Here is a 57,671-nt window from a genome sequence, read left to right as displayed (position 1 = left end):
CAAGTCAGCATCGAAGAACCGTAATACGGATTCTTAACTGCTTTTTCTTTGCTTAACCAGTCAGCATCTGCCATTGGGCAATATTGTTTGTAAACAGCGACATCAGATTTAGAAACTTTAATTAAATCGTAGGTGTTTTTTGAAAGTGATTTAAAAGTTTCACGTTGTTTTTTTAGATCTGAAGTACCTGAAATGCTTTTGGCATCAGCGGTTAATTTTTTTACCACTTTCATCCAAACAGTATGCTCATTACTTTTTAGTTTGTCCATTTTTACTGCAGTAATTGCAGCTAATAAATCATTGGCTTTCGCCGAAGTTAATTTCGCATCGCTTTTTATTAAAGCATCTTTTACTGTAAAATAAGCATCATAAACAGTTTGTAACTGACTAGAATCAACATCTTCATTTGTAGTTATTGCTGTTTTTATGGTAGTTGCCTGAATAGTATTTGCAGAAAATAATAATGTGATTACTACTGCTATAGTTGAAATTGTATTTTTCATTGTATGTGATTTTTGATAGAGAATGTGAATTTATCCTCTAAGTTAAATAATTTTATTTTTTAATTGAATGTTTAATCCCGCAAAGTCCCAGTGACGCAAAGTTTGATTTTTTCTTAGAACTTTAGAGCCTTAACAGCTAAATATAATTATGGCTGTCAGAAATAGAATTATTTTATTTTTGGTGGTAACCAGATCGAAGTAAAACCATCAGAAATACTAGCATTATTGTAGTATGAGATTTGTTTTTTTGTAGAAAAATTAAAAAGATTATTGCTTAAATCAATTTCGTTTGTGATCAGGCTCAATTGCAGAAATGAAGTTGTACAACCTGAATGGTCGCATTTTCCGTTGCAGCCATGTTGGCCTTTTTTATCTTCTTTGGTTTTCTTACAACAATCCTTCTGGCAAGAATCTGTACTTTCTTTTTTTGAAGTTTCCTTTTTTTCGCATGACATTTTCTCTTCAGTTCTTCCACAAGCATAACCCGAATTGGACATCAAAAAGAAGCCAAGAGTTAAAAAGAGAAATAATATGTGGAATTTCTTAGTCAATGAAATTGTTTTTTGAAAGTACAAATTTAGATATTTTTTTTAAGAGCAACTATATATTTAAGATTTCCAATTTTAAGTTTTTTTGAAATCTGTCGGTTTCATGTTTTTTCTTTTTTTAAAATAGTTCGAAAGATGACTTTCATCTGTAAAACCAAACTCATACGCTATTTGTTTAATAGGAAGCTGATTGTTGTGAATTCGTTTTTCGATCAGAGTAGTTCTCAAATTATGAATATATTCGCGATAACTGATAGAGAATGTTCTTTTGAAATAAGCACTAAAATAGGTTTCTGCAATATTAAAATGATTCGCAATAACCTTTATCTGAACCAGTTTTGGCTGATAAATATTCTGATGAATATAAGATGTGATTTGTTCGTTATCAATTGAATTTCCTTTTACGACAAGATTCTGCCCGCGCATAGTCTCTTTAATTAACCCGAAAATCGAAAGAATCTGGTAAAATACAATAGGCGAGGTAGAAACATCGGTTTTGCAATTATAGGCAGCAATGTTTTCGATTGTGTTTTTTAATATTGTTTTACAAGGATCATCTAGTTTAAGGACGGTTTCTTTTAATGTTTTATCGCGCATGAAACTTTCCGGGGTATGAATTAAAAATTCATCGCAAGTAAGATTTTGTTTCGAGTTGAAATAATTATCGGTAAACTTAATATAGAAAAATCGAGTACTTTTTTTAATATCAAAATAATGCTCGTCTTCTGGCGAAATCACAAAAAGATCACCTGTTTTATAAGGTAATAAGTTGTTGTTTAGATGATGAACGCCGTTTCCTTTTTTGATGTAAATAATTTCATAATAAGTATGCGTGTGTGGCGGAAGGTGAAATTTCTCATCTTCAAATTCATCAATCACCAGAGTTTTGAATTGATTTAATATTGGCATAACTTAAATTTACAAGTTTATATCGCAAATGTACAACTAATTTTCTGTTTAACAGCGTTAACTTTGCACCATAGAAAATCTATTCCTTTCTTGTAAAAACAAATGAAAAAAAGTCTTATCGCACTCTCATTAGGAGGATTAACTATCGGTATTACCGAGTTTGTTATGATGGGTTTGTTGCCAGATATTGCCTCAGATATGAAAGTCTCGATTCCGGTTGCAGGATATTTAATTTCTGCTTACGCACTTGGCGTTGTTATTGGAGCTCCTTTATTAGTCATCCTTGGAAGAAACTTTCCGCCAAAAAAAATGCTTTTAATTTTAGCATTGATGTTAACTGTTTTTAATGCGCTTTCTATTATCGCACCTACCTATAATTTTTTATTCGCCTCAAGATTTCTGTCCGGATTGCCACACGGAGCCTTTTTTGGAGTTGGAGCAGTTGTAGCAAGCCGTCTGGCTGATAAAGGTAAAGAAGCGCAGGCAATTGCAATTATGTTCTCAGGTCTAACGTTGGCCAATTTAATAGGTGTGCCTATTGGTACTTATATAGGACATCATTTTATATGGCGTTATACTTTTATATTAATTGCTATTGTTGGTATGCTTACGTTTTTATTTATTTCTTTATGGATGCCAAATCTGGAAAAAAGCGGAAATGTAAATATGAAAACGCAATTGCAATTTTTTAAGAAAACCGAAGCCTGGTTAATCATCGGTATTACTGCAATTGGTTTTGGAGGATTATTTGCCTGGATCAGTTACATCGCACCTTTATTAATAAATGTCTCTAAGTTTTCAGCAGAAGATGTTTCGTATATTTTAATTTTAGCTGGTTTAGGTATGGTGGTTGGAAATTTCCTTGGAGGTAAATTAGCCGATAAATATTCGCCAGCACCAACAGTATTAGCTTTGTTGTTTGTAATGTCGATCGATTTGATTCTGGTGTACTTATTTTCATCCAATCAATATGTTTCTTTATTTCTGACTTTTCTAACAGGAGCTATTTCTTTTTCGGTTATTGCGCCTATCCAAATGTTAATGATCAAAACGGCTAAAGATGCTGAAATGATTGCTTCAGCTGCACTTCAGGGAAGCTTTAATATCGGGAATGCTTTAGGAGCCTTTTTAGGAGGTTTGCCTTTGACAGCTGGATATAGTTATGCTTCTCCAAATTTAATTGGATTGGGAATGGCAGTGATCGGAATGATAATTACTTTCGTTCTAATGCAAAAGCATAAAAGTAATTTGCAATTGCAACGTGCTTAAGTAACATGTAAAAATTTTATTTTTTTATTATACAGCCTTTAAACCGAATCGTTTAAAGGCTTTTTTTGTGCTAAGATTTATTAGTTCTTCTGTTTAAACCATTTCTTATTTCTATTTATGAATCTAGAAGAGGATATGAAGAGTTTCTTTTTTTGTTTCACACTTCCTTTTTTAAGAATTTTTATCGTCTTGTTTGATCATTAATAATTTTGCAATTTTTCTCGATGTAATCGATTGTTTTTTCTTTAAAATCGCAATGAATTCACAAAAAACAATAATATAATTCATATTTTTATTTAGCTAAAATTACATAAGTCGTATAAAAAGGGCGTTTTATTTTTAATGCTTTATTTTATTTATGAAATTATTATGAATTTTAACTTTTTATATAAAAAAAATATTTATGTTTGTGTAATCGATTACAACTTTTTATTGTCGCACTAAAAAAGAGCTGTTTATAAAATTAAAAGCAGTATTATTCTCAGTAAGGATAACCTTTAGTAAATAAAAAGCTTAATAAATTACAACCTAAAAAAACCACTTAAAAACAATAAACTATTAATAACTTAAACAATCAACCATGAATTTTAAAGATTTATTTAACAAAGGAACAAATTGTTGCTTTGCAGTTGTTTTCTTATTGTGTTTACTCACGGGCAACAGAATGAATGCTCAAACAGTAATACTTGAAGGAACAGTTGTAGATGCTGCAGGATTGACTTTACCCGGTGTTAATGTATTAGAAAAAGGAACAAAAAATGGTGTCTCTACAGATTTTGACGGGCATTATAAAATAAAACTTTCAAATCCGAGAGCAATAGTTACGTTCTCGTATATAGGCTTCAAAGTGCAGGAATTAGCTGTGTCTGGCAAAACAAAATTAGATGTTGTCTTAGCAGAAGATTCACATGCATTAAATGAAGTAGTTGTTGTTGGATACGGAACAGTAAAAAAATCAGATCTAACAGGATCTGTTTCTTCAATTTCAGGAAATGAATTAAAAAAAGTTCCAGTTTCTAATATTGCAGAAGCTTTGACAGGAAGAATAGCTGGAGTTCAGGTTACCTCAAGTGAAGGTTCTCCGGATGCAAATATTAAAATCAGAATACGTGGTGGTGGTTCATTAACACAGGATGCTTCACCTTTAATTATAGTAGACGGTTTTCCTGTAAATAGTATGAGCGATATTGCAGCTTCTAATGTTGAATCGATGACTGTTCTTAAAGATGCATCTTCTACCGCAATTTACGGATCGAGAGGAGCAAATGGTGTTATCATTATTACCACTAAGACAGGTAAAGATGGTAAAATGGCTGTTAGTTTTAATATGTTTTATGGTATGAAAACAATGGCTAATGATATTGATGTTCTTCCTGTAGATGATTTTGTAAAATGGCAATACGAATATGCTTTGCTTGATCAATCGGATAAAACTATTGCGAAAAACCCAAGTTCATATACCAAATATTTTGGTAATTGGGAGGATCATGATTTGTATAACGGAGTAAAAGGTACTGACTGGCAAAAACAAATTTACGGTCGTCGTGGTGAAGTAAGCAGTCGTGATTTAGGAATTCGCGGAGGGAATGAAAAACTTAGTTATAATTTTAATTATGCTTATTATGATGAGAAAGCAATTATGGTTGGTTCTGATTATAAAAGAAATAACTTATCCCTGGCTTTGAAAAATAAAGCAAGTGACAAAATAGATCTTGGTTTTACAGTACGTTATTCTGATACTCAAATAAATGGTGGTGGCGCCAATGATCAAAATGAATCTTCGTCTCTTGATAGTCGTTTGCGACATAGTGTAGGTTATTCTCCGGTACCAATGCCAGGATTAACTACTGATAATGATGATCAAAGTGTGAATAGTTATTTGGTGAATCCATTTTTAGCTGTAAGTGATAATAATCGTCAGCAAACGAGAAAAAATTATAATTTATTAGGGAGCTTTGGATGGAAATTGGCTAAAAATCTAAAGTTTCAAAGTGATTTAGGATTGGATAATTATAATTCTTCAGATTACCGTTTCTATGGTTCATCTACCTATTTTTCAAGTACTGCTAAAGTTGGAGCAGGAATGCCGGCTATGGTGATGAGTGATCGTAAGGATGTACGTTTTAGAAATGCCAATACATTAAATTATGATTTTAAAAATATCTTAGGAGAAAATCATCACTTGACAGCACTTTTGGGTGAGGAAATGATTACAACCACTTCAAATAATGTAACGACAACTATTTTAAAATATCCTAAGTTCTTCGATCTGGATCAGGCAAAAAAATTAACAACGCAGGGAACTCCATTTTCTGTAGATAATTTTTACAGTCCTGATGATAAATTATTGTCATTTTTTGGACGTTTAAATTATGATTGGAAAGATCGCTATTTGTTAACTGCTTCTTTTCGTGCAGATGGTTCAAGCAGGTTTTTAGGCAATAATCGTTGGGGATATTTCCCTGCAGCGGCAGCAGCGTGGAAGATTTCTGAAGAAAGTTTCCTGAAAGATACTTCATGGATGAGTCTTCTTAAATTAAGATTAAGCTATGGTGAGGCAGGAAATAATAATATTCCTGTAGGGCAAACGGTTCAGAGTTATATGTCTAGTACGAATGCTTACATGAATGGTTTCGATAGTTATTGGTCTCCGGCTAGTGTTTTGGCAAATCCAGATCTAAAATGGGAAACTACCGTTACGCAGGATATTGGTCTTGATTTTGGATTTTTCAAAAATCGTTTAAACGGAACTTTCGATGTGTATAAAAATGTCACTAAAGATTTGTTGATAGAATTTCCGGTAGGAGGTACAGGATATAAGACCCAATACAGAAATATGGGTGAAACACAAAATACAGGTTTTGAGGCTACTGTAAATTTTATAGCGATCGAAAAGAAAAACTTCGGTTTAAATTTTTCGGTAAATATTGGTGTTAATAAAAATAGAATTAACTCTCTTGGAGTAATGGATAATTTTGGAATGAACACGAACTGGGCGTCAACAGATATTGGTAATGATTATGCTGTAAATGTTGGTTCTCCAATGGGGTTAATGTACGGTTATCAAAGTGCCGGAAGATATGAAGTTTCAGATTTTGATTATGTTGGAGGTAAGTATGTCTTAAAATCAGGTATTGCTGATGCTGGTAGCGTTATTGGTAGTGTTGTACAGCCGGGTATGATGAAGTTGAAAAATACAGATGGTTCTGCTGATAATAAAGTTACTGCATCAGACCAGACAATTATTGGTAATTCTAATCCTAAAAGTACGGGAGGTTTAGTTATTAATGCAAATGCTTATGGTTTTGATCTTTCTGCTGCTTTCAACTGGAGTATAGGAAACGACATATATAATGCCAATAAAGCTGAGTTTTCAACATCAAACAGAAATGGACAGTATAAAAATTTGAGCACTGAAATGGCAGATGGCAAAAGATGGACCAATTTAGATCCTGAGTCAGGGCAATTAGTGACAAATCCAACTGACCTTGAGGCATTAAATGCTAATACCACAATGTGGTCTCCTTATATGCAAAAATTCATGTTTACAGACTGGGCTGTTGAAGATGGTTCTTTTTTTAGACTGAATACTTTAACGTTAGGATATAGTACACCTGAAGCACTTACATCTGCATTGGGAGTAAGTAAATTAAGATTCTATTTTACAGCAACAAATGTTTTTACAATTACAAATTATTCTGGTCCTGATCCTGAAGTGTCTACAAGAAGAAAAACACCACTAACACCTGGAGTTGATTATTCAGCGTACCCACGCAGCAGACAACTGGTTTTTGGTTTAAACCTTAATTTCTAATTTAAAATTTATCAAAATGAAATATAAAATAATAATAGCAGGATTGTTGATCTCAGGTTTACTGACTTCTTGCCAGGATTTAGGCGATGAATACTTTGATACTCCGGCCCAATCAACATTAGGTGACGAAATTATCTTTTCTAATGCTGAATTAGCACAAGGTGCAGTCGATGGAATAAAAGTATCGTTTGGAGAAACAGATTCATACAGAGGAAGGCTTTTAGCTTATCAGGGATTAAACACAGATACAGAGTGGCTTTTAGCTTCATCTAGTGATAACGTAAAATCTGATTTGGTGGTTTATAACGCTAAGGCTGATAATACAGAAATGAATGCCGCAAGAAATGTTTGGGCAATGATGTATGAGGGAATAGAACGTGCAAATTTATGTATTAGAGGTTTACGTACCTATGGTAATGTGACATCTAATAAGCAATTAGCCCAACTGTTAGGAGAAGCATTAACATTACGTGCCATTTATTATGCTGATTTAGTACGAAACTGGGGGGATGTTCCTGCTCGTTTTGAGCCTGTTTCCAGCGCAACTATTTATATCCCTAAAACTAATCGTGATGAAATTTATAAACAATTAATCGCTGATTTAGGAGAAGCTTCAACTTTAGTAGCATGGCCTAATGAAACTTCGGCAACGGCGAGTACAGAAAAAGTAAACAAAGCTTTTGTAAAAGGTTTGAGAGCTCGTTTGGCAATGATGGCAAGTGGTTTTCAACAATATCCTGATGGAGTTAGAAGAAGTTCAGATCCTGCACTTTCAGTTGATAATATGTATAAGTTAGCATTAGATGAATGCCGTTCTGTTATAGCAAGTGGTTCAGCACATTTAGAACCAACTTTTGAAGGGTTGTGGAGAAAATACAATCAGGAAAGTGTAGTGGCTGGGGGAGAGTCTCTTTGGGAAATACCTTTTGGAGATACTCGAGGAAGAATGTTATATACACTTGCGGTTAGACATGATAGTCCAGATCAGTTTCAGCAAATGGGAACTAATAAAGGAGGAGTTAACGGCCCGTTACCATTCGTTTTTTATGATTACGATCAGGCAGATACCCGTAGAGATGTAACCTGCGTTCCTTATAAATGGGGTACAGCGGTAAATGATAAGGCGAAACAGGAACTGACAGATTTACAGACCTGGTATTTTGGTAAATATCGTTTTGAATGGATGAACCGTATCGTATTTGCGCCAAGTGACGATGGTGTAAATAAAATTTACATGCGTTATGCAGAAGTGCTTTTGATAGCGGCAGAAGCAGCTAACGAATTGGAAGGCGCAGGATCTGCTGCCGTTTATCTAAAAGAAATCCGTCGCAGGGCTTTTGCTCCCGGAGATCAGGCTGTAAAGGTAGATGCTTATGTAAATTTATTGACTAGCAAACAAGCAATGATGGATGCTATTATTGAAGAAAATAAATATGAATTTACAGGAGAAATGGAACGTAAATATTCTCTTATACGCTGGAATTTATTAAAAACAAAATTAGATGAAGCTAAAGTTAAAATGGCAGATCTAAAAGCCCGTAAAGGTGATTATGCTGATGTGCCTTCGACATTGTATTACAAATATAAGGCTGATGAAGTTACATTAGAAATTTACGGATTAAATCGAGGTGAAACACAAGTTCCTGGTTTAGGATATACTTCAAAAAGTTGGGATAAACTGGAAGATAATAAAATAACGACACTTTATAAAGCCGGAGTAAATCCTGATAAAAGACAATACTGGCCAATTTGGCAAATCTTTATTGACGGAAGTAACGGACAGTTAGTTAATGACTGGGTTTTTGGAAACTAATAACAATTAATAAATTATAGTTATATAATTATGAAAGCAAAATATATATTTAAAGGATTGCTGGCTATGTTTTTATTGATAGTTGCCGGTTGCGAAAGCTACAATGAAGCAGTATTGCAAGACATAGGAGCTGATAGAGCATTTTCTCCAATAGAACTAAAAGCCTTTGTTAGAAATCAAACCTCAGTAGAATTAAACTGGACAGTAAAAGATGATGTAGATCATTATGTTGTAGAATTTAGTGCAGATGATACTGAGTTTAAAACGATCTACAAAACAGTAAATGTATTAGCGACAGAACTTCCTGTAACAATTCCGTTAGAAGGAGAAACAGTTTATTCAATCAGAGTAAAAGGAGTAAGCGCAACAGGAGCAGCAGATTCTAAATGGTCTATTGTTACAGCAAAAACATTAACAGAGCAAATTTTATTTCCTGTAGAAGATATTGATGTTGAGGCTAAACAAGTTACTTTAAGATGGACGCCAAATAGTACTGTGACTCAAATTTCTATCAATCCAGGCAATATTGTACATACTATAACTCCTGCAGAAAAAACAGAAGGGGTTGCAGTTATAACCGGATTAACAGGTGAAACTGATTATACAGCAACTTTACTTAATGGAACTAAAACAAGAGGAGTTAGGCCGTTTAAAACCGGAATAGATATTGGAACCGGAATTTTAGTAAAGCCTACGGATGATTTAAATGCGGCTATTGTCGCGGCTCCTGCAGGTTCTACATTAGTGCTTATGCCTGGAGATTATCAGGTGTTTAAGGGTGAAATTATATTAGATAAAGGAATTACAATAAGAGGATTACGTGCGGGTGATAAACCAAAGTTATCTGTTAGATTTACGTTAAATAGTAGCGCTTCTAGTCTAAGTTTAATTGATCTGGATTTAGATGGAGAAAAAACCCAGGGAGATCTTGTAAAAATTAATCAAGCTGGTACATATGGTAAAATCATAGTTAGTGGTTGTATCGTTGATAATTATCTAGGATCATTTGTTATTGCACCAACAGGTATCGCTGCAAGAGTTGAATCAATTACAGTAGATAATTGTATTGTTACTGATTTTGGTTCAGGCGCTACTGGAGAGTTTATTGATTCGAGAGCAGCTTATTTTGCAAGTATTGTTATAACAAAAAGCACATTTAATAATTGTGTTCCCGGAAGAGCCTTCATAAGAGAAGATCAAACAACAGCATTTGGTACAGGTCTTACAGCAAATATATTGATTGATGGTTGTACATTCTATAAAGTTACAAATACAATTTCAGCAGGTGGATATCAAATACTGTATGTTCGATTTTTGAATAATTCAGCCATTGTTCGTAATTCAATATTTGCTGAAACAATCGCAAGATATATTAATCAGGCAGCTACAAACGCTCCGGCCTTTTCGAATAATAATTACTTTAATGCTCTTACTCTAAATTTGGCAAATCCTACAGGAGCATTAAAATCTGATTCTTCAGGAAGTGCATTAAACCCACAGTTTGCAAATGCTGCGGGAGGCGATTTTACAATAAGTAATCAAACTTTAAAAGACAACGTAGTGGGTGACCCTCGTTGGATAAAATAGTTCATTTTTAAGTGTTAGTTAGAAAAAAAGGGATGTAGCTTTAGGCTATATCCCTTTTTTGTTTTAAGATTAAGTAGTTCAAAGGTTTTTAAATCCAGAACGGAAATCTGAGATTAGAAACTGCGACCTTAAACTTTTTAATTATTCAATATCCAGATCAAATTTTTCTAATAATCCGGCAAGTGCGGCATGAGATACTTTAGTTCTTTTTATTTTATTTTCAGAGGGATCAAAGGCATAATTGCGCGAACTTCTAAAATCTGTTCTTTCTAAAGTACAATCCTGAAAAGTAGCATTGGCAAGATCACAATTTTTAAATACAGCTAAAGACAAATCAGTATTCGAGAAATCGACATCCTTTAGCGAGCAATCGATGAAGTTTGTCTTCTTTAATTTTTTATAAATAAAAGTCGAATAGTCCAAAAGACAATCTTGAAAGGACATCGAAAATAAAAAACTATTACTGGCACTGAAATCGAGTCCCATTAATTTGCAGCCGATAAATTTAATGTTTTTTAATCCTGTATTTTTAAGAACAGAAAGCGAGAGATTGCAGTTTTTGAAAGTACAATCCAGAAAATCGATAGAACTAAAATCACTTTTAGAAAAGTTACAATTGATAAACTCGCAGTTTACGAATTCGTTATCAGATAGTTTTTGATCAGAGTAATCAATAGTGTCAAAAGTTTTGTTCTGGTGCAATGCAGTATCCATAATAGTGAGTTGAGGTTTGAAAGAGTTTTAAAAGGCAGTTATTCTAATTCGATACAATCGAAAACTTCATTTTTTAGAACCATTTCGTTTATTTCGTCTTCGGTGTCAATTCTTAAAATGTTATCACAATCTTCAAGGTCAAAATTCCATAAAGCGTGTGGCAGCAATTCCTGAAGTAATGCATTTGCGAATTCTAATTTCGAATTTGTATCAACGGAAGTTTTAAAAACATAAATCATAATTTGCTTTTTTTTACTTGGCAAATTTCAATAAATGCTTTTCGTTTTGATAGGATTCTGCAAGCAATAATTAGGATTTATCAATCAATTTTCGATACTGGATAGGAGTGATTCCTTCATATTTTTTAAAAAACCTACTAAAGTAAGAATGATCCTCATGTCCTACCTGCATTGCAATTTCGCTTATAGAAAGAGAGGTTTGAAAGAGTAAATATTTGGCTTCTAACAAAATGGTTTCGTCAATCCATGTGGCTGCGGTTTTGTTTGTGATGGCCTTGACAGATTTATTCAAATGATTTGGGGTAACATTGAGTAAAGAAGCATAATAATTGACTTGATGATGTGTTTTGATATTGGTATAAATAAGCTCTTTAAACTTATTGGTAATCACTTCAGCAGCCGAAATACTTTTAGCACTTTTAACCGAATTTTTATTCATTTCGTAAAACAGTGTAATCAAATACGATTGCACGATATTTAGATTTGCGGTCGAGGTTTCAGAGTATTCTTTGTGAAGTCGCTTCAGTATGGCTGTAATATCAGTAACATCGTTAACATCCAGCGTGATTTTCGGGTTGCCGGAAATTTTCATAAAATCAAATTCATTAATCATTTCGCGGCTGCCGTATTTTCCAATTAAAATATCGGGATGAAATTGGCATATATAGCCTTTGTGTATATTATTAATATTTTCAAGTGAGAAAATTTGTCCAGCCGGTATCACAATAATTTCGTTATCGGTACTGGTATATTCCTGATAGCCCAATTTCATAACATGTTGACCTGAGGAAATAAAAATTAAGGTATGACAAGAATGTTTAGAAGGTGGAACAGGATGCTGCATTTGCATCATGTCCTCAATTTCAAGACAGAAAAAATGATCCGAATTTGATTTGAAAAGCAAATGAATAGGATTGTCTTCTCCCAGAAACTTCTCGCGAAATCCTGTTGGACTATAGGTTTTTATTTTCTCAATTGTCTTTGCTCTCATATTCAATAATACAATCTAAAATCGAGCAATTTGCACAAAGCATAATGTTTTTGATACAATTCTTCTACCACTTCGGTGATATCATCATTATCCTGATACAAACTAAAAAAGGCTTTATCGATTGTGCTGGAACTGGCAATTTTATTATAAGTAGATCCGTAACCTGAAATGGCGCGCGCACCTGTTATGTCTAGAAAATATTGAGCTTCTTCGTCATTTAAATCCAATACTTTCAAGTTGGCAAAATGAATGATTTTACCTTTCATCTTCCCTTCAAAAAGTTCGGCTATTTCTTCCAGACTGTAATAGTAATCATGAAGGCAAATAGTATTGGCTTCACCTGGCATTACCAGATAAATGATCTCATAATCCTTAAAATTATGATCTTCATAAAGCAATACATTCAAACTTTCTTCAAGACCTTCAATCGTATCGCAGGTTTTGTAAATACTGGCAATACCCTGATCAATAGCAATTTCTTCCAAGTTCTTTACCACTAAAGTTTCTCTGTCATCGTCTACGTCTGGAACACCTTCGAGGCAGAAGATGAATTTTTCGTAATTCATACTATTGTGTTTCGGGTTGCTGATAAGTCTTTGTTTTTCCTATCTCACAAAAGTATTTTTTATTGTCGAAAAACTACTATCTGGAAAGTTTTTTAACGCATTTTTGACATTGAAGAAATAATTTAGGTTTGACTGTAAAATAATAAATAGTGAAAATGAATATTAGATTGGAATATTATAAAGAATTTCGTAGAAACAAATCATCTCATTGAGCTTTCCTGAATATTGTAGATTAATCTATTCTCGCATTTTTGTCATTTCGACGAAGGAGAAATTTTCGCGAGAAGCTCGGCAAAGATTTGATTCTCGTTGCGGAGTTACTTATGGAGATTTCTCCTTCGTCGAAATGACAAACTTTGTGATAAAACTTTGTTATGGAAATGATTGCCCTAGCCCCGATAGAAGTGAAAATCCTTTTGTGGCGGTGTTCGCCACAAAAGATTGGAACAGATAGCGGGATTAGCTCCTGAAAAAAAGATTTATTTTTATTATTTTATAAATCATTAATCTGATGATGACAAAAGATTATTCCGCCCTGTTCAAAATTAAAATTTTCTGCCACCATTTTGGTGCTGCTTCCTTTAGCGTTTCGGTATAATTGATAATGGTAGATGCTCTTTTATTGCCACAAGCAGCACAAAAAGAAGCTTTGGGAGTTCTGTACGGTTTAGAACAATTCTCACATGCAGCACCATACAAGTCGATTCGGTGGTGCATGATTGCGTTAGGATTGGTTTCTTCAAATCCTGTTAAATCTTTATAATATTCGAGCAAGTCTTTAAAACGCGTCTTTCTCGTCATATTACATTTTCCTGTTTGAAAACCTTCACGATAGAGTTTAGAGGCCATTTTATACTCCTCTTCATCAAGCATAGGAACTTCCATTTTGCAACGCCAACACCAAAGATTTTTCATGGTTTTCTTTTTCAGGTTTGAAATATATAATGAGTATCTTTTTGTAATTTTTAGCTTAATATCTTGCTAATTTATATTGGTTTATTGAGAATAATTTACGGTTTTTCACATTCTGCAAACAAAATTCGCTTTTTTAACATTTATAACACTACGTAGAAATACCTGATTTTGAAGAAAACATGTAAATTACAGACAAAAAAAGCGGATTAGTTTATACTAACCCGCTTGTCTTATATGCCAAAAAATATATTTTAGTGTGATACCGCTTTTAAACCTATAATAGAGCCAATAAGCGTTGTAATAAAAAAGAGTCGCCAGAAATTAGCAGGATCTTTAAATATTAAAATACCAATTAACACAGTTCCAACCGCTCCAATACCTGTCCAAACGGCATAAGCGGTTCCAATAGGTAAAGTTTGTGTCGCTTTCATCAAAAGTCCCATACTCACAATAAGCGATATTAAAAATCCGGTATACCACATGTACATTTCGTTTCCGGTTGTTTCTTTTGCTTTTCCTAAACACAATGTAAAGCCCACTTCAAATAAGCCGGCAATAATTAAAATAATCCAGTTCATATCTTTTTTTTGCAAAGGTTAGAAAAGGAATTGGTGGGGAATTTTACATTTGTTAAAAAATTAAACTATTTTATTTCGGCTCGAATTCTGCTCAGACTCACTTGAGAGATTCCTAAATAAGAGGCAATATATCCTAATTGAACCCGCTGAATCAAATGCGGATAATCAGTAAGTAATTCTTTATAGCGTTCTGTAGCAGTACGAAACTGTCGTGAGATCAGTCTTTCTTCAGTTTTTACGAGTTCTTTTTCAGCAAATTTTCGTCCCCAGTTGGCAATGTGGATGTCTTCTTCAAAGAGCTTTTGTATTTTTTCAGATTTTAATTCATATAAATCACAATCTTCCAAAAGTTCAATATCTTCATATCCTTTCTGATTGGCTACATAACTTTTCATCGATAAAACCGTATCTCCTTCTTTACCAAACCAAAAAGTAACCTCGTTATCATCCCGATTAGCATAAGCTCTTGCAATTCCTTTTCGAATAAAATAAATAGTGGTTTCAATTTTATCAGCACGTAATAAAATATGACCTTTAGGATAATTGACTTCTTTTACGCAATTTTGAAGTTTTAGTTTTGAAAGTTCCGGAAGAGGATATATCAGGTCAAGAATTTGCTCTATTTCCATGTTATGTTTTTATTTTTTATTTAATCAAGTCACAGATTTACTTCGTTTGTTCGATTTTCAGTCTCGAGTCAAGAAAGTATTTTTGCGACTTTGACAAAGAGTTACTAACTTAAAAAAGAGTTAGATAAAATTAAAGGCTTATAAAAAAAACTACTAGATCTGCGTGAAAAATATCTAACACTTAGATTTATAAAATAGCATCAAGAGACTGTCGTAAAATAGTTACGGCATTTTCCATTTCAGATGGATCAAAATGTCCGAAACCTAAACGGGTAGCCGTAAGATTTTTGGTTTGATATAAAACTGTTTTGGGCAAAAATAATCCATTTGCGGCACATTGTTTCTGCAATTGTATCAAATTAAAGTTGTCCAGCCATTCTACCCAAATCGCCAAACCTCTTAACGGAACCTGAAATTTGATTTTTCCTTCCAGCTTTTCTTTCAATAATAAAACAAAATTATCCCTGCGTTCTTTGTAGATTTTTTTGTTTTTTTTCGAAAGTCGATGCACTTCACCTTCCTTGATCCAATCGGTTAAAACCTGTTCTTTTATAACATCGATTCCGGGCTCGAGAATATTTTGATGTTTTTCGAGCTCTTTTATAAAAGCAGATGGTGCAGCAATAAATCCGTAACCAAATCCTGCCGGCAGAGACCTTCCAAACGATCCAATATAAACCACTCTTTCGTTTGAATCTAAAGCGGCGAGAGGCAATACGGGATTATTGTCGTAATGAAAATCAAAATCGTAATCATCTTCTATGATAACAAATCCGTAGCGATTGGCCAGTTCCAGAACTTCCATTCGTCTTTTTGCACTTAGTGAAGTTGTTGTTGGATAATGATAATTCGAGGTCAAATACAAAATTCTGATTTGATGTTCCTCGCAAATTTGTTTTAACTGTTGCGTATTGATGCCGTCTTTATCAACAGGTATCGTGATAATTTGTGCGCCACTGTCAGACAATGTCATATTAGAAATATAATATCCCGGAGAAGCCACCACCACTTTATCGCCCGGAGAAATGAGTAGTTTGGTCACAAGATACAAACTAATTTCATGACTGCTTGTAGTCAATAAATTCGAGGTTGAAATGCGAATTCCTCTCGTTAAATTTAAAAAATTAGAAAACTGGGTTTTAAAATTCAAATGCGATTGCGCCTGAATTTGTTCCCAGGTTTTAGTGGTTTTTTGGTTTTTTAGTTTAGAAACATACAATCTTGCCAAAACATCACTTTGTACCAATCGCAAATCAGGTAAACCATCATTAAACTGATACGGTAGATCGCTGGTTTCTTTTGGATTTTCAAGAATTGTAGAATGCTTAAAAGTAAAACCCTCGTTTGCTTTTGAAACATTTTTACTTTCGTCAGTAAAATCGGCTTTGTTTTTTTGTTGTTTTTCAGATAATATAAACGTCCCCTTGTTGGGCAAAATTTCGATCCAGCCTTGCAATTCGAGATCCTGAAAAGCTTTGATCAAAGTGTTTCTGTTTACTTCTAAAACTTTGCATAATATGCGGGTTCCCGGAAGTTTTGTACCCTCTGGAAGTAAGCCAATTTGTATCGCTTTTATAAACTCAAAAACGATTTGCAAATACAAAGCGGTAGTTTCTTCCGGCTTAAGCTGAATGAAACTTTTAAAAGGAATTTGAACCGGACTATCCATTTTTGTAAAACTGGTATACATTAGTAGTACGGCAAGATACTACTTTTGCAAAAAATTAAAACAAATGACAAAACTTTATTTTGCTGCACTGACTCTATTAAGTGTTAGTTTACAAGCTCAGGTGCAAAAAGATACCATTAATATTGATGAAGTAATTATTCATGAAAACAGGTTTAGTACACCAATATCCAAGAAAAACAGAAACGTATATGTAATTGATCAGGCTACAATTGCAAAATTACCGGGACGATCCGTTCAGGAAATTCTGCAATATGCAAACGGAGTTGACCTGAGACAAAGAGGCCCTTTTGGAAGTCAGGCCGATGTAAGTGTAGACGGAGGAAGCTTCGAACAAACCGTTGTACTTATAAACGGAACCAAAATAATAGATTCTCAAACCGCGCACAATATGCTGAATCTGCCTATTCCGGTTGAGGTAATCGAAAGAATTGAAATCATTCGCGGGCCGGCTGCGCTTACCTATGGCGTAAATAGTTTAACCGGAGCGATTAATATTATTACCAAAAAACCAACGCAATCCGGGTTTTTAGTCAATACTTATGCAGGTTCGAACTTCGAAAAAGATACACAAGATACGGGCGATACCTTTTACGGAACCGGAATTCAGGTTGGTGGTGTTTTAAGCAAAGAGAAACAGCAACATTCGCTTTTTGCTTCGCACGATAAAAGCAACGGATACCGCTATAATACGGCTTTCGAAAATAATAAAATATTCTATCAGGGTAATTATCAGTTAAATAATGCCAACGAAATTTTAACTTCATTTGGTTATATCAAGAATGGTTTTGGTGCCAACGGATTTTATGCAGCGCCGGGAGATAAAAACTCAAGCGAAGTGGTACAAACAACTTTTGCATCGGTACAATCGAAACATCAGCTGTCTGAAAAATGGACTTTGATGCCTAGAGTAAGTTACAGATACAATTATGATGATTACCGTTATTACGGAATTTCGAACTTAAATGCAGGTAGGAGTCAGCATTATACCAACTCAGTTGCAGCAGAATTGAATACTACGTATAAAATGGAAAAGGGAGAATTAGGCTTTGGGGCCGAAGTGAGAACGGAAGATATTAGTTCGTCTAATATTGGAGATCATAATCGCGACAATTATGGAATTTATCTGCAATATAGAACGACTTTTATCGATAAGCTTGATGTAAATTTTGGAACCTATGTCAATTATAATTCTGATTATAAATGGCAGGCTTACCCAGGATTAGATGCAAGTTATGCCATAACAGATGTTTTTAAGATCATCGGAAATATTGGCACAAGCCAGCGTATTCCTTCGTTTACGGATTTATATCTTAACCAACGTCCGGGAAATATTGGTAACGCTAATCTGGATACCGAAAATGCTTTTCAGAGTGAAATAGGATTTAAATATATTAAGAGAGATTTTAGTTTTAATGCTAATTATTTCTTCAGAAAGATCAGCAATTTTATCGACTGGACAAGAAACGTAACAACTGAGCCTTGGCAAAGTAACAATTACGGAAACCTGAATACCAATGGTTTTAATCTACGTACCAATTACAGAGTGAGTTTTTCTAATGATTCTAAGTTGAATATCAATCTGGCATATTCTTATCTTGATTTTAAATTTCAGGATGTAATTTCGACTGTTTATGCGAAGTATTTGGTTTCATCTCTGGAACATCAGGTAACCAATACAATAGATTTTCAACATAAAAATTTTACCGCTTTATTCGCAACCCGTTTCAGTCAAAGAGTAACCGGACCATCTTATTGGGTAAATGATTTTAGAGTAAGTCAATCGATCAAAAAAGTAACGGTATATGTAGATGCTCAAAACATTTTTAATGCGACTTATTATGAAGTAGGTGCGGTGCCGCTTCCTTCAAGATGGTTTAGTCTTGGAGTGAAATTTGTAACTTTCTAAGCTTTTTTACTTTTTTAAAATAAAATATAAAATCCCTTTAATCAGTTGATGGTTAAAGGGATTTTGCTTTTAAAAACAGATTGTTTGATATCGATAATTAGTTTAGGATTAATTTTCTAAGTTTGTACAAACCTCATCGTTTAGAATTTACGCGTTATTCATAACTCCAAAAAATACAATTTGAAAATTCCTGTTTACAATCAGAGTTCAGAAGCAGTTGGTGGTATTTATATCGCCGAATTATCTTTATTGGGAGTAGATTCAGAATCCATAAATAAATTAGGAACGCATCGCGATGATTTTTATATTTTGTTTGTATTGACCAAAGGAAAAATGATCATGGAGTGTGACATGATAGAGGTAAAAGCAAGTGCGCTAAGTATTGCAATAGTCAAACCTTTTCAGATTCATGCGCCAAAAATGGTTTCGCCGGATGCAGCTGGATACTATATTAGTGTCGCCCCATTTTTAATTCCGAATGATTGTGCAGCTGTTTTTGAGAACCTGAAAATTACAGATCAGTTCAACAAAATTGATAAACTCGAGAAGAAGGATCTTCTGCAAAACGTTACGTTACTACATAGTTCTTTCGAAAAAGCGATTTCGAATAAAACCGCTATTGTCAATGGTGTTTTTAGTGCTCTGGTTTACCGTTTTGTCAATATTTATTCAGCATCTAGTACTTCGGTATCAGAACTTAAAAATCAATCGATGCTGATTTATTCTAATTTTAAACAATTAATTTCTGATGCTACCTTTTTAGAAAGCCCGTCCTTTTTTGCTGAAAAACTGAACATTACTACTTCGCATTTGAATTATTGTGTGAATGCTTCGACCGGTAAATCCGTTACGTATTGGTTACAAAATGCGATGATTTTAGAGGCACAGCGATTTTTGTATTATACAGAATATGATGTCAAAGAGATCGCTTTCATGTTAGGATATGAAGACCATACTTATTTTTCGAGATTATTCAAAAAAATAACCGGCGAAACCCCGTTAGCCTTTCGATTGAAATTCCGCGAATAGTCCAATCATCCCTATTTCTTCTGCAACCTGTTTTTTAGGTTTTAGTTTCAATTTTGCATTGAAATTAAAACATACCATTATGAATTCGATGCCTAAAATTATTGGAGATTTTATGGAACTTGCCTTTAGCAGTAAAATTTGCAAAGTAAAAGTTACCGATACTAAAATGTTGAGCCAAAATATAAAGAGAATCAGGTTCAAAGGTCATTTTCCGCACATCAATTTTAAAATTGGCCAGGCCATAATTATCAGGATTGATGATACCAATTACCGAAATTATACGCCCAGTAAATGGAATAGCGAAAAAGGAACATTTGAAGTTATTTTTCATATACATAAAAATGGCCCCGGAAGTTATTTTGTCGAAAACCTAAAACCTGATGATCAAATAACGGTGGGAATGCCACGAGGTTTTGAATTTTTTAAAAAAGAAGAAAAGTATCAGTTTTTTTATGGAGATGAAACCTGCATTAGTGTTTTTAAAAGTTTTAAGGATGAAATAAATGCCAATGAAAATAATTATCTCGGTATTTTAGAACTGGATCCTGATGATATGGAAGTTGCTGATAAGTTAGGTTTTTCGGTTGATATTGTTCCAAAGTCTGCCAACAAAGCCGAATTTGCAATAGAAACACTAAATAAATTAGATGCTAAAATTTGGGATTTATGGCAACACGGACAATTTTATTTAATGGGAAATGCCAGGTCTATTCAGGCGTTTAGAAAAGTCTTAAAAGAAAAAGGTGTTCTCAATAAAAAAATCTACACTCAGGCTTATTGGGCTGAAGGGAAAATTGGATTATAATCACATAATCAAAGAGTTGAAGTTGTATAACTTAATTTTGATACAATTTAGAACAATCAATTTCAGATCTTTTGCATCATAAAAGAGTAGTTTTGAGGTGAAACAAATTTAGTTTTTTAACCACAAAAAAAGGCTCAAAATGGTACATGAAAGAGTGATGGAGAAGTTGTCGATTTTGGCTGATGCGGCGAAATATGATGTTTCATGTTCGTCAAGTCAAAGCAATCGAAAAAATAAGGATAACGGATTAGGAAATGCAAAAGGATATGGTATTTGTCATTCGTATACCGAAGATGGCCGTTGTGTTTCGTTGCTGAAAATTTTACTGACCAACCATTGCATTTTTGACTGCGCGTATTGCGTAAGCCGAAAAAGTAACGATGTAAAACGCGCTGCTTTTACAGTGCAGGAAGTGGTCGATCTTACGATTGGTTTTTACAGAAGAAATTACATAGAAGGTTTGTTTTTGAGTTCCGGCATCTTTGATAATCCGGACTATACGATGGAACGTTTGGTGAGGATTGCCAAGAAATTACGATTAGAAGAAAATTTTAATGGCTATATACATCTTAAAGCCATTCCGGGAGCCAGCGATGAATTACTGCAACAAGCCGGAATGTACGCGGATCGTTTGAGCGTAAATGTCGAAATGCCAACAGAAAAAAGCCTGAAATTATTGGCGCCCGATAAAAATCATATCGATGTGATCAAACCAATGGAATATCTGAAAAATGAAATTGTTGGTCACAAAGAAGAGAAAAAACTCAATTACAAAGCGCCAATTTTTGCTCCGGCAGGACAAAGCACGCAAATGGTGATTGGTGCAACCCAGGAAAATGATATGGAAATTCTGGGAATGGCCAATTATTTTTATGATCAAATGAACATGCGACGCGTGTATTATTCCGGATATGTACCCATAAGTTATGATACCAGACTTCCTGCAATAGGAACTCCGGTTCCTGTGATTCGCGAAAACCGTTTGTATCAGGCCGATTGGTTAATTCGTTTGTACGGATTTAATGTAAATGAAATCGTGGGTTTTGATCAGCCTAATCTGGATCTTGATATCGACCCAAAATTAGGTTGGGCGTTGCGTAATATGAATCAGTTTCCGGTTGATGTAAATACTGCCGATCTCGAACTGATTAAACGTATTCCGGGTATTGGTTTTTTGAGTGCAAAAAAAATTGTTGCAGCAAGAAAATTTAAAAAACTAGTTCCTCAGGATTTACAGAAATTAGGAATCGCCTACACGCGCGCCAAATATTTTCTGGCATTTGCAACGCCTTTTCAATTACAAAAAGATTTAACTTCTATTCAAATCAAGGATCATATTCTAAATACTCAAAAGAGTAAATACAAGAATGACTTTTCGAATCAACTTGCTTTATTTTAGTTAATTAAATGCAATGGGCTTAATTTTTAACCCATAGAAACATAGCTTTTTTTATTTAAACAGGTGTTTCACTTGATTAGAATGCATCCCGAAGCTTCGGGACTATGTGAAAGAAATGTATTTCTTTTTTGTATCCTTTTTTGCATATAAAATCTATGTTTCTATTTGTTTAATATCGAGCAACCGAATAGACGAAGTAATCACAATTACGGAATAAAATTAGAATGACACAGGTAATTTACGATGGAACTTATGAAGGCTGGGTTACAGCCGTATTCGAAATTTATGAATATAAATTGCAGGATATTGTTTTTGCCAAAAACGAAGCTTCTGCCGATTTGCTTTTTTCTACCAATCATACAGTGATTACAGATGAGGTAAAAGTAAAGCGCGTTTTAAGCGGATTACAAAAACGCCTTTCGAAAAATGGATTTCAGGGTTTGTATAATGCCTTTTTATCAGAAACCAATAAGATTGAAGAAATCATGTTTCGATATGTAGCGTATGTACTCTCAAGTACTGTAAATGTTGAAGACGATTTTAGTAATAATGATGTTTTAGAACTGCGAAAAGCCATTAGACTAACCGGAAAAGAATCACATCGAATGGAGGCATTCGTCAGGTTTCAATTAACAAAAGACCAATTGTATTATGCAATCGTCGAACCGGATTGCAATGTTTTGCCCCTTATAGAAAATCATTTTAAAAGCCGTTACGCTGATCAGCGCTGGTTAATTTATGATTCCAAACGTAAATATGGTATTTATTATGATCTTAAAAATGTTTCGACTGTAGCATTACAATTTAATACTGAATCTAATTCCTCTAAGTTTTTAGCTGAAATAGGCGATGAAGGCGAAGAACTTTTTCAGGATTTATGGCGCAATTATTTCAAGAGTGTTAATATTGAATCCCGAAAAAATACAAAACTTCATTTGCAGCACATGCCAAAACGATACTGGAAAAACCTGACGGAGAAAATTCCGGATATCAAGGGTCGCATTTAGTAGTGTAAAACTTTAATAAATGTCTTTTAGAGGTAACGCAATTTTTCTTCTTCAATATCTAAATAATGCATTTGGCGTCTAATAATGGTTTCATCCAGCGTTTGATCTTCTTTATTTTTAGCGATCAGCCATTGTCTTTGCTTGTTTAATAAATCAAGATAAATTACTTTAAGTTCCTGGCCTATTGCTTCATCATCAATGCCGTTACTGTATTGTTCCCATTTGTGAATAAGATGTTGTAACGAAGTATTGTTTTCGATCTGATCGCTATAATTGGTTTTAAGATAATTTAAAGCAAATTCAGCCAATTCGTGACGCAGGTTATTATGAACTTCTTCTTTTGGTAACGGATCATAAACATCTGTAAGATTAATTTTTTTAATGAAATAAGGTAATGTTAATCCCTGAATGACCAGCGTTAAAAGAATAACGATAAAAGTGATAAACAAAATAAGATTTCGCTGCGGAAAACCGTTTCCATTATCCAAATAGACAGGTATAGACAAGGCAGCGGCTAATGATACCACACCTCTCATTCCCGTCCAACCCAATATAAATGGAGTTTTGTAACCCGGATTTCTGCTATCGGCAACGGTAATAAAATTACGCGCAATGAGTGTCACGACAACAGCGCCATAAGAGGATATAATTCTACTGATGATTAAAACAAATGTTATCAGAACGCCATAACCAATTGCCGACGAAATGCTAACAGCTTCGACTTTAAGTCCGTTTGTAATTTGCGGCAGATCTAAGCCAATAAGCATAAACACAAAACCATTAAGGATAAAAGTAAGACTCTGCCAAACATTTATGCCCTGCAAACGAGATCTGCTGCTCAAAAATCGGTGTCGGTTATTAGACAATAGCAATCCGCCACACACTACGGCCAATACACCTGAACTGTGCACCTCTTCGGCAGCGAGGTAAATAATATAGGGTGTAGCTAATGATAAAACGATATCTACATTGGCATCTGTGGGCAAATATTTGTGCGCCTTCATAAAAATCCATCCAATTAATAGACCAATTCCAACTCCGCCAAAAATCATCCAGCTAAAACTTACTGCGGCTTTATAAAATATAAATTGCTCTGTCGCGACGGCAATCATTGCAAATCTGAAAATAATTAAGGAAGAAGCATCATTTAGTAAACTTTCGCCTTCTAAAATCGATGAAATAGTTTTGGGCACTTTTACAAATTTCAAAATAGCACCGGCACTTACCGCATCAGGAGGAGATACAATTCCGCCCAGGACAAAACCCAATGCTAATGAAAATCCCGGTATAATATAATTAGCAACTAATGCTACAGATAGGGCCGAGAGAAAAACAACGACAAAGGCAAAACTGGTAATAATGCGTCGCCAACGCCACATTTCTTTCCATGAAACTGTCCATGCCGCTTCGTACAACAATGGCGGCAGAAATATAAAGAAGATAAGATCAGGTTCGATTTGTATTAAAGGTACTTTTGGAATAAAACTGATAGCCAATCCAGCCAATACTAATAATATTGGATAAGCTACTTTTATTTTATTAGCTAACATTATCAGTAATATAATGATAATTAACAGACCTAAATAAAAAGGGAAATTCTCGAGCATTCTTTTGGTTTATGGATTTTAGTTTAAACTTCTGTATTCAATTGGGGTATAACCCGTGTTCTTTTTAAACATTCGATTAAAATGCTGCGGATATTTAAAACCCAGTTCAAATGCGATTTGACTAACCGATTTATCAGTATCAAAAATTCGTTCTTTCGCTAAGGTAATTAATTTTAACTGAATGTGTTCCTGAGCAGATTTGCCTGTTTCTTTTTTAATTAAATCTCCAAAATAATTAGCAGAAAGATGCAAACGATCTGCAAAATAGCCAACAGAAGGCAATCCTGAATCTTTTGCAATTTCAGATAAAAAATATTCGTTTAACAAATTTTCAAATTTCGATAAAACATCAGTATTGATATTTTCTCTGGTGATAAATTGCCTGTCATAAAAACGCACACAATAATTGAGCAACAACTCAATATTATTAGTGATGATGCTTTTGCTGTGTTTATCGATCGACTGGCTTAATTCGTATTCTAATTTACTAAATAAATCTTTTATTATTTGCTGTTCTTTCAAAGATAAATGCAGTGCTTCGTGTGAGTCGTAAGAAAAGAAAGAATATTGACTTATGTTTTTTGCCAGTGAAGTTCCTTTTATCAGATCAGGATGAAAAAGTAATGTTAAGCCCGTAGATTTATAATTATCAGTATTATTAACCTCGAGTACTTGTCCCGGTGCTACAAAAACCATTGTACCATCATCATAATCGTAATTGTTACGCCCGTATTTTAATTCACCGCAATTTCCGGCTTTTAAAAATATAGCATAAAAATTAAAATGTATTCGGGTATGATTAGGGAGTGCTTTACTATTAGAATTATCAAAAACACTTATTAAAGGATGCTGTGTTTCAACATCTTTCAATTGATTGTATTGTGTAACTTTTTCGAGTTTAATAATAGGATCCATGATGCGTCTGTGAAATTATACACACAAATATACTACTCAGATTTTTAATAACTTAGCGTGATTATGCAAATCAGTAAAAATGGTTATAATAGCAGTAATCTGTATTATAGGTAACTGAGATTATTGGAGGAAATTTGTAGTATTAAAAATGTTACTAAACATATCAGATCACTATTTTAAAATAAAATTATGGAAAAGAGAATATTAGGAACTCAGGGTTTAGAAGTTTCTGCACTGGGATTGGGTTGTATGGGATTAAGTTTTGCTTATGGTGCCCAAATAGAGAAACAACATGCTATAAAAATAATTAGAGAAGCCTACGAACAGGGAATTACCTTTTTTGATACTGCCGAAGCGTATGGTATTGCCAACGAAGAATTGGTAGGGGAAGCTTTAAGCCCATTTAGAAAAGAAGTGGTTATTGCTACTAAATTTGGTTTTAAAGACGGGCAGGCGTTTAACGGACAAGATAGCCGACCTGAAAATATCAGGGCTGTGGCCGAAGAATCTTTAAGACGCATGAAAACGGATGTTATTGATTTATTTTATCAACATAGGGTAGATCAAAATGTACCAATTGAAGATGTTGCCGGAACGGTGAAAGATCTTATTCAGGAAGGAAAAGTAAAATATTTTGGAATGTCTGAAGCAGGTGTAACCTCTATTCGAAAAGCGCATGCGGTTCAGCCCATATCTGCTTTACAAAGTGAATATTCGATTTGGTGGAGAGAACCTGAAGTAGAAATTTTGCCAACCCTCGAAGAATTAGGAATTGGTTTTGTGCCCTTTAGTCCTTTAGGAAGAGGGTTTCTAACGGGAGCAATTACAGAAAGCACCAGTTTTGAAGCGACGGATTTTAGAAATACCTTACCTCGTTTTAGTGAAGAAAACAGAAAAGCCAATCAAAAATTAGTTGATTTATTATCTGCCATTGCTTCTCAAAAACAAGCAACTCCTGCACAAATTGCATTAGGCTGGTTATTGGCGCAAAAAACGTGGATTGCACCAATTCCGGGAACGACAAAATCACACCGATTAACAGAAAATATTGGTGGGGCTTCGATTAAATTATCTGTAGAAGATATTAAAAACATTGATGATGCTTTTGCTCAAACCACGATACAAGGAGATCGATATCCTGCACAATTGCAAAAATCGGTAGACAAATAAAAAAGTAAAAAACTTGGTATAATTTTTTTAACACATAGAAACATAGATTTTGTAAAGTTATAAAGGCGTTTTACTAGCATTAATTAATCCCGATAGCTATCGGGACTATGTGTGAAGAAACTAGTTTCTTTTTGTATCTTCTTTTACATTTCTGTAACCTATGTTTCTATGTGTTAAATTGATTTTATTCTTAAAAAGACAAACCCCTTAAATAAATACTATTTAAGGGGTTTGTTTTTTAGTAACGTTTAAAATCTGTTAGTTCCAAATTCCGTTCATTTCGGTCAAAATAATAGGTTTACCGTTCGTAACCACAATCGTATGTTCGTGTTGTGCCATATGTCCGCCTTTATTGCCTACCATTGTCCAACCGTCATTAAGTTCTACAGCAAGAGAAGATGAGGTTGAGATAAAAGTTTCAATCGCTACAACCGAATCCTTTTTGAAACGTCTTTGATCAAATCGGTTTTTATAGTTTAATAATTCATCCGGTTGCTCGTGTAAGCTTCTTCCAATACCGTGTCCGCCCAGATTTTTGATTACTTTGTAACCTCTTTTTTTAGCTTCAGTTTCGATAAGATATCCTATTTCAGAAATCTTTACTCCGCCTTTTATATTATCTATTGCTTTTTGTAAAATATCTTTTGATGCATCAACCAGTTTCTGGTGTCCGTTTACATCTTCGCCAATCACAAACGAACCTCCGTTATCTGACCAAAAACCATCCAGTTCTGCCGAAACATCAATGTTGATTAAATCACCTTCGTTAAGAATTCTTTTATCTGACGGAATACCGTGACAAAATTCATTATTTACACTAATGCAAGTCCATCCCGGAAAACCATACGTTAAATACGGTGCCGATTTTGCCCCTAATTCGTTCAGGATTTTTCCGCCATAATCGTCTAATTCCTTTGTTGTCATTCCTGCTTTGGCAAAGTTTCTCATTTCTTTCAAAGTATAAGCTACAGCTTCACTTGCCTTTTGCATTCCTATTAATTCTGACTCTTGTTTTATTGACATGATTTTGTTTTTTCTGATTTTTTAATTTTCGTTTAATCCTAACAGATGTTCTTAAAGATTTCTTTTATTGTTTTAAGATTTTCCGTTGAGGTGCCACGAATAATAATTTTATTTTTCTTGTCTTTAATTAATTTTGTAAACAAATTATCCTCGGTGTTAATATCAACAATTGTTCCTCCATATTTTAAAGTTGTTTCAGCAATTGCCATTGGTAAATTTGTTGCGCCGGAAGTACCAACAATAAAAAGAATACCTGAATTTTTAGCAATCTTCAAAGAACTAAATCTTTTGTTTGTTTTCTCATCATAACGCTCATCAAACCATAAAATATTTGGTCTCATCCAGCTGCCGCATTCTTTGCATTTTAGTAGTTCAATATCGGTTGCGGTTAAATCTTCATCGATATCTTTTCCTTTTATTTCATCAGGAAGATGTACTATTTCTTTACAGCTATTAGAACATTTAATCTCTCTGTTGTTGCCATGAATTTCGTAAATTCTCTTTGTTCCCGAGCGTCTGTGTAAATTGTCTATATTTTGAGTTATTAAATGAAATTTGTCTTCCAACAGATTTTCAATTTCCACTATTTCGCGATGACTTTCGTTGGGTTTAGCGCTTTCAAACATTTTTTTTCTAAAAAGAGAATACTGCCAAACCTCTTCCGGGTGTTCTTTAAAATATTTATAAGTTCCAAATTCCTCCGGTTTATGAAATTGTGTTCCTTTTATCCATATTCCGTCTATTCCTCTGTAAGTAGGTATTCCGCTATCAGCAGAAATTCCGGCACCAGTTAGAAAGGTGAACAAATTTCTGTTGTTTTTATCATAAACCTTCTTTATTATTTCATAAAGTTGTTCTTCCATACTTTGATTTTTATTCTATAAAAGAACTAAGTTTTGTCTTTAAGAATTTGAAATGAATTTATTAATACAAAATTAATTATTTTCTACCAGTTCTATGTCCATCGTTTTGATCAATCCGTCCTGAAAAGTGTAAACATGTTTTACCAATCCGTCAAAGATTAAACCGCCTTGTAAATCTTGTACGTTTTGATGCACCTTAACTTCCAGGCTTCCGTTTTCTCTTTCATCAAAACCAATAGGTTCCACTTTTGGATTTATTTCTGTCCATTGTCTGGTCCAGTATTCCTTGATTTCATTGTGCCCGCTTATGTAGCCGCCTTCCCAGGCTTTAGACCATTGCACATCTTTTTGCATTGTCGATAAGGCGTTGTCAATGTTTCTTTCGTTAAAAGCAGAATATGCCTTTTTGATTGTATCTTCAAATTGATTTGCCATTGCTGTGTTTTTTGAAAGAGTTAAAAAGAACTTTTTGTTTTTGCTAATATAAAAATAATTCAATAATAATTTGAACGAATGTGTAAGAGGCAGCATATAAAGTAAAAATCCAGTTGTAGCAGATATAGTATTTTTAGGATTATTCTTTATCACAAAAAAAAGCCTGAAAAATATAAATCTTTCAGGCTTTCTATTGGTAAAAAACAGTTGAATGTATTATATCAACGGTTGATCATTAACTTTTTTCCGTTTTACAGAAATTAGTTTACTGCTATTGCATCATTAGCATATACAATACCTTCGTAACAAGCATTATAAATGTCTTTTAAATCTTCTAAAGTTGTTACTCGAGGATTAAAACCTGTACATGGATCAATTAATGCATTGTTTGCTATGTAATCCAGGTTTTTGTCCCAGTCTTCTTTTGAAATTCCAAACTCTTTAAGCGAAGAAATGTTGTTTACTTTTTTTCTTAATCCTTCAATTGCCTGTGCCAATTCTTCGGCAGTTTGTAAACCAATCACTTTTGCCAATGAAGGAAATTTATCCGTAGCTACACCATTATAACGAATAACATTAGGAAGGAAAATTGCATTTGCGCATCCGTGAGGAATACCGTATAGCGCTCCAACCTGATGAGATAATGAGTGAACAATTCCTAACCATGCGTTGTTAAAAGCCAGACCTCCCATAAAAGAAGCATCGTGCATGTTTTGACGTGCTGTAATATTCGAAGGATTTTTTACCGCTTCTTCCAGATTATCAAAAACAATTTCTAATCCGCCTTTTGCCAGTACATCAGCAAAATTGTCGTCAATATTAGAAACATACGCTTCAACACAATGTGTCAATGCATCCAGTCCTGTATTTGATGTAACATGCGCAGGCATCGAAGCACAAATTTCTCCATCAATTATGGCAACATCCGGAGTTAATTCATAAGATACAATTGGATATTTAACTCCTTTTTCGCGATCAGTAATTACAGCTAAACCAGTTGTTTCAGTTCCGGTTCCGCTAGTAGAAGGAATTGCAATAAATTTAGCTTTGTTTCTAAGTACAGGTACACTAAAAGGTTTTATAAGAGAATCAAATTCAACTTCAGGATGTTCGTAAAAAATCCACATCGTTTTGGCAGCATCAATAGCAGAACATCCGCCAATACCTACGATCCAGTCTGGTTGAAATTCAAGCATCGCTTTTGCACCTTTAAAACTTGTTGCAGATGACGGATCTTCTTCAACACCATCAAAAATCATAGTTTCAATTCCTGCTTCGTTCAAAAAAGCTATCGCTTTATCCAGCGTTCCGCTTTTTTTCATAGAACTTCCGCCAGTTACCACAAAAGCTTTTTTACCTTTTATATTTTTCAATTCCTCAAGGCTTCCCGGACCATGGAAAACTTCTCCTGCAATAAATAATTTGCTCATTTTTATAGTATTTAATTATTGAGGCAAAGTTAAATACACAGGCAGGGGCGGGTGTTATACAAACAAGACTATGCGGTATAAATTTGCGCCAATTCCTGTTGAAGTTCAGTAGGAGTTTCTTTGAGCTTGGCGCGCACAAATTTATTAAGTGCCGAAGGAGAGCTAAATCCCAAATCGAATGCAATCTCTTTATGAGAAAGATCAGAAAAGAGTAATTGTCTCTTAATTTCTGTCAGGATACGGTTATGAATCGCATTTATAGCCGTTTCACCACAATGTTTTTTTGTTATTGCATTGAGTTTTTTGGGAGTAATCAGAAGTTTTGATGCATAGTATTGCACGGTTCTTTCTGTTTTATATTGCTCATTCAAAAGCTTTTTAAAATCGATATAAGTATGTTGATTTGTTTTTTGATGCAACACAGGATGCTGACCGTGAATTGATTCTATAATTCCCAACAAAAATATTTTGATATAAAAACGAGCCTGTTCTTTTTTTACAAGACTGGGATTGTTATAAATATTTTGAATTTTTTTTACCAGTGTCATGGCGAGTTCAAACTCATGACCGGAAAGCGCTGTGCAATTTAGATTTACAGAAAGGTTGACATTGTAAGAGCTTAATTCATTTTTTAATATATCAGAACAAAACAATACTTCTTCAAATAAAATAATTTTGCCTGTAATGTCAGCAGTTGCATTTGATACGAAATAAATTTGATCAGGAAAAATGGTCGAAATTTTGCCGGCTTTTAAGAAATGTATTTTCTCCTCTATTTGTAAATTTATTTTACCAGTTTCTAAAATGATAATACAAAAGTGATCGTTTTTGTGTGGTTCAAGATAATATTTAATAGTAGACTCATCTAATTCAAACACACGGAATGACAAATTTTTGTCTTCAGGCTTTTGAATATTTTTCTTGATCTCTAACCTTTTTAAATTCATTAATACTATAATGTTTAACAGCTGTTAGCTAAATTGCTATTATTTTTCCTCTTCTAAACCATCAACGGCAGAAATCTGATCCAGGATATTGGTTTGGTTGGGCGAAATATAGTTTTTTACTTCAGAAGGAGTTTCTTTCTTAAAAAGAATGTCTAATGCATTGTAAAGTTTCAATAAAACATCCCTGTCTTCTTTTTCAATTTCTAAAGCAGTATTAAAATTAAAAACATAATTATTCGAATTGCGTACTTCTACTTTTATCGTTTTTGATGTGATTTTAAATTTAACTATATCCATATTGTTAGCGCATTAATTATTTTACAAAAATGGGACTTTAACCCCAATTAGCATTATTATTTTTTATGTTTTTTTATGTGTAAAGAAAAGTTTTTGATAATAAGGATTTGAAAGAGTTTATTTTTGATCTTAACGTGATAGATTACACTTTTGATATAAAACCTTATCTTTTATATGAAGAACAATTTAGGACTAAAATTGACTTTAGTATTTTATTCATTCTGAGTTTTATTTCTTAATCTAGGTTAACAGAGAAACAGTGAGAGCTGAGGTAAATTTGTAAAAGAAAATCAAAACAACTTAATACATAAAATATCATGGAAAATAAAATTTTAGGCTTACACCATATTACTGCCATTGCAGGCGACGCTAAACGTAATTTCGATTTTTATTCAAAAATACTCGGATTAAGATTTATCAAAAAAACAGTGAATTTTGATGACCCGGGAACATATCATTTTTACTTTGGCGATGAATTGGGAAGCGCAGGAACTATCTTAACCTTTTTTCCTTGGGGAGAAGGAATTCAACAAGGACGAAAAGGATCCGGAATGGCGACAGAAATTGGTTATTCTGTTCCTAAAGGAAGTCTTGATTTCTGGCAGAAACGTTTTGAACAATATAATGTAATCTACAATAAACCGGCAGAAAAATTCGGCGAAAAATATCTTACTTTCCTTGATCCGGACGGGTTAAAATTAGAGTTAATCGAATCTAAAACAGGAGACAACAGAAAAGGTTGGGAAACAGATGAAGTAAAAGCTGACGTAGCAACAAAAGGTTTTCATAATATTACGCTGACTTTAAATGACATTCAACCAACTGCAGCAATCTTAACAGAAATATTTGGTTACAAATTGATTGATCAGGATGTAAACCGTTATCGTTATGCAACAGATGCAGTAGAAAATGCCGCAATTGTTGACTTGGTAGAATTAGCTGATGAAAAACGTGGTTTAAATGCAAATGGAACTGTTCACCATGTGGCTTTCCGTGTAAAAAATGACGAAATTTTAATGCACTTCCGTGGAAAAATCGAAGCTTACGGATTGTCAATTACACCACAAATAGACAGACAATATTTCCATTCGCTATATTTTAGAGAGCCAGGTGGAGTTTTGTTTGAAATTGCCACTGATAATCCAGGATTTACAGTTGATGAAAGCTTAGAAGAATTAGGTCAGAACTTAAAACTTCCCGCACAATACGAATCTCAAAGAGCAAGTATTGAAAATCATTTGGTTAAAATTAATTAAGCTAAAAATTTGTAAATTAGATTCTTAAGAAAAAATATATGGAAACAATAAAACTGGAATTAGACGAGAAAAAGCATGGAGCCTTTAATCTTTATGTTGATGATAAAAAGCTGGGCGAAATGACAGTAAGCATTAAGCCTGATTTGCTGACGGTTTACCACACTGGTGTTGAACCTGAAGGAGAAGGAAAGGGATATGCAAAGAAACTTTTAGACGAAATGACGTCGTACGTAAGTGCCAATAATTTGATGGTCTTGCCGCTTTGTCCGTATGTGCATGCACAATTCAAAAAACATCCGGATGAATATCAGGATATCTGGAAAAAATAAACTTAGAACTTATGAATATAGAGACTATAACAGACGGTGTGCCTTTAAATGATGCTAAAAAGGCGCTTATCATGATTCACGGACGTGGTGCAAGCGCTCATGATATTCTTTCGATTTCAAAACATCTCAAGGTCGATGATTTTGCCTTGGTTGCCCCTCAGGCAGAAAATAGAACCTGGTATCCTTATTCTTTTTTAGCACCTATTAATGAAAATGAGCCTTCATTTTCAAAATCATTAGAAGCTATTCATAACGTTGTTGTTGCAATTCAGCAAAACGGAATTGAAAAAGAGAATATCTATTTTCTTGGATTTTCTCAGGGAGCTTGTCTGGCTTTAGAATTTACTGCCAGAAATGCGGCTAAATACGGAGGTGTTGTAGCATTTACCGGCGGACTTATTGGCGATAAGGTTTATGAAAATCATTACGAAGGAAACTTCGAAAACACACCAATTTTCATCGGTACCAGCGATCCCGATTTTCACGTACCTGTTGAAAGAGTAAATGAATCAGAAGCGCTTTTAAAAAAAATGGGAGCAAATGTTACTAAAAAAATCTATGAAAATATGGGACATACCATAAGTCAGGACGAAATAGATTTGGTAAATGAACTTATTTTTGGAAAGTAATATGATTTTAAGATGGAATTGATGTAAGAAACAAACCCTTAATCAGTTGATGAGTAAGAGTTTGTTTTTTGTAGCTAAGGCTGGACATGAATCTATCACCTCAGGTTTATGAAAATTGAAATTTCATTCTTTTTTTTGTAATCAATTTTTTTTATAGGTAGTTGTGTTTTTGCTGTAGATTGGTTTTCTGCTGTTTTTAGCTGTTTTCGTCACTCCTTGTTTTACAAGTTTAAATTATTCTTTTATTAATTCAATTTGAGTATCAAATATTAGTTTCATTAATGTACTTTCTATTTATTAAAATTGTTAATAAGCATCAAGAATTGCATCGTCGATTTCTTTCAAAATTTCAGATTTCTGTGTGAATTTATAACTTCTTTCAATTAGTTTACCAATTAAAGTATGAACGGTGGTTTGAATATTCCGCAAATCGTCTATTTCAAAATCTGTCTCTACGGCGTGATGAACATATGCGCTTCTAACTTCATACATTTTTTTTATAAGCTTAATTAGATTTAGTCTTTCTTCTCTCTCAATGTAGACAATTTTTGAGCAATATTTTGTAAGACTTTCTAGGATATTTGCATGAGAGTTTGGGACTAATAGTGATTCCATGATAGTGAATAGTTCTACAATTCTTTGATTTAGGTTTGTAGTTGTTAAGGCTTTTGCCAGTCTTCTTATTGCATTGATTAAGAGGTTTTGTAACTCTGTTTTTTCGTCACCCAAATGCGTAAGAAAGTTATTGAAAAACCCAAGATTTCTAAGAGATAATCTTCTTAGATAATCTTCAGTTAATTGATGGTAGTTTGGAATTCTATGATTAATAATGTTTAGGTCATTTTGTTTATTTATATTACTAACAATAGTTTCCGCCGTAAATGATTCTGATAATCTAGAATCTATATCAAAACTAATTTTAGTTTTTGGGTCGTGAATAGTATCGCTACAGATTTTAATTATATCAATTGATAAACTACACTCTTTAAGAGCTAACTCAATTGCTTTATCTTTTTCGGCTTTAATTATACAAGATGCAAAAATTTTCCTTCTAAATTTTTCGTTGAATGATTTTACGGTTTCTAAATTTTGACGAGATTTGTCTTCAACGAAGAGATTTGGTTCAAGTTTTGAAATCTCAACTTTTCCAATTTTTATAGGTTTAAAAATTTCTAGATGTTCGACAGAAAAATAAATTTTATATTCTTTTATTTCCGCTTCAATTTTATCAATAATATAGTCAGAGAAATTCCCTTCGCTTCTTTTCTCGGTATGTGATTTAATAAGGTAATCGAATGAAATGTCAAATATGAATTTCCTACTTACAAAAGGATTGATTTCTGAAGATTTATGAATAGTATCTACAAGTTTTTCGTAACGTTTAAAGATGTCATTTTTTAGTTCACGACAATGTTTGTCATTGGAATGTTTGATTGAGATAATTTCAGTGCCGAGCATTTCATAAGATATTGATGCACCAACAAATTTATCAGATAAATCCAATATGTTCTCATCTTTATCAAATGGTACAAATTCTACTTTATTTATTGTTGGAACTTCGGAGATTTCTACTAGAGATATAATCTCAAAGATTTCTTTATCTAAATAGTCTTTTTTTCTGTCTGGAATATTCATGATTATATTTTGTTAACTAGAATAATGATTCTATTCATTTAATTTTACAAAGAATGATACCGTTTCATGTTTGTCATTAATTCCTATTCTCATATTATTGCTTTCATAGAATTTAGTATCCTTATTAGTATATGCATAAGTAAAATCTACCTTCTTTAGCATTATTTCTTTCATAGACAAGTAAAAATCTGGCACAGGGTGGTAAACAATACTAAAAAGCTCATCATTATTGAAAATACTTATTTTTTGTAAACCATAATTATCTGCTTTGTAATATGAATATTGCGTCATATTTGATTCGCTCCTTTTCTTATTGAACTTAAAGCCAACTTTTATTAAATCTTTTTCAATTTCAATTTGATTTTGAATTTCAAGATAATGTAAAACTTTAGTAACAGTTACTGATTGAGCTTTTATTCCAGTTGATAAACTGAAAAATAATATTGTGATTGCAATTAAATAGTTTTTTCCCATCTTATAGTTTTTAGATAATGGTTTTTATGACATGATATTCATATTATTATAAAGCTATTTTGAAATTATAGTGATTCAGTATTTGAAGAATCCACCAAAAGCTAAAACTTATGAGTAGAACAGTTTTAATTTGATTCTCACTAAGTCTTTTCTTTAACAATCTGGTAATTAAATATGCAAGGATAAAGAATACTAGACCTCCAACAATTGAACCAAAACTATTAGTAATGACGTTGTAAGTTGATGATTTATTTTTATATAGTGTAACAGGAAAAATTAAGCTAATAACAAAAGAGGATAATAAAACTTTGAACCACCAATTTTTATTGTTTTTGATATGATTACTAATGTCCATAAATTGTATTTTAATCGCAATTTATTAATTTATTCGTTGTTAAATCTTTATTATTCGACTTTGTCTAATATTTTCTTAATCTTAACGATTGTATTGTTTGATAAATTGGTAATAGATGCGAGTTTTCTAATTGAATAATTTTTGTCTTTGATTAATTCTAAATGTGATTGATTGTATTGTGACAAGAATTGTTGAGGTCTTTCAATAGTGTTCAATTGTCTGCCTTTGTAAGTTCCTTTAGCTTTCGCAATTAAAATACCTTCTTTCTGTCTTTCTAATAAAGAAGTTCTTTCCATTTCTGCAACGTTGCTTAAAACATCACTAATCATTTTGAATATGGAATTAGGTTTGTTTCAATGATTTAATATATGCAAATGTTTTCTACATGTACATTTAAGAGTGTATAATAGGCGTTTTCGAAACAAAACTCCAATAAAAAACCCCTAAACATTTGATGTTTAGGGGTTTGTTTTTTGTAGCGAGGACGGGAGTTGAACCCGTGACCTCAGGGTTATGAATCCTGCGCTCTAACCAACTGAGCTACCTCGCCAAGATTGCAAGTGAACCGTGTTCCTCATTGCGGGTGCAAAGATAGAAATATTATTAAAGCTTCCAAGAATAAAATGAAGAAAAAATAAATTTTTTAAAAATGTCTTGTTTTTGAACATATATTCTTATATTTCGAAAAAATTAAAAGTAGCACATGGATCCAAAAATACGTTACGAAATCGAGTTTCCTATAAATTCTTCGCCGCAATTATTATATCAATATATATCAACACCGTCAGGTTTGTCAGAATGGTTTGCAGACAATGTAAACTCACGAGGCGAATTTTTCACTTTTATCTGGAATGACTCGCAGGAAAAAGCGCGTTTGGCTTCTAAAAAAACGGGAGAAAAAGTAAAATTCAAATGGGTTGACGAAAGCAGTAAGGATACGGAATACTTTTTTGAATTGCATATCTTAGTCGATGAACTGACTAAAGATGTATCATTAATGGTAGTCGATTTTGCAGAAAAAGAAGAGGTAGGAGAAGCTAAACAATTGTGGGAGAATCAGATCTCAGACCTGAAACATCTTATAGGATCTGTTTAGTAAAATTCTATTTTATACCTTATATTTGCCCTGAACAAAATTCAGGGTTTTTTTATGATCAATTTTAACGGAAACATAGTAGCACAAGACGACAATATATTAACTCAAAATCGTGCTTTTTTGTATGGAGATGGTGTTTTTGAAACACTAAAAATAGTCAATAATAAAATCTTGTTTCTTGAAGATCATTATTTTAGATTAATGGCTTCGATGCGTGTGGTTCGAATGGAGATTCCCATGAATTTTACAATGGAATATTTTGAAGAACAGGTTTTAAGTCTTGTCAATCAAAAAAAAATATCTTCTTCGGCAAGAGCCAGAATTACTGTCTTTAGAAATGATGGAGGTTTGTATTTGCCAAAAACCAATGAAGTTTCGTTTTTAATTCACGCAACTGCGCTTGAAAGCACTTCTTATGTGCTAAATGTTGGAGAATATGAAGTCGATTTGTATAAAGACTTCTATGTAACTAAACAGTTATTATCGTCGATTAAAACGACTAATAAGATGATAAATGTTACCGGAAGCATTTTTGCTCATGAAAATGGTCTGGCTAACTGTCTTTTAGTTAATGATACTAAAAATGTTGTCGAAGCATTACAAGGTAATCTGTTTATGGTTGTGGGTAAAAAAATGATCACGCCGCCAATTTCTGAAGGTTGTTTAAACGGTATTATGCGTAAACAAATATTAGTTTTGGCTAAAAAAGTAGAAGGCATAGAAGTAGTAGAAGAAATAATTTCACCATTTGATCTTCAAAAAGCTGATGAATTATTTCTGACAAATGTAATCACGGGGATACAACCGATAACTAAGTATCGAAAAAAGGAGTTTACAAGTAATCTGGCTCATTTATTAGTGCAAAAACTGAATGAATCTATATCTGAAAATTAATTCAGATACGGATTTTCAGGTGCATTCGACCAAATAAGATAATCGCCTCCGAGCTCAATAATTTGCTCTTTCCAAAAATGAGTGGTCGACTTTCCGATAATTTTATTTTTATAACTATTATCAGTGATGATCCAGGAGTTGCCTTGCATTTCATTCTCAAGCTGATTTTCGTCCCAACCAGTATAACCTAAGAAAAAGCGAATATTGTTTTTGCCAATAGATCCGTCGTTTATTAAGTCTTTTGTCGATTCGAAATCACCTCCCCAATAAATCCCATTTGAAATCTCAACACTATTTGGAATCAATTCTGGGATATTGTGAATAAAATACAGGTTGTCCTGTTCAACAGGGCCGCCGTTATATATTTTGAAACTGGCGTCAATTTCAGGAATTAAATCATTAATAGTATACTTTAACGGTTTATTAATGATAAAACCTATTGATCCTTCTTTGTTATGGTCTGCTAATAAAATTACCGATCTATTAAAAGATAAATCTCCAATTATAGAAGGTTCAGCAATAAGCAGGTGTCCTTTTTTTAATTTTTCTGAAATCATACGGCTACAATTTTTATTAAATTTAATCATAAAATTTTTAAAATCCCAAATAAAATCGTTAAACCGCACAAAAAAACCCTCCATGAGGAGGGTTTTGATTATATTATAAGTTTAGAGAACTTTCTTACTTAGTTCACTGCACCTTCTAATTCAGCTCCGGCTTTGAATTTTACAACATTTTTAGCAGCGATTTGAATAGTTTTTCCTGTTTGAGGATTTCTTCCGTCTCTAGCAGCTCTGGCAGATACTGACCAAGATCCAAAACCTACTAAAGAAACTCTACCACCTTTTTTCAAAGTAGCTCCTACGTTTCCTAAAAATGACTCTAAAGCTAATTTTGCCGCAGCTTTTGTGATTCCTGCATCAGCAGCGATAGCATCGATTAATTCTGATTTGTTCATAATAATTAGTTATTAATTGTTGGTTAAAAAAAATTGTTAATACACAAATTTAGTAGGAAATCCGTTCCTTGCAAGTGTTTTCTTTAATTTTAGCAAAAATTGTTGATAACTTGCTTTTTTTGTTCATAACGCTAGTTGCTTTTCGCTCAAAATCAGGTAAAAACCCCTGTTTTACTGACCTTAATAGACCTTTGCACTATCGGTAAAAGTGATACCATTTAATAATTCTGCTACTTGCATTCTTTTTTTGCCGGGTAATTGCAGGCTCAAAAGCTGAATAAAGCCTTCTTTGATCGCAATTTTGATTTCTTTTTTACTGCTAATCAAGCTTCCAACTTCATAAGAATGACTTTCTGAAACCAGTTTTGCTTCGTATATTTTGATGCTTAACTCTTCATCTTTATCTTTCAAAAAGCACCAGGAAGCAGGATACGGACTTAAACCTCGAATTAAATTATTGATTTCGTCTCCGGATTTCGTCCAGTCGATCTTACAATTTTCCTTGTTTAGTTTATAGGCTGTTTTAATTTCGGCATCGTCTTCCTGAATTGTAGTGGTTACATTTCCGTTTTCAATAATTTTCAAAGTATCAATAACAGTTTCGCTTCCTAGTAACATCAATCGATCGTGCAATTGTCCGGCATTTTCTTCCGGTTCAATGGCGATTTCTGAATTCAGGATCATTGCTCCGGTATCTATTTTGTCATCAATAAAGAATGTGGTAACTCCGGTTTTGGTTTCTCCATTAATAATTGCCCAATTAATTGGTGCTGCACCGCGATAATTTGGTAATAAAGAAGCGTGAAGGTTAAAAGTTCCTAAGCTAGGCATTTCCCAAACTACTTTTGGCAACATTCTGAAAGCAACAACTATTTGCAAATTAGCATTGAGTGCTTTTAATTCGGTTAGAAAACTTTCGTCTTTTAAATTTGTTGGCTGTAATAAAGTAAGGTTGTTTGCTAAAGCATACTCTTTTACTGCCGAATATTTTATTTTTTGTCCGCGTCCTGCCGGTTTATCCGCAGCTGTAATAACGCCAACAACATCATAATTCTTTTTGATAATGGTATTCAGAATGCCTACGGCAAATTCCGGGGTTCCCATAAATATAATTCTCAATTTTTCCATTATAATTTTAAAGTGTATTTATTATTTGCCTGAATAGTAATGTAATTGTTTTCAAGTAATTCCTGAAGTGCCAAAATTACATCATTTGTATCCAATTTTATTTTGGTTTCAATCTCTCTCGAAGTCAAAGCTGCCGTTTTTAATAAGTGTAAAATTTTATCTGCGATAGAATCGGCTTCGGTAATTTTTCCTTTTTGAGTAATACAATAGGAGCAGACTCCACAATTTTCTGTGGTTTCTTCTCCAAAATAATCCAAAATCAGTCGGTTTTTACAGGTTTTATAGTTCTTTATATAATGTAGAACAGATAAAAGCTGGTCTTTTTTAAGCTGATTTTGTTTTTCGAGATACTTTGCAACTCTGTTTATGGTAAGATTATCTTCGCGAACTTCATTAAATAATATAGTAGCGTCGTTATTTTTAGATTTATATTCAATGATTTCTTTCTCTTTTAGTTTTTCTAAAGCAGCAGAAACCTGTGCTTCAGTATGATTTGATTTTTTTGCAATTAGCGAAATATTAAAAGGAGTTTTCATTTCGTAAATTCCCGGATACGTTCTCAGGATTGCCAGAATAATTTCTTCGTCATTAGAATTAAGACTCATATATCGAATCACTTCTTTCGATTCAATCAAAAACTGCATCGTAATTTTTTCAGAGAATTCCTGAGACATAGTAATAATTCCCTGCTGATTTAAAAACTGCAAAGCATTATAGGTTTTAAGGGTAGGGAAGTCGTACTTCTGGCAAAAATGATTGAGTTTAAATGAAAACGAATCGTCTAAACCTTCGCCATAGGCAATCTGAAAATAATTGCAAAGCTTTACATACATCGTATTCAAAAACTTTTTATCCGGCAAAATGCTTAAAAATTGCTGTTCTGACTGAATGCTGTCTGAAGAATTTGTCAATACCACAGAGAAAGCTTTCTCGCCATTTCGGCCCGCTCTTCCGGATTCCTGATAATAGTTTTCTATATTTTCAGGAAGCTGTGTATGAATAACCGTTTTTACATTGTCTTTGTCGATTCCCATTCCAAACGCATTAGTGGCTACAATGACCTGCGCTTGTTCAGACATCCACAATTGCATGTTTTTATCTTTTTCTTTTGATGAAAGTCCACCGTGATAATAGGTCGCTTTGAATCCTAAAGATTGTAATTGCGTCGACATATTCAGACACGATTTTCTATTTCGTACATATATAATAGAAGGCTGTGGATTTTTCTTTAAAATTTGTTCCGTGCGATACAATTTGTCTTCAACTTCAAAAACCATGTAGGCAATATTTTTTCTTTCAAAAGATTGCTGAAAAAGTAGTGGGGCTTTCAATCCCAATTCGGTTTTAATATCTTCAATAACTCTTGGAGTTGCTGTAGCTGTCAAAGCTAAAAACGGAATCTTAGGAAAATGTTTTTTTAGTTCTGAAATCTTCAAATAAGCCGGACGAAAATCATGTCCCCATTGCGAAACACAATGCGCTTCGTCAATAGCGATTAAATTTATAGGAAGATTTTTTATGCGTTCCAAAATCCAGTCAGATTGAAGTCGTTCCGGAGAAAGGTATAAGAATTTGTAATTTCCGTATTGGCAATTGTCCAGAAGATCAATAATTTCTTCTGTGTGAATTCCGCCTGTAAGCGCAATTGCTTTAATCTCTCGCTTTTGCAAATTGGCCACCTGATCTTTCATCAAAGCGATCAAAGGCGAAACGACCAGGCAAATACCCGGCTTCATCATGGCTGGAACCTGAAAACAAATCGATTTTCCGCCGCCGGTTGGGAGTAGTGCAAAAGTATCCTGACCATCCAAAACCGAGTCAATAATCTCCTTTTGCAACGGTCTAAAACTGTCGTGTTTCCAGTATTTTAAAAGAATTTCTTGCGCTTCAGGCATTGGTCTTGTTTTAAAGTTAAAAAATTTAGAAATTAGTTTCTAGTTTTGCAACTTTAAACACCTGCCTAAATTTTATCTAAGATATAAAGAATTCTGTTGTCAACCGTATCTTTTGGTACTTCAATTAACTCGTACCCATATTTCTTATACGTTTCAACAAGGTGTTTTTGTATCGTTAAAGCTTGTTCGAAATTTTCGTAGCGCTCAGTGTCGCATTCGTAAATTTCTTCCCAAGGCGGTAAAATAAAAGTTTTGGTGTATTTAAAATCTTCACAAGCTTTTACAAAGTGCTCCGGATAATCATCGCCTATATAATCCATATAAGCTACAACATCAGGAATTCCTCGATCTATAAAAACGACATTGTCGGGTTCTTCAAGAGCGTCTTCGTATTGTTTAATGCGACCTTCCAGTAACATTTCGCTAAACAATAAAGGTTGTTCAAGAAACAATTGGTCGATACCCCGTTGCTGTGCTTCGAGTGTAACTTGTCTTGAAATTTCAGGATAACAGCAGTAGCCACGAGCTACCAATTCGTTAATAAGAGTAGATTTTCCCGTTCCCGGGCCACCAATTAAAACTATGATTTGTTTTTGCACTTTCTTAAAATAAAGCGCAAATTTACCTAAACTTATTGTATTTAAAAAGATTATTTTGCCTTGAGCGAATGATTTCGCAATTTTATGCGATATCACTGCTGCTTTTGGCTAAAACTGGACTAAAGTCCAGCCCTAAAAAATGAATCGTTCCTACGGAACTAAAACGAAAAAGAGCCGTAGACTCGGCTAATATTGTAGGGCTGGACTTTGGTCCAGTTTATCGAGGATAATTATGTTATTGCTAAGTTGGTTATGAAATAGCTACAAGTTTCGGAAAAAACTTGTAGGAGATAAAAATAGAATTCTATTTTGACTAGCCGTTGGTTTTAACCAACGGGTTTATGAATTTGAAGATTTCGGCTTTAGCCGAATATTTTGATGATTTTTATTTTTATGCGCTACCCGAAATATTCAGATCTGAGTAATTGTGCTTCGTTAAATTTATTTTTAAACTTATATTACAATTTCCTCCATCATTCATTTGAATTAAAGAATATTTAAAACCTTTTTCATCACGTGGATCCTTGCAGTAACTATTTATCAAAATTTCTTTTTCTTGGTTTTCGTTTATTATGACAATACATTGGTATACATATTTATCAAATTTCCTGAGCTTTGAAGCGTTATCAGAAAAAGATTTTTTTAAAATTTGATCCATTTCAACTAATTCCTTTTGGTTTAAATCGGATGCTTTTATAGTATTTGGTTTGTAATTAAAGTAATTTTTATGGAATTCTTCTTCAAAAGAGAAAAACGCATAATTATTATATTTTTGAAGATTCAATTTGTTTTTTGTTTGAAGCAGGTTTTTTTGAATTTCAATTTTTAACGGAAACTCTCCTCCAATAAATTCAATAAAATTATTTTTAATTACTGCTTTTTCACTTCTATTATAAGGAAATCTTGTTGGACTGAAATAAATGGTATCATTTTTTGAATAACAGAAATCATTAAATGTTTCTCTTTTGTTGTGATTTTTACCTTTTTCTATAATTGTAAAAATATAAGAACTATCAGAGAAGAATTGAAACTTTATGCTTGATTTTTCAATAAAATTATAGCTGTTAAGAGCCGATAGTTTTTCTACTTTTTGCACAGATTTTTTAGTTTTATCTTCTTTACATTGAATAAATAATCCTAAAACAACTAATGATAATGTTATTTTTACTTTCATAATCCTATTTTATTGTATCATTCACAAAACAAATATTTTCCAGAACTCGCACCCTTCTTCCCAGAAGGAATAATAATATGCGATTCGAATCTTTTTCCTTTCAAAACATCATTCACAAAATCCAGAACATATTGTTGCCCCTGATGAAAAAGGTAGCCCGAGAACTCATGTCCGCCGCCACAAAAAGTGATCAGTTCGATGTCTTTATGTAACTCATTCATATGATTATAAACTGCATAAGAACCAAAAAGAATCAGCCAGCCCGAAGCATTTGTTGGGCAGGAGCGATGTGAACCAGCTGCGTACGGAACTGTATCATCATTATTTCCGTGTGCCAATAACATCGGAATTGCTTTTTCCTTCGTAATTAAATTAATATCCTGAATCGCTCCGGAGCCTCCAATGAAACCTTTGTATTTAAAGTTTTCAGGAAGATTGTTTTTGTATAAATTCATAAGTTTATAATCCCAAAAAGAAGCATGAAAACCAATTTCGGCTCCCGCACTGATTCCTGAAATAAATATTTTAGAAGAATCGAGATTGTATTTATTGGCATTTTCGATCAAAAAAGAAGTAGCCTGCCACATATCGCTTACACCAATTTGTATTGCTTTTATTTTTTCGGTTAAAGTTCCTTTGCAGCCAAAATCTTTTCCTTTCATATATAAAGAATATGAAATGCTGGCAACCGCATAACCATTTTTGGCCATAAAAAGTCCGAATTCTTTTTCGCTTGTGCGTTCTCCGCCTGAAAATCCTCCTCCAAAAGCAAAAATGATTAACGGAATTTTTTCGTTAGTTTTCTTTTGAGGCAAATACAAATCAAGATCGAGTTTGATGGTGTCATTCTGGAAATAAGTCATCGTTTTGATTTCCTGAGCCTTCATCGAGTTGAATGTAAATACGATAACAAAAAGAAGAATTTGGTTTTTCATAATAATATGTTTTTTAATCTCGCAAAGATGCAAAGTCAAATTTAAAAAGTTTAAAAATAAAACTAGGCGACTTTGCATCTTTGCAAGATTATTTCTGTGCAATGTTTCTCAAATATAAAAGTTAGTGAGGAGTTTCACTAATTTACACGAATTTTTAATTTAAGCTATATGAAATTCACGATTTTTCTAAGTCATTTTAATTTATGAAAATTTGTGAAATTTGTCGCAAAAAAACATCCTGAAAAATCTAAAATCTAAAATCTGAAATCTGAAATCAAAAACGTATATTTGCCTTCTATTTTAATGTGCAAATGGAGAACGATAAAGAAAAAAACACAGCCGAATTTTACGAAAGATTAAAGGTAGAGTTAGATAACTCAAATACTTGGCCTGCAGAATATTTGTATAAATTTATAGTGCCTTCGGTCGATGATAATGTCGAACGGGTTGAAAAAGCTTTTGACAGTATGGGCGCCGTTATTAAAACAACAAAATCTAAAACAGGTAAATTTACCAGTGTTTCTATAGATGTTACAATGCATAGTGCTGACCAGGTGATTAGCAAATACAAAGAAGTTTCTACTATAGAAGGTATAGTTTCATTATAAATTATGGTCGAAAAATATAAAAAAGAAGTCGCAAATGACGTTGTTTTTAATTTAGAATACAATTCTGAAAGACAGCGCTTACTTATTCCGGAATATGGTCGTCATTTACAAAAACTGATCGATCAGGCTACTATTATCGAAGATGCTGAAACGCGTAATAAAGCAGCGAAATACATCATTCAGGTAATGGGAAGTCTGAATCCGCATTTGCGTGATGTGCCGGATTTTCAACATAAATTATGGGATCAGCTTTTTATCATGTCTGATTTTAAATTGAATGTAGAATCACCATATCCAATTCCGTCAAGAGATGTATTACAGTTAAAACCGGATGTTTTACAGTATCCGCAAAATTTTCCTAAATACAGATTTTATGGTAACAATATCAAGTATATGATTGATGTTGCCAACAAATGGGAAGATGGAGAAATGAAAAATGCATTGGTATTGGTAATTGCCAACCACATGAAAAAATCATACTTAAGCTGGAACAAAGACACAGTAAAAGATGATGTGATTTTTGAGCATTTATTTGAATTGTCTGGAGGAAAAATCAATTTATTACAAAGTACAGAAGAGCTTTTGAATACTACTGATTTATTGCGCACCAACAAACGCATGTCGAACAAAATAACACCACCGGGACAACCAAAAATCCAAAGCAACAAAAACAATAAAGGTCTGGGAAAACCGAAACCTTTTCAGAAAAATAATCAAAAGTAAAAAAAAAGGTACTAAGGTTCTAAGATGCTAAGAGGCTAAGGTTTTTAGCTCAGGATCTTATAATTTTAGTAACTCAAAGCCCTAAAAACAAAAACAAAAATAAAAGTTGCTAAGCATCTAAGTTACTAAGCTTTTTTGCAAAGAAAAAAAACTCAGAATCTTAGAACCTTAGTAACTCAGAATCTTAAAAAAAATCTATGGGAATTTTTAAAATCGAAGGAGGAACTCCTTTAAAAGGAGAAATCACTCCGCAAGGAGCAAAAAATGAGGCATTACAAATTTTATGTGCCGTGCTTCTAACGGGGGATAAAGTAAAAATTAATAATATTCCCGATATTATTGACATCAATAAATTAATCACTTTGTTGGGTAATTTAGGAGTTAAAATTCAACGCAATGAACCGGGTTCGATTACGTTTCAGGCTGATGAAGTTAACGTTGGATATTTAGAAACAGAAGCTTTCAAAAAAGAAGGTGGAGCGCTTCGTGGTTCTATTATGATTGTTGGACCACTTTTGGCCCGTTTCGGAAAAGGATATATTCCTAAACCGGGAGGAGATAAAATTGGTCGTCGTAGATTAGATACTCACTTTGAAGGTTTTATTAACCTTGGAGCAAAATTCAGATACAACAGAGAAGATCACTTTTACGGAGTAGAAACTCCTGCAGAAGGACTTCAGGGAACAGATATGTTGCTTGACGAAGCATCTGTAACCGGAACAGCAAACATTGTTATGGCAGCTGTTTTGGCAAAAGGAAGAACTACCGTTTACAATGCAGCTTGTGAGCCTTACTTACAGCAATTGTGTAAAATGTTAAACTCTATGGGAGCTAACATTACAGGTGTAGGATCTAACTTATTGACTATCGAAGGTGTTGAAAGCCTTGGAGGATGTGAGCACAGGATCTTGCCTGATATGATCGAAATTGGTTCGTGGATTGGTCTTGCGGCTATGACAAAAAGTGAAATTACGATCAAAAATGTAAGCTGGGAAAACTTAGGTTTGATCCCAAATACTTTCAGAAAATTAGGTATCACTATCGAAAAACGTAATGACGATATTTATATTCCTGCTCATAAAAATGGGTACGAAGTAAAAACCGATATCGATGGTTCTATTTTGACAATTGCCGATGCGCCTTGGCCAGGATTTACACCTGATTTATTGAGCATTGTTTTGGTTGTGGCAACACAAGCAAAAGGAGATGTTTTAATTCACCAGAAAATGTTCGAAAGCCGTTTGTTTTTCGTAGATAAATTAATCGATATGGGAGCAAAAATTATGTTATGCGATCCGCACAGAGCCGTGGTTATGGGACATAATTTTGAATCTCAACTAAAAGCAACAACAATGTCATCTCCTGATATTCGTGCGGGGATTTCATTATTAATTGCTGCGTTATCAGCAAAAGGAACAAGCACAATTCAGAATATAGAACAAATCGATCGTGGATACGAGCGTATCGACGAACGTTTAAGAGCAATTGGCGCAAAAATCGTAAGAGCGTAAAAAAAATAAAAGTTAGCCACGAATTACACGAATCTACACGAATTTTTATTTAATTTTTAAAAATTTTTAAATTGATTTTCCTCAATTCAAAACAAAATAATTGGTGATAATTGGTGTAATTCGTGGCGAAAAAATATAGCTCAGCTAAAAGAAACGGAAATGACAGATGAACAAAAAGCTGTAAAAGCTACTATATTTAGTATAGTTGGAAACACCTGCTTAGCCTTGGTAAAAGGTTTGGCAGGTTTTTTTGGCAATTCATACGCCTTAATTGCAGATGCGATCGAGTCTACTGCAGATATATTTTCGTCTTGTTTGGTTTTATTCGGAATCAAATATTCTAATAAACCGGCAGATGAAAATCATCCTTACGGTCATGGTCGTGCAGAGCCATTAATTACTTTTTTGGTAGTAGGTTTTTTAATTACCTCGGCAACTATTATTGGATACGAAAGTATTGCTAATATTCAAACTCCGCACGGATTGCCAAAATCATGGACATTGTATGTGCTGGGCGTAATTATTGTCTGGAAAGAGTATTCATATAGACTGGTAATGAAACGTAGTAAAGAAACCAATAGTTCGTCTCTGGCAGCTGATGCCTGGCACCATCGTAGTGATGCTATAACATCGGTGGCGGCGTTTATCGGGATTTCGATTGCGCTAATTATGGGAAAAGGTTTTGAATCTGCAGATGACTGGGCGGCGCTTTTTGCTGCTTTTTTTATCCTGTATAACAGCTATAAAATTTTCAGACCTGCGCTTGGCGAAATTATGGATGAAAATCTGAACGATGATTTAGTCGAAGAAATCAGAATTGAATCCCTAAAAGTAGTTGGTATCCTTGGAACTGAAAAATGCTTTATCCGTAAAGCCGGAATGAAATATCATGTCGATCTTCATGCCATTGTATCGGCAAAAATTTCGGTAAAAGAAGGCCACGATTTGTCACACAAACTACAAGATACCTTAAAAGAAAGAATTCCGGAATTGGGCAATGTTCTGATTCATATCGAGCCGGATGATTATCACTGAGGAAAGAGGCTAAGGTTCTAAGATGCTAAGTTTCTAAGGTTTTTGACAGTTTTGTCAGGCTGAGCGAAGTCGAAGCCCACGCAAAGAATATCAAATTGCATACTAAAATCCGCTTATTCTTTATAGAGTAAGCGGATTTTTTATTTGGGGGTTTTTCGTTGCGGCGAGCGGGCTATCCGCTATATTTCCGATGTAGAAAAACAAGGATTTTTAGCCGTAGTTTTTATTAATTGGGAGATGTAGCTTCTATCCCTAACGCAATCTTCGGGATTGACAAGATTGTGGTTAAATCTTTTCGAAATGAAATACTAAACTAGAACATTCTTATGAAAACGATTGTCCTAGCCCCGATAGAAGTGGAAATCCTTTTGTGTAATGAAATGGAGCAAAAGATTGCAACGGATAGCGGGATTAGCTCCTGAAAATTATCATAGAAATAGGGATTGTGAAGATTAAAAAAACTCAGCAACTTAGAACCTCAGAACCTTAGCACCTTTAGTCTAATACATTCAAAATCTTCAATCCAAACACAACGCCGTTTTGCTGAATTCCGCCTTGATAAGAATGAACATAATCTACTCTGAACAATTTAAATTTCCCGAATCCTAAATTGTCTAAGCCAGCCGTAAATTCTGTGTAGGGCTTTCTATCTGGAATTGCCAGAGAATGAAACCCAAGATTCATGGTAGATTTTAAAAGGTTTAATAACGGGATTTTATTCATAATAAATCCGGTATCGTTATACTCGAAATGGTTTTCAAAATAACTGTCGTTTGTGCTGTTTGAATAATATGGCATTAAATTAAAAACATTTAAATAACGATCGCTTGTTCCTATATGAGTTTGATTTCCGTTAAAATGTCTGTAATCGATAAACGAAATGTTTTCGGCATTAAAGAACTTTCCTGCTTTGAAATTCATTCCCAGAGTTCCTTTATTGCCTAATGATAAATCGTAAACAACAGAAGCTCCAATGCGTTCAAATTCGTATTTTTTCTCGCTGGCGGCAAATGCTTTTTCGAAAGCTAAAAATAGGGTTGGATATTTATCATTTTTAATATTGTATCTGCCGTCAGGTCGTGAAATGTATTTGTTGCCAAAGTTAATTCGGGCATTTATTGAGGCTTTAAATAAATGATGAGGATCAAAAGCCGGCGTTGTAAAATCATTTGGCGCCAATGGATTATTAGAAGAATAAATATCATCCTTTTTAAAGAAAGAATAATCAGTGGTGTTAAAGAGAGGTTTTCGTTGCTCATAACCCACTTTTCCAAATAAATTCACGCCATTTAAAATGTTTTGCGAATAGCCAATCTGGGCATATTCCAGATTATACAATTTCATATAATTATCCTTAAAAAACAAAGAACTTACAGAATTGATGAGCTTAGTTATGGGTTGAGCACCATTAAATTGAGTCACTTTTGTTCCTCCCGAAACATTAATAGTTGCAAAATTTATGTTGTTGAATTTATGTGTAAAATCTCCTGTAATACGAAAGCGCTCATCCGAGAAACCATAATTAAAAGTCGTACTTATCGAAGTGCTTTTTCCTTCGTCTTCATTCCATTTTTTGAAGGAAAACCCAGAATCTAAGTTAAAACCCTGAACGGTATTAAAACTTAAAGAAGCGATGTTTAATAATCCTTTATAATCAAATGAATATTTTTTGAAAGTGTTTTTATAATCGTACCCCATCAAAATATCGGTGACTTTAAACTTATTGTTTTTTGCGTCTACCGAATCCATATATTTTTGAGATTTTCTAATCGTTTGCAAGCTGTCTTTTTTGGTATAATCCGTGCTTTCTTCAATCGTCAACGGAATTGGTCTGATCTGATTCCAGAAAGCATCGTCTTTTTTGTTGGCATTGGCTTCAAATGCAACAATTTCATTGCCAAAGGTTTTCTTCTCAAACGAAGCGGGAAACTCATAATTAGAGTATACATAATTAAATTTTCCGGAGAATTTTACACCAAATATACCAGCGTTAAAATCGAGTGTTTGCGCATTTTTTGTCCAGATTTTATTTTTTGTATTGTAACTAAAGCTTTGTTTTAGGGTCATCACTTCGGTAAACTCATTCTTCATTCGATACCCTTTTATATCTAAATCAAGGGCATAAATGGCAAAACTATCGTCGACAATATAAATATAACCCTCAAAAACAGGTTCTTTATCGCGTTTTGGTATGACTTTAATTTTATAAACCTGTTGTTTGTTGTCGTCGTAAAATGTTCCTTCGAGTTTGTATTTGTAATAACTAAAAGCATTGTCGGCAATAGGAGAGATGAGCTTAACATCAAAGTCAAGCGTGTTATCATAAAAATCATAAGTCGATAACGAAGCGGTGTTATAGCTATATCCTTTATTGTTTCCGGAAATTTTAGAAGCAATAATTTTCTCTTTTAATTTGTCGGGTTTTTCAAAAGTAATTTTAGAAATAGTTTCAGATAAATACAAAATTCCGGTTCCGGTAGAATCCAGATTGGATGCCATATCCTGACCAAGATCTACTTTTTTGCCCAGAATTTTTTTAGGCAAATCCTTAACTTTAAACATTCCTTTCGAATAAAAATCGGCAGTATATCTTCCGGTTTTGTCCGAGTTGTCTTTTTTCTCCCCTATAGCACTCCTTATAATGGCATCAGCAGGATTTTTTTTAGGATCAATTACAACTTCATTTAGAGCAAAGCTTTCTTCAGCCATTTTTACATCTAAAACAATGCTCTTTGAATCTCCGGAAAGGGATATCTTTTGAGTTTTGAAACCCAGATATTGAAAAACAATTTTGTTTTTACCAACTTCCTTTATGTTTAGCTGATATTTTCCTTGTTCGTTCGAAGTGGTTCCGCTATAAGTGTTTTCTTCAAATACAGAAACAAAAGGCAGCGGATTTCCTTTTTCGTCGGTTATAGTTCCCTTTATTTGGGCAAAATTTGAAATTGAAAAAAATAAAAAGGCAAGTAAAGTATAGTTTTTCATGGAAGTGGTTTCTCTAACAAAAATAGAATAAGTTAAAAATGAGCTTATTAAAAATTTGTTAAATAAAGACCTACAAGAAAGATTGAATCGCGAGATTATAACTTTTTAGTCCAAAGCCTAAAATTACGCCTTTTGCATTGCCCGATAAATACGATTGGTGCCTGAAACTTTCACGTGCATAAGTGTTAGAAATGTGTACTTCGATTACGGGTGTTGTCACCGCTTTTATCGCATCTCCCAAACCTATTGAAGTGTGTGTATAAGCGCCGGCATTCAAAATGATCCCGTCATAGGTAAAACCAAATTCCTGAATCTTTCCAATCAGTTCGCCTTCGATATTACTTTGATAATAGGACAGTTCGATATTTGGATATGTTTTTTGCAACGTTTCAAAATAATCTTCAAAAGTTTGGCTTCCGTAAACTTCCGGTTCTCTTTTGCCTAAAAGATTCAAATTGGGTCCGTTGATTATAGCGATTTTCATATTTAAGTTATTTTGAAAAGTATTTAGATTTTTTTAAACCATATAAGTAATATAAGTTCATTTAATCTAGGTTACTGTTTGTTGATTTTTTTTTAGTGATTGATATTGCAATTGATTTTTGACATTGACTTTTGTAATTGTCATTGAACTTGGTAAAAATAAAAAAACCGTTCTAATTAATAGAACGGTTTTTATAAAAGTATGTGATATATTTTTTAGAACATAAATCCTGCTGAAATCTGGAATACAGAGTTTTTAACATCTGCATTTTTAGAAGCTTCTGTCAGTCCTAAACCATAACGCCCTTGTAAAAAGAAGTTTTCTGTAAGTTTTACTCCTAATCCGGCATTTACACCAAATTCAAAAGTTTCACCATTTTTGACATCAAAATCATTTCTTTCACTTACTAAGAACGAAGCCTGTGGACCAACTTCTAAACTAAATGTATTGTTTAAATAAAATTTAGCCATTACAGGAATAGAAATATATCCTAGCTCATTTTTAATATCTCCACTCACATCATCAAATTTATAAGACGCACCTGTTGTTGAGTATAAAAGCTCTGGTTGAATAGAAAATTTGTCTAGTAATTTTATTTCGGCAACTAGACCAGCATGATAGCTAGTTATACCTTCTTTGTCAATTTGATCTGGAAAATCTCCGGTTTGACTTGCAAAGTTAACCCCTGCTTTAACTCCAAGTTTTAATAATTGTGCCTGAATTGTAGCTGATGTTGCCAGGAACAAAACAGCTGCTAAAATTATTTTTTTCATAAAAGTGTTTTTTAAAATTTGGTGTTTTTTAACGTTATCTATTAGTCAAAACTACATTATTTTGATTTTATTGTTTTGCATTTTACTTTAAATAATTAATAAAATTCGCACTCAATTTTAATTATCCAGCCTTCCTTTTTTGTTTTATTAATCTAAGGCATTGATGATCAGTCTATTATTTGTAATTGAATTCTGTCTTATTTTATCATTTTATAAACTTCTTGTGGACTTATTTTAACAAGTATAAGTTTAGTTTTATGATTTAATAATAAATAAAAATTGTAAACATGAAAAAAATTATTTTAGCTGCTATTGCAGTAATGACAGTGGGTTTTGCCAGCGCACAAACAGGAGGATTTTCTAAAGGAGATGTATTTGCTTCTGGAGCTTTAAATGTAGGTTCTCAAAAAACAGGGGATAACAAAACAAGCGGATTTACTATTGAGCCTAAAGTAGGTTATTTTGTAACTGAAAATATTGCGATTGGAGCAAAATTAGGTTTTGGTTCAGAGAAAGACAATGATTTAAAAGATAACACATTTACTGCTGGAGCTTTTGGTAGATACTACTTTACGCCTGCTTCTCAGTTTTCTATTTATGGTCAGGCTGGTATTGATTTTACTAATCATAAATTCAAACCTAGTGATGCAAAATCAAATGAAATTGGTGCAAATGTTGGTTTAGGTTTAAGTTATTTCTTATCTAGTCATTTTGCTATTGAAGCTACTTGGCTTGGTTTAGGTTATAGCGTAAATAATAATGGTGGACATGGTGCTGAGAAAACAAATACTTTTGGTTTTGGTACTGATTTAAGAGATGTAAGCTTTGGAGTTGTTTACAAATTCTAATTAGAATTCTAATAATTTTCAAAAGCCTTCCTAAATATTAGGAGGGCTTTTTTTTGTTTAAGGATATTTTAATTATTGTGAATTATAAAGTGTTTATTTGCTTTTAGTAGCGTTAACTGTCTAATTACCACTTTTTTTCTTAAAATACAAGTTAGTTTTTATGAAGAATATTTTTATATTTGATTATTAAATTTAACCCAAAACAAATTAAGATGAAGAAAATTATTTTCGCTGCTATAGCAGTAATGGCATTTGGATTTACTAATGCACAACAAACAAGATTTGGAATAAAAGGAGGTCTTAACGTTACTTCTTTTGCTGGTGGAAATTATTACGATGCTAAATCTTTGGTAGGTTTTCAGGTTGGAGGTTTTGCTGAAATTAAAATTATCGAAAGATTATCTATTCAGCCTGAGGTTTTGTTCTCTACTCAAGGAGCAAAGCTTGAATTTGGTAATACTGATTTTAATACTAAATTGAATTATATAAATATTCCTGTTTTAGCTAAATTTTATATTACTAAACAATTTACTGCTGAAGCTGGGCCTCAATTAGGTTTTTTAGTATCTGCTAAAAGAGATGATAGTGATGTTAAGGATTCTTATAAATCAGTAGATACAGGATTCAATTTTGGTCTTGGGTATAATTTTACAGAGAATCTAGGAGTTGGTCTTCGTTATACTGTAGGTTTGTCAAATATTGCTGACTACGAAGTAGATGATACACAAGAGTATTTAGATAGCCCAAAAAACAGTGTTTTAGCATTGACATTGGCTTACAAATTCTAAGTAATTACCATAAAATGTTTGAAAGCCTTTCTTAATCAGAAAGGCTTTTTTTGTAGGAAAAATACATTTTTAATAAGATTTTGCGCCTAGTTACTACAAAAAATGTTAAAATACAAATAATTTTTTGGTAAGTATATTTCTATATTTGCCCTCGAATTAATTTAACCAAAACAAATTAAAAATGAAAAAAATTATCTTATCTGCAATTGCAGTTATGGCATTTGGTTTTGCAAATGCACAAGAAGGACACTTTAAAGTAGGTGCGCACACAGGTTTTATTTTAGGTGATCTAAAAGATTCTTACTCTGTAAATTTAGGTGTAGATGCAGCTTATCTTTGGAATGTTGCTGATAAATTTAGTGTAGGAGCAACTACAGGGTATACAACTTATTTGTCAAAAAAGACTACTGTTGATACTCCTTTTGGTTCTTTCGAAATTGAAGGCGATAATGCTGGTTTTATTCCAGTTGCTGCAACTGCTCAATATTCTTTAACTGACAATTTATTTGTAGGTGCAGATTTAGGATATGCAATTTATGTTGGAAGTGGTGAGGGTGATGGTGGTGTTCTTTACCAACCAAAATTTGGTTACCAAAATGAGAAAATAGAAATATTTGCTTCTTACAAAGGTATTTCAGATGATTTAACACTTTCTTCTATAAACCTTGGATTTAACTATAAATTCTAATTAGAATAGATAACATATTTTAAAAACCTTCCTAAATTGGAAGGTTTTTTTATTTATAAGAAAATATTTAATTTAATATTGTTTATTGTGAAAAAAAACTTATAATTGTGTAATATTAACTTAAAAAGTAATTACATTATGAACAGAAGTTTTAAATTATCATTATTTAGTTTTTTTTATTTATTAGCTTTTTCCAGCTGCGACAATCAAAATGAAAATGTTGATCCAACAACTAAGGAAAAGAATGAATTAACGGTTGAAAAATTATACGATGCAGATTCAAATCTTAAAAGAGAGTTTGGAAAAGCGTTAGTAAAATCGTTAAATGAAAGTAAAGCGTTGCGAGATTTAATTAAAAGTGAATCTTTAAAAATGTTTGATAATGATTATGATGTATTGTATCAAACTATTAAAGATGAGAAATTAGAGAATAATATAACGGTACGACAAAGTTTAATTAAAAATTTGGGTAGTGAAGCTCTTTTAAATCAAATAGAAATTAATAATCCAACATTGACAATTTTTGTTCCTGAATTACCGGAGAATTCTTTTTCTGCTGAAATATGGGATACTCAAACTCAAATTCCGGCAGTTGCAATTAGACTTACTACTTCAAATGATGTTCCTGTTATTAATCAAGATGGTTCTGAAGAAATTATTGAAGCAAAATATACTCCTGCTTTTCCAGTAATTGTATTAAAAAACAACGAAAGAATAGTTTCTAATAACATTTCTAATAATAAAAATATAAAAACTAGTTTGGTTAGTCGAGTTAATGGTGTAGAGTATAAATTTTTAGATGATTGTTTTGATAAATCTAAGAATTCTAAAAATGGGTTTTTAAGGACAGTTAGTTCGGCAGTATTAGATCCAAAAGTTATTACGGCTTATAATACATACACGGGATCAAATGTTGATGGCTGGCAACGAGATTATATTTATTATAATATAACGCCAGGAACGCCTAAGGGGCCATTCAAATATGACTTTCAAGAGACTATTACGTCTTTTTCATTGCAAGGAAATCCAACTGCGGCTTACAATACAATTGCAGATCAAACGGGGGATCCAACATTAGGTGAAAAGGCACTTGGTAATTCAACAGGTAATATTTTATCAGGTGGCTCGTGGACTGGTGGGAATTTTGAATTTAAAATACGCACTATTGTTAATGGTAAAAATGGTATTGGTAGTGAAATAATAAAATATTTTACTGCAACAGGAAATGATTTATTTGATTGTACTTTTATAAGAGGTGAAAGAACTGGGTTTGGTCATTATTTTTATTACAGACAAATTAATAGTTTGAAAAATGTTAATTTAAATATTCCAATTTTTAATTGGGATTTGGATCAATATGCATCTACAATTAAAATAGATATTGAGGAGGTGGATCTTACTGAAACAACTATTTTAACCGAATCAAGAAGTGTTGAGTTTGCATCTAATTTTAGTGTAGAAGCAAGTGGCAGTTTTTTTGGTGAATTAGTAAAAGTTGGTCTTAAATATGGTACAAGTCAAAAAGTTGTTAAAACAAGTACTGTTCAAAGAACCTTCACCCAAGGAAATGATATGCTTGGTGATGTAATAGTTAATTTTGCTGATAATGTTATTATAGGAACTACGGGAACCGCTTATACAACTAGACAATATAATTCTGGTTTGTATTCTATAAGTGTTGAGCCAACAAGAGTTCAATAAATTTATATTTTTAGATAAAACCTTCCTGATCCAGGAAGGTTTTTTTTATTTGTACTTGTTATGGTTTTGAAAATTAATTACTTAAAAAAGTAGGTTAAAGATAAATCTTTATATTTGTATAAGAATATTCTGTTTTTTATTGTTGTTTTTGTTCATTAATTTTAAATTTATAGAAATGAGAAAAATTACTTTATCAATTGTAACATGCATGGTATTTGTATTTGCGAATGCGCAATCAACCAGATTTGGAGTAAAAGGAGGTTTGAATATTTCAAATTTTACGGGTTATCAGGAAGATGTTAAATCCTTAGCCGGTTTTCATATTGGGGGATTTGCAGAAATAAAAGTTTCGAAAAAATTTGCAATTCAACCTGAGTTTTTGTTTTCTACACAAGGTACTACTGTTGAAGGGTATGATGGAGATTCGAATACCAATGTCAAACTCAATTATTTAAACATTCCGGTTTTAGCTAAATATTATATTACAGATGCTTTTAGTGTCGAAGCCGGGCCACAGATTGGGCTTTTATTATCAGCTAAAAGTAGAGGCGAAGACATTGGTGATTTGTATA

56 protein-coding genes and 1 tRNA gene (2 of these 57 running past the window's edge) are annotated in these 57,671 nt (G+C 33.1%); 24 read left to right on the top strand and 33 right to left on the bottom strand.

Going from position 1 to position 57,671, the window contains the following annotated elements; translation table 11 throughout:
* The 3 genes from LNP81_RS01155 to LNP81_RS01145 all read right to left on the bottom strand — a co-directional run.
* Nucleotides 1-503, bottom strand: the 5' portion of a protein-coding gene (locus LNP81_RS01155) for a DUF3347 domain-containing protein (protein WP_230032822.1). The gene continues 28 nt to the left of window position 1, outside the view; only the first 503 of its 531 coding nucleotides appear in the window; its start codon is at nt 501-503; the stop codon falls past the left edge of the window.
* A 167-nt stretch (nt 504-670) separates the two neighbouring features.
* Nucleotides 671-1,054 (bottom strand): hypothetical protein, encoded by a 384-nt coding sequence (locus LNP81_RS01150; protein WP_230032821.1) that lies wholly within the window; start codon nt 1,052-1,054, stop codon nt 671-673.
* 72 nt (nt 1,055-1,126) lie between these two features.
* Complete coding sequence (locus tag LNP81_RS01145) at nt 1,127-1,960, bottom strand: AraC family transcriptional regulator (RefSeq protein ID WP_230032819.1); 834 nt, start codon at nt 1,958-1,960, stop codon at nt 1,127-1,129.
* A 102-nt stretch (nt 1,961-2,062) separates the two neighbouring features.
* Between LNP81_RS01145 and LNP81_RS01140 the strand changes: the two genes are divergently transcribed.
* The 4 genes from LNP81_RS01140 to LNP81_RS01125 all read left to right on the top strand — a co-directional run bounded on the left by LNP81_RS01140 (nt 2,063) and on the right by LNP81_RS01125 (nt 10,443).
* Nucleotides 2,063-3,229: an MFS transporter gene (locus LNP81_RS01140; RefSeq protein WP_230032817.1), complete on the top strand. Its 1,167-nt coding sequence runs from the start codon at nt 2,063-2,065 to the stop codon at nt 3,227-3,229.
* 580 nt (nt 3,230-3,809) lie between these two features.
* Nucleotides 3,810-7,043, top strand: coding sequence for a SusC/RagA family TonB-linked outer membrane protein (locus LNP81_RS01135; RefSeq protein WP_230032814.1), 3,234 nt, complete (start codon nt 3,810-3,812; stop codon nt 7,041-7,043).
* Nucleotides 7,044-7,059: 16 nt separating this feature from the next.
* A complete protein-coding gene (locus tag LNP81_RS01130) occupies nt 7,060-8,856 on the top strand; it encodes a RagB/SusD family nutrient uptake outer membrane protein (RefSeq protein ID WP_230032812.1) in 1,797 nt (598 codons plus the stop codon).
* Between the two features lie 30 nt (nt 8,857-8,886).
* Nucleotides 8,887-10,443 carry a DUF5123 domain-containing protein gene (locus tag LNP81_RS01125; RefSeq protein WP_230032811.1) on the top strand — a complete coding sequence of 519 codons (1,557 nt, stop codon included), beginning with the start codon at nt 8,887-8,889 and terminating at the stop codon, nt 10,441-10,443.
* A gap of 141 nt (nt 10,444-10,584) precedes the next feature.
* On the opposite strand, the gene LNP81_RS01120 is transcribed toward LNP81_RS01125, so the two are convergent.
* The 8 genes from LNP81_RS01120 to LNP81_RS01085 form a co-directional block, all read right to left on the bottom strand.
* Nucleotides 10,585-11,157 (bottom strand): pentapeptide repeat-containing protein, encoded by a 573-nt coding sequence (locus tag LNP81_RS01120; protein WP_230032810.1) that lies wholly within the window; start codon nt 11,155-11,157, stop codon nt 10,585-10,587.
* A gap of 38 nt (nt 11,158-11,195) precedes the next feature.
* Nucleotides 11,196-11,396, bottom strand: a complete 201-nt coding sequence (locus tag LNP81_RS01115) for a hypothetical protein (protein ID WP_230032809.1) — start codon at nt 11,394-11,396, stop codon at nt 11,196-11,198.
* 70 nt (nt 11,397-11,466) lie between these two features.
* The gene (locus tag LNP81_RS01110; protein ID WP_230032808.1) at nt 11,467-12,387 is read right to left on the bottom strand and encodes an AraC family transcriptional regulator; all 921 of its coding nucleotides are present in this window, start codon (nt 12,385-12,387) and stop codon (nt 11,467-11,469) included.
* A 2-nt stretch (nt 12,388-12,389) separates the two neighbouring features.
* Nucleotides 12,390-12,953, bottom strand: a complete 564-nt coding sequence (locus tag LNP81_RS01105; RefSeq protein WP_230032806.1) for a DUF6642 family protein — start codon at nt 12,951-12,953, stop codon at nt 12,390-12,392.
* Nucleotides 12,954-13,478: 525 nt separating this feature from the next.
* Nucleotides 13,479-13,868, bottom strand: a complete 390-nt coding sequence (locus LNP81_RS01100; RefSeq protein WP_230032804.1) for a hypothetical protein — start codon at nt 13,866-13,868, stop codon at nt 13,479-13,481.
* A 251-nt stretch (nt 13,869-14,119) separates the two neighbouring features.
* Nucleotides 14,120-14,446 (bottom strand): DMT family transporter, encoded by a 327-nt coding sequence (locus LNP81_RS01095; protein WP_121322022.1) that lies wholly within the window; start codon nt 14,444-14,446, stop codon nt 14,120-14,122.
* 65 nt (nt 14,447-14,511) lie between these two features.
* Nucleotides 14,512-15,075 carry a Crp/Fnr family transcriptional regulator gene (locus LNP81_RS01090; protein ID WP_230032802.1) on the bottom strand — a complete coding sequence of 188 codons (564 nt, stop codon included), beginning with the start codon at nt 15,073-15,075 and terminating at the stop codon, nt 14,512-14,514.
* 187 nt (nt 15,076-15,262) lie between these two features.
* The gene (locus LNP81_RS01085) at nt 15,263-16,744 is read right to left on the bottom strand and encodes an aminotransferase-like domain-containing protein (protein ID WP_230032800.1); all 1,482 of its coding nucleotides are present in this window, start codon (nt 16,742-16,744) and stop codon (nt 15,263-15,265) included.
* 64 nt (nt 16,745-16,808) lie between these two features.
* Here LNP81_RS01085 and LNP81_RS01080 point away from each other — a divergent pair, with 64 nt between their 5' ends.
* From LNP81_RS01080 to LNP81_RS01060, 5 genes are all read left to right on the top strand, one after another.
* A complete protein-coding gene (locus LNP81_RS01080) occupies nt 16,809-18,671 on the top strand; it encodes a TonB-dependent receptor plug domain-containing protein (RefSeq protein ID WP_230032798.1) in 1,863 nt (620 codons plus the stop codon).
* 180 nt (nt 18,672-18,851) lie between these two features.
* Nucleotides 18,852-19,700: a helix-turn-helix domain-containing protein gene (locus LNP81_RS01075; protein ID WP_230032797.1), complete on the top strand. Its 849-nt coding sequence runs from the start codon at nt 18,852-18,854 to the stop codon at nt 19,698-19,700.
* 79 nt (nt 19,701-19,779) lie between these two features.
* Complete coding sequence (locus tag LNP81_RS01070) at nt 19,780-20,505, top strand: siderophore-interacting protein (RefSeq protein WP_230032795.1); 726 nt, start codon at nt 19,780-19,782, stop codon at nt 20,503-20,505.
* Nucleotides 20,506-20,644: 139 nt separating this feature from the next.
* Nucleotides 20,645-21,904: a putative DNA modification/repair radical SAM protein gene (locus tag LNP81_RS01065; RefSeq protein WP_230032791.1), complete on the top strand. Its 1,260-nt coding sequence runs from the start codon at nt 20,645-20,647 to the stop codon at nt 21,902-21,904.
* Between the two features lie 224 nt (nt 21,905-22,128).
* Complete coding sequence (locus LNP81_RS01060) at nt 22,129-22,911, top strand: TIGR03915 family putative DNA repair protein (protein WP_230032790.1); 783 nt, start codon at nt 22,129-22,131, stop codon at nt 22,909-22,911.
* A 26-nt stretch (nt 22,912-22,937) separates the two neighbouring features.
* Here the strand turns inward: LNP81_RS01060 and LNP81_RS01055 are convergent, their stop codons facing one another.
* Together LNP81_RS01055 and LNP81_RS01050 are read right to left on the bottom strand one after the other, a co-directional pair.
* Nucleotides 22,938-24,518 carry a Na+/H+ antiporter gene (locus tag LNP81_RS01055; RefSeq protein ID WP_230032789.1) on the bottom strand — a complete coding sequence of 527 codons (1,581 nt, stop codon included), beginning with the start codon at nt 24,516-24,518 and terminating at the stop codon, nt 22,938-22,940.
* A gap of 18 nt (nt 24,519-24,536) precedes the next feature.
* Nucleotides 24,537-25,433 (bottom strand): helix-turn-helix domain-containing protein, encoded by an 897-nt coding sequence (locus tag LNP81_RS01050; protein WP_230032788.1) that lies wholly within the window; start codon nt 25,431-25,433, stop codon nt 24,537-24,539.
* 189 nt (nt 25,434-25,622) lie between these two features.
* Here LNP81_RS01050 and LNP81_RS01045 point away from each other — a divergent pair, with 189 nt between their 5' ends.
* Nucleotides 25,623-26,603 (top strand): aldo/keto reductase, encoded by a 981-nt coding sequence (locus tag LNP81_RS01045; RefSeq protein WP_230032787.1) that lies wholly within the window; start codon nt 25,623-25,625, stop codon nt 26,601-26,603.
* 258 nt (nt 26,604-26,861) lie between these two features.
* On the opposite strand, the gene map is transcribed toward LNP81_RS01045, so the two are convergent.
* The 6 genes from map to LNP81_RS01015 form a co-directional block, all read right to left on the bottom strand.
* Entirely contained in the window at nt 26,862-27,626 is a 765-nt protein-coding gene (gene map / locus LNP81_RS01040; RefSeq protein ID WP_230032786.1) for a type I methionyl aminopeptidase, read from the bottom strand.
* 38 nt (nt 27,627-27,664) lie between these two features.
* Nucleotides 27,665-28,489 carry an SIR2 family NAD-dependent protein deacylase gene (locus LNP81_RS01035; RefSeq protein ID WP_230032780.1) on the bottom strand — a complete coding sequence of 275 codons (825 nt, stop codon included), beginning with the start codon at nt 28,487-28,489 and terminating at the stop codon, nt 27,665-27,667.
* 72 nt (nt 28,490-28,561) lie between these two features.
* A complete protein-coding gene (locus LNP81_RS01030; RefSeq protein ID WP_230032778.1) occupies nt 28,562-28,924 on the bottom strand; it encodes a nuclear transport factor 2 family protein in 363 nt (120 codons plus the stop codon).
* Between the two features lie 260 nt (nt 28,925-29,184).
* Nucleotides 29,185-30,354, bottom strand: a complete 1,170-nt coding sequence (locus tag LNP81_RS01025; RefSeq protein WP_230032776.1) for an iron-containing alcohol dehydrogenase — start codon at nt 30,352-30,354, stop codon at nt 29,185-29,187.
* Between the two features lie 68 nt (nt 30,355-30,422).
* Entirely contained in the window at nt 30,423-31,301 is an 879-nt protein-coding gene (locus tag LNP81_RS01020) for an AraC family transcriptional regulator (protein WP_230032774.1), read from the bottom strand.
* A 39-nt stretch (nt 31,302-31,340) separates the two neighbouring features.
* On the bottom strand, nt 31,341-31,598 hold the full coding sequence (locus tag LNP81_RS01015; RefSeq protein ID WP_056195817.1) for a hypothetical protein: 258 nt from the start codon (nt 31,596-31,598) through the stop codon (nt 31,341-31,343).
* 317 nt (nt 31,599-31,915) lie between these two features.
* Between LNP81_RS01015 and LNP81_RS01010 the strand changes: the two genes are divergently transcribed.
* Genes LNP81_RS01010 through LNP81_RS01000 form a run of 3 tightly spaced genes read left to right on the top strand, consistent with a single transcriptional unit; the run spans nt 31,916 to nt 33,812 of the window.
* Nucleotides 31,916-32,854 (top strand): ring-cleaving dioxygenase, encoded by a 939-nt coding sequence (locus LNP81_RS01010; RefSeq protein ID WP_230032772.1) that lies wholly within the window; start codon nt 31,916-31,918, stop codon nt 32,852-32,854.
* Nucleotides 32,855-32,892: 38 nt separating this feature from the next.
* Nucleotides 32,893-33,183 (top strand): GNAT family N-acetyltransferase, encoded by a 291-nt coding sequence (locus LNP81_RS01005; RefSeq protein ID WP_230032771.1) that lies wholly within the window; start codon nt 32,893-32,895, stop codon nt 33,181-33,183.
* An 11-nt stretch (nt 33,184-33,194) separates the two neighbouring features.
* Complete coding sequence (locus tag LNP81_RS01000; protein ID WP_230032769.1) at nt 33,195-33,812, top strand: alpha/beta hydrolase; 618 nt, start codon at nt 33,195-33,197, stop codon at nt 33,810-33,812.
* A 306-nt stretch (nt 33,813-34,118) separates the two neighbouring features.
* Here LNP81_RS01000 and LNP81_RS00995 read toward each other — a convergent pair whose 3' ends face one another.
* The 4 genes from LNP81_RS00995 to LNP81_RS00980 form a co-directional block, all read right to left on the bottom strand.
* Nucleotides 34,119-35,447, bottom strand: coding sequence for a HEPN domain-containing protein (locus LNP81_RS00995; protein WP_230032765.1), 1,329 nt, complete (start codon nt 35,445-35,447; stop codon nt 34,119-34,121).
* A gap of 30 nt (nt 35,448-35,477) precedes the next feature.
* Complete coding sequence (locus LNP81_RS00990) at nt 35,478-35,921, bottom strand: hypothetical protein (protein WP_230032763.1); 444 nt, start codon at nt 35,919-35,921, stop codon at nt 35,478-35,480.
* 405 nt (nt 35,922-36,326) lie between these two features.
* The gene (locus tag LNP81_RS00985; protein WP_230032761.1) at nt 36,327-36,605 is read right to left on the bottom strand and encodes a serine integrase family protein; all 279 of its coding nucleotides are present in this window, start codon (nt 36,603-36,605) and stop codon (nt 36,327-36,329) included.
* A gap of 147 nt (nt 36,606-36,752) precedes the next feature.
* A tRNA-Met gene (locus tag LNP81_RS00980) sits at nt 36,753-36,826 on the bottom strand.
* 153 nt (nt 36,827-36,979) lie between these two features.
* Between LNP81_RS00980 and LNP81_RS00975 the strand changes: the two genes are divergently transcribed.
* Both LNP81_RS00975 and LNP81_RS00970 read left to right on the top strand, forming a co-directional pair.
* Nucleotides 36,980-37,372, top strand: a complete 393-nt coding sequence (locus LNP81_RS00975; RefSeq protein ID WP_026984135.1) for an START-like domain-containing protein — start codon at nt 36,980-36,982, stop codon at nt 37,370-37,372.
* A gap of 54 nt (nt 37,373-37,426) precedes the next feature.
* Nucleotides 37,427-38,266, top strand: a complete 840-nt coding sequence (locus LNP81_RS00970; protein WP_230032760.1) for an aminotransferase class IV — start codon at nt 37,427-37,429, stop codon at nt 38,264-38,266.
* On the opposite strand, the gene LNP81_RS00965 is transcribed toward LNP81_RS00970, so the two are convergent.
* From LNP81_RS00965 to LNP81_RS00935, 7 genes are all read right to left on the bottom strand, one after another.
* Complete coding sequence (locus LNP81_RS00965; protein WP_230032757.1) at nt 38,263-38,823, bottom strand: YqgE/AlgH family protein; 561 nt, start codon at nt 38,821-38,823, stop codon at nt 38,263-38,265. The two genes, LNP81_RS00970 and LNP81_RS00965, sit on opposite strands and share 4 nt — an antisense overlap.
* Nucleotides 38,824-38,951: 128 nt before the next feature.
* Complete coding sequence (locus LNP81_RS00960) at nt 38,952-39,224, bottom strand: HU family DNA-binding protein (RefSeq protein WP_017498096.1); 273 nt, start codon at nt 39,222-39,224, stop codon at nt 38,952-38,954.
* A 180-nt stretch (nt 39,225-39,404) separates the two neighbouring features.
* Nucleotides 39,405-40,352 carry a methionyl-tRNA formyltransferase gene (fmt, locus tag LNP81_RS00955; protein WP_230032756.1) on the bottom strand — a complete coding sequence of 316 codons (948 nt, stop codon included), beginning with the start codon at nt 40,350-40,352 and terminating at the stop codon, nt 39,405-39,407.
* A complete protein-coding gene (locus LNP81_RS00950; RefSeq protein ID WP_230032755.1) occupies nt 40,352-42,247 on the bottom strand; it encodes a RecQ family ATP-dependent DNA helicase in 1,896 nt (631 codons plus the stop codon). The genes fmt and LNP81_RS00950 overlap by 1 nt, the downstream gene beginning before the upstream one ends.
* Nucleotides 42,248-42,312: 65 nt before the next feature.
* Nucleotides 42,313-42,846 (bottom strand): AAA family ATPase, encoded by a 534-nt coding sequence (locus LNP81_RS00945; RefSeq protein WP_230032753.1) that lies wholly within the window; start codon nt 42,844-42,846, stop codon nt 42,313-42,315.
* Between the two features lie 391 nt (nt 42,847-43,237).
* A complete protein-coding gene (locus LNP81_RS00940; RefSeq protein ID WP_230032751.1) occupies nt 43,238-44,020 on the bottom strand; it encodes a hypothetical protein in 783 nt (260 codons plus the stop codon).
* A gap of 17 nt (nt 44,021-44,037) precedes the next feature.
* Nucleotides 44,038-44,955, bottom strand: coding sequence for an alpha/beta hydrolase family protein (locus LNP81_RS00935; protein ID WP_230032750.1), 918 nt, complete (start codon nt 44,953-44,955; stop codon nt 44,038-44,040).
* Nucleotides 44,956-45,266: 311 nt separating this feature from the next.
* Here LNP81_RS00935 and LNP81_RS00930 point away from each other — a divergent pair, with 311 nt between their 5' ends.
* The 4 genes from LNP81_RS00930 (at nt 45,267) to LNP81_RS00915 (ending at nt 48,832) form a co-directional block, all read left to right on the top strand.
* The gene (locus LNP81_RS00930; RefSeq protein WP_230032745.1) at nt 45,267-45,563 is read left to right on the top strand and encodes a DUF493 family protein; all 297 of its coding nucleotides are present in this window, start codon (nt 45,267-45,269) and stop codon (nt 45,561-45,563) included.
* A gap of 3 nt (nt 45,564-45,566) precedes the next feature.
* Nucleotides 45,567-46,286 (top strand): DUF4290 domain-containing protein, encoded by a 720-nt coding sequence (locus tag LNP81_RS00925; RefSeq protein ID WP_230032741.1) that lies wholly within the window; start codon nt 45,567-45,569, stop codon nt 46,284-46,286.
* Between the two features lie 197 nt (nt 46,287-46,483).
* Nucleotides 46,484-47,797: a UDP-N-acetylglucosamine 1-carboxyvinyltransferase gene (gene murA, locus LNP81_RS00920; RefSeq protein ID WP_230032739.1), complete on the top strand. Its 1,314-nt coding sequence runs from the start codon at nt 46,484-46,486 to the stop codon at nt 47,795-47,797.
* 159 nt (nt 47,798-47,956) lie between these two features.
* Nucleotides 47,957-48,832, top strand: coding sequence for a cation diffusion facilitator family transporter (locus LNP81_RS00915; RefSeq protein ID WP_230032737.1), 876 nt, complete (start codon nt 47,957-47,959; stop codon nt 48,830-48,832).
* Nucleotides 48,833-49,327: 495 nt separating this feature from the next.
* On the opposite strand, the gene LNP81_RS00910 is transcribed toward LNP81_RS00915, so the two are convergent.
* From LNP81_RS00910 to LNP81_RS00900, 3 genes are all read right to left on the bottom strand, one after another.
* Complete coding sequence (locus LNP81_RS00910; RefSeq protein ID WP_230032735.1) at nt 49,328-51,817, bottom strand: DUF5686 and carboxypeptidase regulatory-like domain-containing protein; 2,490 nt, start codon at nt 51,815-51,817, stop codon at nt 49,328-49,330.
* A gap of 70 nt (nt 51,818-51,887) precedes the next feature.
* Nucleotides 51,888-52,301 carry a type II 3-dehydroquinate dehydratase gene (gene aroQ, locus LNP81_RS00905; protein WP_194616803.1) on the bottom strand — a complete coding sequence of 138 codons (414 nt, stop codon included), beginning with the start codon at nt 52,299-52,301 and terminating at the stop codon, nt 51,888-51,890.
* Nucleotides 52,302-52,516: 215 nt separating this feature from the next.
* Nucleotides 52,517-53,074, bottom strand: a complete 558-nt coding sequence (locus tag LNP81_RS00900; protein WP_230032733.1) for a porin family protein — start codon at nt 53,072-53,074, stop codon at nt 52,517-52,519.
* Between the two features lie 287 nt (nt 53,075-53,361).
* On the opposite strand from LNP81_RS00900, the gene LNP81_RS00895 reads away from it, so the two are divergent.
* The 5 genes from LNP81_RS00895 to LNP81_RS00875 form a co-directional block, all read left to right on the top strand.
* Nucleotides 53,362-53,922 carry an outer membrane beta-barrel protein gene (locus LNP81_RS00895; RefSeq protein ID WP_230032731.1) on the top strand — a complete coding sequence of 187 codons (561 nt, stop codon included), beginning with the start codon at nt 53,362-53,364 and terminating at the stop codon, nt 53,920-53,922.
* 212 nt (nt 53,923-54,134) lie between these two features.
* The gene (locus LNP81_RS00890; RefSeq protein WP_230032729.1) at nt 54,135-54,710 is read left to right on the top strand and encodes a porin family protein; all 576 of its coding nucleotides are present in this window, start codon (nt 54,135-54,137) and stop codon (nt 54,708-54,710) included.
* A gap of 181 nt (nt 54,711-54,891) precedes the next feature.
* A complete protein-coding gene (locus LNP81_RS00885; protein WP_230032725.1) occupies nt 54,892-55,398 on the top strand; it encodes an outer membrane protein in 507 nt (168 codons plus the stop codon).
* A gap of 138 nt (nt 55,399-55,536) precedes the next feature.
* The gene (locus tag LNP81_RS00880) at nt 55,537-57,099 is read left to right on the top strand and encodes a hypothetical protein (protein WP_230032722.1); all 1,563 of its coding nucleotides are present in this window, start codon (nt 55,537-55,539) and stop codon (nt 57,097-57,099) included.
* Nucleotides 57,100-57,274: 175 nt separating this feature from the next.
* Nucleotides 57,275-57,671 carry the 5' portion of a porin family protein gene (locus LNP81_RS00875; protein ID WP_230032720.1) on the top strand. 191 nt of this gene lie beyond the right edge of the window, so the window shows 397 of its 588 coding nt (coding positions 1-397); it begins with the start codon at nt 57,275-57,277; its stop codon lies beyond the right edge, outside the window.

The organism is Flavobacterium piscisymbiosum (assembly GCF_020905295.1).
GTDB classification, from domain to species: domain Bacteria; phylum Bacteroidota; class Bacteroidia; order Flavobacteriales; family Flavobacteriaceae; genus Flavobacterium; species Flavobacterium piscisymbiosum.
This window is presented reverse-complemented; position numbering and strand designations above follow the sequence as displayed.

What these genes read in the sequence shown, in the direction of transcription:
- LNP81_RS01145 (WP_230032819.1), bottom strand. Translation starts at nt 1,960, where the DNA reads ATGCCAATATTAAATCAATTCAAAACTCTGGTGATTGATGAATTTGAA.
- LNP81_RS01140 (WP_230032817.1), top strand. Translation starts at nt 2,063, where the DNA reads ATGAAAAAAAGTCTTATCGCACTCTCATTAGGAGGATTAACTATCGGT.
- LNP81_RS01135 (WP_230032814.1), top strand. Translation starts at nt 3,810, where the DNA reads ATGAATTTTAAAGATTTATTTAACAAAGGAACAAATTGTTGCTTTGCA.
- LNP81_RS01130 (WP_230032812.1), top strand. Translation starts at nt 7,060, where the DNA reads ATGAAATATAAAATAATAATAGCAGGATTGTTGATCTCAGGTTTACTG.
- LNP81_RS01125 (WP_230032811.1), top strand. Translation starts at nt 8,887, where the DNA reads ATGAAAGCAAAATATATATTTAAAGGATTGCTGGCTATGTTTTTATTG.
- LNP81_RS01120 (WP_230032810.1), bottom strand. Translation starts at nt 11,157, where the DNA reads ATGGATACTGCATTGCACCAGAACAAAACTTTTGACACTATTGATTAC.
- LNP81_RS01115 (WP_230032809.1), bottom strand. Translation starts at nt 11,396, where the DNA reads ATGATTTATGTTTTTAAAACTTCCGTTGATACAAATTCGAAATTAGAA.
- LNP81_RS01110 (WP_230032808.1), bottom strand. Translation starts at nt 12,387, where the DNA reads ATGAGAGCAAAGACAATTGAGAAAATAAAAACCTATAGTCCAACAGGA.
- LNP81_RS01105 (WP_230032806.1), bottom strand. Translation starts at nt 12,953, where the DNA reads ATGAATTACGAAAAATTCATCTTCTGCCTCGAAGGTGTTCCAGACGTA.
- LNP81_RS01100 (WP_230032804.1), bottom strand. Translation starts at nt 13,868, where the DNA reads ATGAAAAATCTTTGGTGTTGGCGTTGCAAAATGGAAGTTCCTATGCTT.
- LNP81_RS01095 (WP_121322022.1), bottom strand. Translation starts at nt 14,446, where the DNA reads ATGAACTGGATTATTTTAATTATTGCCGGCTTATTTGAAGTGGGCTTT.
- LNP81_RS01090 (WP_230032802.1), bottom strand. Translation starts at nt 15,075, where the DNA reads ATGGAAATAGAGCAAATTCTTGACCTGATATATCCTCTTCCGGAACTT.
- LNP81_RS01085 (WP_230032800.1), bottom strand. Translation starts at nt 16,744, where the DNA reads ATGGATAGTCCGGTTCAAATTCCTTTTAAAAGTTTCATTCAGCTTAAG.
- LNP81_RS01080 (WP_230032798.1), top strand. Translation starts at nt 16,809, where the DNA reads ATGACAAAACTTTATTTTGCTGCACTGACTCTATTAAGTGTTAGTTTA.
- LNP81_RS01070 (WP_230032795.1), top strand. Translation starts at nt 19,780, where the DNA reads ATGAATTCGATGCCTAAAATTATTGGAGATTTTATGGAACTTGCCTTT.
- LNP81_RS01065 (WP_230032791.1), top strand. Translation starts at nt 20,645, where the DNA reads ATGGTACATGAAAGAGTGATGGAGAAGTTGTCGATTTTGGCTGATGCG.
- LNP81_RS01060 (WP_230032790.1), top strand. Translation starts at nt 22,129, where the DNA reads ATGACACAGGTAATTTACGATGGAACTTATGAAGGCTGGGTTACAGCC.
- LNP81_RS01055 (WP_230032789.1), bottom strand. Translation starts at nt 24,518, where the DNA reads ATGCTCGAGAATTTCCCTTTTTATTTAGGTCTGTTAATTATCATTATA.
- LNP81_RS01050 (WP_230032788.1), bottom strand. Translation starts at nt 25,433, where the DNA reads ATGGATCCTATTATTAAACTCGAAAAAGTTACACAATACAATCAATTG.
- LNP81_RS01045 (WP_230032787.1), top strand. Translation starts at nt 25,623, where the DNA reads ATGGAAAAGAGAATATTAGGAACTCAGGGTTTAGAAGTTTCTGCACTG.
- map (WP_230032786.1), bottom strand. Translation starts at nt 27,626, where the DNA reads ATGTCAATAAAACAAGAGTCAGAATTAATAGGAATGCAAAAGGCAAGT.
- LNP81_RS01035 (WP_230032780.1), bottom strand. Translation starts at nt 28,489, where the DNA reads ATGGAAGAACAACTTTATGAAATAATAAAGAAGGTTTATGATAAAAAC.
- LNP81_RS01030 (WP_230032778.1), bottom strand. Translation starts at nt 28,924, where the DNA reads ATGGCAAATCAATTTGAAGATACAATCAAAAAGGCATATTCTGCTTTT.
- LNP81_RS01025 (WP_230032776.1), bottom strand. Translation starts at nt 30,354, where the DNA reads ATGAGCAAATTATTTATTGCAGGAGAAGTTTTCCATGGTCCGGGAAGC.
- LNP81_RS01020 (WP_230032774.1), bottom strand. Translation starts at nt 31,301, where the DNA reads ATGAATTTAAAAAGGTTAGAGATCAAGAAAAATATTCAAAAGCCTGAA.
- LNP81_RS01015 (WP_056195817.1), bottom strand. Translation starts at nt 31,598, where the DNA reads ATGGATATAGTTAAATTTAAAATCACATCAAAAACGATAAAAGTAGAA.
- LNP81_RS01010 (WP_230032772.1), top strand. Translation starts at nt 31,916, where the DNA reads ATGGAAAATAAAATTTTAGGCTTACACCATATTACTGCCATTGCAGGC.
- LNP81_RS01005 (WP_230032771.1), top strand. Translation starts at nt 32,893, where the DNA reads ATGGAAACAATAAAACTGGAATTAGACGAGAAAAAGCATGGAGCCTTT.
- LNP81_RS01000 (WP_230032769.1), top strand. Translation starts at nt 33,195, where the DNA reads ATGAATATAGAGACTATAACAGACGGTGTGCCTTTAAATGATGCTAAA.
- LNP81_RS00995 (WP_230032765.1), bottom strand. Translation starts at nt 35,447, where the DNA reads ATGAATATTCCAGACAGAAAAAAAGACTATTTAGATAAAGAAATCTTT.
- LNP81_RS00990 (WP_230032763.1), bottom strand. Translation starts at nt 35,921, where the DNA reads ATGGGAAAAAACTATTTAATTGCAATCACAATATTATTTTTCAGTTTA.
- LNP81_RS00985 (WP_230032761.1), bottom strand. Translation starts at nt 36,605, where the DNA reads ATGATTAGTGATGTTTTAAGCAACGTTGCAGAAATGGAAAGAACTTCT.
- LNP81_RS00975 (WP_026984135.1), top strand. Translation starts at nt 36,980, where the DNA reads ATGGATCCAAAAATACGTTACGAAATCGAGTTTCCTATAAATTCTTCG.
- LNP81_RS00970 (WP_230032760.1), top strand. Translation starts at nt 37,427, where the DNA reads ATGATCAATTTTAACGGAAACATAGTAGCACAAGACGACAATATATTA.
- LNP81_RS00965 (WP_230032757.1), bottom strand. Translation starts at nt 38,823, where the DNA reads ATGATTTCAGAAAAATTAAAAAAAGGACACCTGCTTATTGCTGAACCT.
- LNP81_RS00960 (WP_017498096.1), bottom strand. Translation starts at nt 39,224, where the DNA reads ATGAACAAATCAGAATTAATCGATGCTATCGCTGCTGATGCAGGAATC.
- fmt (WP_230032756.1), bottom strand. Translation starts at nt 40,352, where the DNA reads ATGGAAAAATTGAGAATTATATTTATGGGAACCCCGGAATTTGCCGTA.
- LNP81_RS00950 (WP_230032755.1), bottom strand. Translation starts at nt 42,247, where the DNA reads ATGCCTGAAGCGCAAGAAATTCTTTTAAAATACTGGAAACACGACAGT.
- LNP81_RS00940 (WP_230032751.1), bottom strand. Translation starts at nt 44,020, where the DNA reads ATGAAAGTAAAAATAACATTATCATTAGTTGTTTTAGGATTATTTATT.
- LNP81_RS00935 (WP_230032750.1), bottom strand. Translation starts at nt 44,955, where the DNA reads ATGAAAAACCAAATTCTTCTTTTTGTTATCGTATTTACATTCAACTCG.
- LNP81_RS00930 (WP_230032745.1), top strand. Translation starts at nt 45,267, where the DNA reads ATGGAGAACGATAAAGAAAAAAACACAGCCGAATTTTACGAAAGATTA.
- LNP81_RS00925 (WP_230032741.1), top strand. Translation starts at nt 45,567, where the DNA reads ATGGTCGAAAAATATAAAAAAGAAGTCGCAAATGACGTTGTTTTTAAT.
- murA (WP_230032739.1), top strand. Translation starts at nt 46,484, where the DNA reads ATGGGAATTTTTAAAATCGAAGGAGGAACTCCTTTAAAAGGAGAAATC.
- LNP81_RS00915 (WP_230032737.1), top strand. Translation starts at nt 47,957, where the DNA reads ATGACAGATGAACAAAAAGCTGTAAAAGCTACTATATTTAGTATAGTT.
- LNP81_RS00910 (WP_230032735.1), bottom strand. Translation starts at nt 51,817, where the DNA reads ATGAAAAACTATACTTTACTTGCCTTTTTATTTTTTTCAATTTCAAAT.
- aroQ (WP_194616803.1), bottom strand. Translation starts at nt 52,301, where the DNA reads ATGAAAATCGCTATAATCAACGGACCCAATTTGAATCTTTTAGGCAAA.
- LNP81_RS00900 (WP_230032733.1), bottom strand. Translation starts at nt 53,074, where the DNA reads ATGAAAAAAATAATTTTAGCAGCTGTTTTGTTCCTGGCAACATCAGCT.
- LNP81_RS00895 (WP_230032731.1), top strand. Translation starts at nt 53,362, where the DNA reads ATGAAAAAAATTATTTTAGCTGCTATTGCAGTAATGACAGTGGGTTTT.
- LNP81_RS00890 (WP_230032729.1), top strand. Translation starts at nt 54,135, where the DNA reads ATGAAGAAAATTATTTTCGCTGCTATAGCAGTAATGGCATTTGGATTT.
- LNP81_RS00885 (WP_230032725.1), top strand. Translation starts at nt 54,892, where the DNA reads ATGAAAAAAATTATCTTATCTGCAATTGCAGTTATGGCATTTGGTTTT.
- LNP81_RS00880 (WP_230032722.1), top strand. Translation starts at nt 55,537, where the DNA reads ATGAACAGAAGTTTTAAATTATCATTATTTAGTTTTTTTTATTTATTA.